The following is a 57,671-nucleotide window of genomic DNA, read 5'->3' as shown; positions in this document are numbered from 1 at the left end:
GCAGAAAAGGCTTTATATTTTTGATCAATAATTAATACCATAATATACCATACTACTGTTACTAATATAGCCATTGTTGTACCAAACGTCGCCATTTCATGTAACATAGGTCCTACATCGGCGGGATTATTCATTGCCGTCAGGAATGGCGGCCAAGGAACAACTTCTCCATGCCATACATGCTCAATTGCCAGAAGAAGTACACCACCCCATAATAATCTGGTAAGCCAGCTTAATTTACGGCTCCAGCTTATTTCTGACTTTGAATTTAAGATGGAATTTGATTGAGAGTCCGAATGATATACTGCATCTTCTTTCTTTTCTTTCAAAGCAGCATTTCTTTCTTTTTTCTCAATAGTTTTTTTTACTGCGGTTACTACGATGGCTTCTGCCATCGGTACAAGGAAACATGCCATTTTTTTTACCTCCTATAAATTTAAAGTTTGACAAAGGCTTAGTTATAGTTATACATCATGTTTGTTAAGGAATGAATTTCTATTAAAATAAAAAAACCTAAAAAGAAATGCTCTCAAGCATTGCCTTTTAGGTTCATCCCAAGTTTATGATTGTTTTTTTATGTATAATTTTCTTAAAGCCTTCTTGACTTTTATATCGTAATGACTTTATCATAATAAATTAGATTAGTCAATATTTTATTGTTAAAAATTTGTTAATATATTTATAAAAATGTAGAATCTTGTATTATGTAGCCAATCAAGGAATTAAATCTGTTTAAAAGTTAAAAGAATGTATGATTCTATTTTATTAATAAAATTAAGTTGAGAGGTAAAAATTATGAATATTAGTCAAATAAGAGAATGTTGGGTTGAACATGCCGATAAAAATAATGATGCGAGTATTCAAATGTGGGATAGTGCTTCTAAGGATTATAGAGAAAAAGCAAATTTAATTTGGAAGACAGATAATTTTTTGAAATTATTAAGTTGTTTTGTTAATTTTTCAAATATTAAAAGCGTTCTGGACATTGGTTGTGGGGTAGGATTATATACAATTGCTTTAGCTGAAAAAGTTAATAAATCTATTGGCATAGATTTTTCTCCAAACATGATTAGATATGCAAATGAAAGAGCTAAAAAAGGAAATATAAAAAATGTTCAATTTATATGCAAGGATTGGTGTAAGCTAGATATAAGAAAAGAAAAATTTGAAAAAGATTTTGATCTTGTTATTGCATATATGTCTCCAGCAATATGCAGCGCTGAGACATTTGAAAAGCTTATTGCATGTTCAAAAAAGTATTGTTATTTTGTTAAACCGACTATTAGAAAAGATTGTATTTTCCACGAAGTGGAAAAGTTAGTAGGTTTGGAAAAAGGTTGTAATGGCTCTGATGAAACTATATCTTTTGCTTTTGATATGGCTTTGCAGTTAGGTTATAAACCAAATTTAACTTATAGAGATGAAATATGGAAATTTGAAAAGACATTAGAAGAAGCCTATGCTTGGTATATTGGAAGAGTTAAAACTTATAAAAATTTGACAGATATAGAGGAGAAAAAGTTACGGGAATATCTTAATTCAATATCAAATAATGGCAAAGTAAAAGAAACAATAAAAACTACGATAGTTTCAATGTATTGGGAAGTATAATTAGTCTTAGAAGTAAGTAATAAGAAACTAAGAAAATTTTTCCAATTTATATTGACATTTTGAAATAAAAATACTATATTATTGATAATTAATAAACGTTATTAATAAATGTTTTTTATTACAGTTGGAAATGTTAACGAATTCCTTATATGTGGGCACCTAAGGAATTTTGAATTAGTGGTGCAACCGACCAACAATTAAGTATTTAATTGTTGGTTTTTTTATTGTATAGCAAATATTGAATTTTGATATCATTTTAATTAATAATTGGAAGATAATTATTATAAGGAGGATAGAAGTATGAAATTATCATTGTGTTCGATATATTGTAGAACAGGTCAAATAAATAGATTTTATAATTGAAATATTAAAAAGAATATGCATGTTTATATTTACAGAGAACTAATACAGGAAAATATAATATTGATTTTATAATTTGAAAAAGTGTGTGAAGTAATATAAGGAGTATTTTTATGAAAAGAAAAAAATTAGGCATTAAACAAAATTTATTAATATCAATATCACTTTTATTGTCTATTTCACTTATTGTAATTGCAGTAACAGGATATAGTTTTTTTAAAAAGGAATTATTACAGCATAGTGAGTCAGAGGTTAAAGAAACAATTACTAAATATGGAGAGCAATTAGATTCCTGGCTTCTTTATCAAGGTACATTTGCTCAAAATCACTCACAGGCATTTTCTCATTTGGAAAATTTAAATGTGGGACATGAGCAAAATATTACATATCTGAAAAAGATTTTATCTGCCAATTCAGATTTAATGGATTGCTATACAGGATATGAAAATAAAGAAATGTATGTTGCTGAAAATCCTGTTTCACAAGATTATGATTGCACAACACGTGACTGGTATAAGGAAGCAAAAGAACAAAAAAGTACTATATATACACAACCTTATATAGATGTATCCACAGGTAAAATGGTAATTACTGTTGCTGCACCTATTATGAAAGATGACGAATTTGTTGGAGTTTTTGGTTTAGACATAGACGTTAATGAGCTTACAACTGTAGCATCAGGTATTAAGATCTATAACAATGGGTATCCTGTTTTGTTAGATGATAAAAATAATATTATTTTACATAAGGATAGTGAACTTATACCTTATATAGATAATTCAGGTAATGAACATAAAACGAATATTTCTGAAATTAAAGGTGACTATGAAAAAATCCTTGATTCATTACAAGTTGATACAGTAACTTTTAAAGAAGGTCAAGACATAGATGGAAACAATGTTATATTTGATTTTATAAAACTGGAAACTACTCCATGGAGCTTAGGTTATATTATCCCTGATTCGGATTATTATAAAGCACTTAACAATATAAGAGTTTTATATTTTGTATTGGTTTTAATATTTTTAATAATTGGAAATGCTATTATGTGGAATTTACTAAATAAAAATTTAAAACCATTGAGAAAGATTTCTGCCTTAGCAGGTGAAATGGCAAAAGGTAATTTGAATGTAGATTTTACACATAATACAAATGATGAAATTGGTAAACTATGTGAGGCTTTAAGTTTATCAAGTACAAGTATAAGTGGGTATGTAAATGAGATTTCTGATATAATGGAAAAATTATCAAACGGAGATTTCAGAGTAAGCATAACTAAAGAATACATAGGAGATTTTAATAACATAAAGAAATCAATAAATATATTTGTAGATAAATTTTCCAATACTTTTTCTCAGATAAACAGAGCATCAGAGGAAGTTTCAAATGGTTCAGAGCAAGTATCCTTAGGGGCAAATGCATTGAGCCAGGGAGCTATAGAGCAGGCTAATTCTATTGAGGAATTGTCAGCTACAATTAATGATCTTTCAGAGCAAGTTCATAAAAATGCAGAAAATGCAAAAGATGTGGATGTTCAAGTTAAAAATCAAGGAGTACGCGTAGGTAAATGTAATGAACAGATGGAAGAATTGTCACAAGCTATTTCCGAAATCAGTAAAAAATCTGATGAAATTGGTAAAATCATAAAAACTATTGATGATATCGCATTTCAAACTAATATTCTCGCTTTAAATGCTGCTGTGGAAGCTGCTCATGCAGGAGAAGCTGGTAAGGGATTTTCTGTAGTGGCAGATGAAGTGGGCAATCTTGCCAATAAATCAGCTGAAGCAGCAAAGAATACTACAGTGTTGATTTCAGAAACGATTAACATGGTAAGCAATGGTTCGAAATTAGCGGGTGAAACGTCCCAAACTATGATTGAGGTAGTAAGCGGAGCTAAGCATGTAGTTGAACTTATAAAGGATATTGCCGATGCTTCTGAAGTTCAAGCTTTAGAAATTTCACAAGTAAATAAGGGTGTTAATGAGGTATCCGCTGTAGTTCAGACTAATTCAGCTACAGCCGAAGAGAGTGCAGCTACATCAGAGGAATTAAGAGGACAAGCTAAATTGCTTAAAGAATTAGTGTCTAAAGTTAAATTCAATGGTAATAATGAAAACTACAGTGATGCTGATATAAACTAATCAGGAAAGATAAATATAAATTATAAATATATTTCTGATTTATATTTAATATTATTAAATATGAGTATAGAAAACAAAAATAAAACTTGAATAAGAGGCTTTTACAGCCTCTTATTCAGAATCAAAGAAAATTTTTTCTATTGTGTAAAAATCCCTTTGCCATATTTAGGGAAGATAAAAATATATAAATACATTTAACCTTGTTTTTTTCTTTATTCGTTTATATAATGATGATGAAAATCGTATAAAAGTAAGAGGATAAAATATTGGGAGGGATTTTAGATGATTAAAAAAATGTTTGCAGTAATATTGATGTTATGTGTTGTTAATGGCAGTTATGTGATAAGCTTTGCCGCTGAACCTATGTTAAAAATATGGGTGTACGCACCAAATTATATGTTAAACTGTTTAGATAATGTGGTGTCATATGGTGTGGCATATACAAATTCTGAGGGAAAACAGAAAACGATAAATTTTACAAAAGAATACAGAAGTAATAATTCATTGGGTAAATATGAGAATAACAAGGAATTTTTTATACCGGCAGGTCAAATTTTTAGTACTTATATAGATTATGTCTATGTGAATGTACTTACAAAAACAAGCGGTGGAGATTACGAAGATACTACATATTATTATAATAGCGATGGTACTTCAAGTTTATTTAAAGAAGGTTTTGGCTGGGATAAGAAAGAGGATAAAAATATAATGGTTTATCTGGATTCTCCATATGTTATAACTATAAAAAATGATAAAAATATAAATTCTTATTATATAAAATCCGGGGGCAAAAGCAGTGATGAATTTCTTGGAACGGGAATAGAATATTCCGGTTATGAAAATGAATGTGGTAAACAAGTTTATTTTCATAAAGATAATAGAAACATTACAGTTATAAATAAGGATTCTCATGTATATGTTCCATTGGAAAGCTTAGCAGAATTATTTAAATTGAAAATAAACTATTCTGAACAAGATGATAATACGATAGCAAATATACTAAGTGCTGATGGTAATATAAGTTTGGTGTTAAATACTAAGGATAGCTCCTATACTAAAAATGGAAATATTGAATATTTTAAAGATGAACAAAAGGCATTTATATCGGAAAAAAGTTATTATGTCCCATTAAGATTTTTAGAAGGTTTGGATATGGGTATAGAATATAGCAAATCAAAAAGTATGATTTTTATAAAACCAAGAACCTATAAAATATAAATTAATTAAAAAAGTAAAATTAAAAACAGATTATTCAAATTCGACAAAATATAAATTATTTTGTCGAATTATATTAAATAATGAATATAATTCTCTAAACATTTAATGATATAATTTATATTAAATTTTAATTAGAGAAATATAATTAAGGAGCTAAAATTTGAAAAAGGGTAATAAAACTATTGGTGATATATTAAAATTAAGTAAAAGTCCCAAATTGATTTTTTTGATAGCATTTTTAGGATTTACAATAATAAGTTTTATTTATATACGTTATACATGAATTACAAGTATTAATATAGCTTCAAAGCAAGCGTTAACATCAGCAAGGATAATAGAAGCTTCATTAAATGATGAAAGTCTCAGTAAGTTAACTGCCACTAAAGATGATATAGGTACTAAAGCATACTTAAGTATAAAAAAAAGACTTATGGATTTAGTTAATTTTGAGGAAGGCGTTCGTTTTGTTTACATTTATACAAAGAGGGATGGAAAACTTTATTTTATTGCTGATTCTGAACCAAATTACTCTAAAGATTATTCTCCTCCGGGTCAAGAATATTTAGAACATAATGAAATAGATGCAGAACCATTTAAGGATGGAAAAACTATTATTACTAAACCTGTAACTGATTATTGGGGAACTTGGGTCAGAATTCTTGTCCCCATGAAAGAATCAAGTACGGGGGAAATTATTGCAGTGTTAGGAATGGATTATCCGGCTAAATTATGGTCAAACAATGCTTTTAACAATACAATACATGCAATTATATCAGTGATTGCATTATTTTTAGTTTTGATTGCGTTTTACATAATTTTCAGTAAAAATATAATTTTAAAAAAAGTTAATGGAATAATAACCGTATCGGAAGAAAAATTTTCTAAAGCTTTTCATTCTAATGCTGCTTTAATGGCAATTTCAACCGTTACTGACGAATTATTTCTTGATGTAAATGAAATGTTTTTAGAAACATTAGGCTATAAAAAAGAGGAAGTAATTGGGAAAAAAATTACTGATTTAAATATTTTTATAGATGATAGGCAAAGAGAAAAAATAAGAAATATATTTGAGAACAGTAAAGTAATCAGAAATGCAGAGGTGTTTGTCAATTCTAAAGATGGATCTATACATAGTTGTTTTTTTTCAATAGATAAAATAGTCATTGGTGAAATACCGTGTTGGATTACAATGATGATAGATAATACAGAACATAAAAAAGCAGAAGAAAAAATCTTTTTTTTAAGTTATCATGATCAATTGACAGGTCTTTATAACCGTAGATTTTATGCAGAAGAATTGAAAAAACTTGATAATAAAGAAAATTTACCTTTGACTGTAGTAATGGGTGATGTCAATGGCTTGAAACTAATTAATGATTCCTTTGGTCATGAGAAAGGCGATTTACTATTAAAGAAAGTGGCTGAAGTATTAATAAAAGGATGTAGGAAGGAGGATATAATCGCTAGAATTGGCGGAGATGAATTTGTTCTTTTATTACCAAAAACTGATTCGTGTCAAGCTGAAAAAATTGTTAATCGTATTAAGAATATAGCTTTAGACGAAAAGATAGATTCGATTGATATTTCTGTTTCATTTGGTTATGAAACTAAATATAATGAATATGAAAATATAAAAGAAATATTTAAAAATGCCGATAAATATATGTATAAGAAAAAATTAGTTGAAAGTTCAAGTATGAAAGGTAAAACAATTAATGTTATTATAAACACCCTTCATGAAAAAAATAAAAGAGAAGAAGAACATTCTCTAAGAGTTTCTGAATTATGTAAAAAAATGGGTAAAGCTCTTGAATTACCTGAATATAAAGTAATAGATCTTTCAATGGCTGGACTATTTCATGATATAGGGAAAATTGCCATAGATGAGAAAATTCTTAATAAAGAGGGAAAACTTACTCATAGTGAATTTGAAGAAATAAAAAGACATTCTGAAATAGGGTACAGAATATTAAGTTCTTCAAATGATATGTCAGACATAGCAGAATATATATTAGCACATCATGAAAAATGGAATGGAAAGGGTTATCCAAAGGGTTTAAAAGAAAAAGAAATACCATTTGAATCAAGAATATTATCTATTGTTGATACTTACGATGCGATAACCAGTGATAGAAGCTATCGGAAAGCTTTTTCAGAAGAATTTGCAATAGAAGAATTGCAAAAAAATGCAAGGATTCAATTTGATCCCGAGTTAGTTAATATCTTTATTAAAAAGGTATTATTAGATAATGATTTTATTGATTAAAACAGTTGTTGATAAAATAAATATTAAAGCAGTGCAAATACAAAGAATTTATTTTGTAATTTGCACTGTTTATTATATAGCAAATATCCCTTTGCCATATTAACAAAATTTAAATATTAAAAAATATTAATTTGAGTTTGATGGGCGTCCTTAAATTTTGATTTATAACTGTCTTTCTATGGATAGCTTTTTATTTATTTGAATTAGCATAATTAAGTAAATAATCTTTAGTAAATTACTTTTAAATGTTTTCAGAACTAATTTCAGGATTATTTGTCTCTTCATTTTTATCTGATGTTTCATCAGTTACTTTTATTTTCGATTCATTTATAGTAACTACAACATGTTCCGGATCATTCTCACAAACAATTCCTTCAGGGAATTTAATATCTGCGATGGTAACCACTGATCCCAAATCTAGATGAGATACATCTATATCAATAGTATCAGGGATGTTTTGAGGTAATCCTTTTACAGAAATAGTATCCATTTCATGTACTAAAATTAATTTCTTTGATTCAATAGATTCTTTCCCTACAATCTTAATTGCTACGTTAGATCTAATTTCTTCTGAAAGTGATACTTGTTGAAAGTCAACATGAAAATCACCATCCATTAAAGTATTTTGTATTTCTTTTATTATTACTGTAAAAGTTTCTTTACCTGATAAATCAAGCTTAAAAATAGCATGTCTTCCGTAATTGTTTATTTTTTTTCTAAGCTCACTCTTGTCAACTTTAATAGAAATAGGTTCAATTCCTTTACCATATATATTTCCTGGCAAATATCCCTCTTTCCTTAATCTTCTGTTTGCTCTGCTGTTTGTATGATCCCTTTCTTCAATATTTATTATTGCCGTTTCATTCATATTAATAGCCTCCTTAAATTTAAATTATAGAAATCCAAATAAACTTTGAATTATTCGTATTACATTAATTATTGTAAAAAAAGATGCCCATCTTAAAATATAAATAATCCTTACATATAGTGTATACCTATTGGTAAAAATTTCAAGAGATAAACAGGTTATATAAAATAAAACATAGCATTTCTTTATATTTAATTTTGTAAAGTATATATTGTTTTAAATAGTAAGATTGATATAATAGATTTATAAATAGTTGTAAAAAACTTTATTTTTATACTTAAAAGGGGACCATACTTTTATGAAGTCAAAAATTATTTCAAAATTTTGGCCATTTTTAACAGAAGATTTTAAAGCTGCTGAATTATATTTAAAAGAAATGGCAAGTGAGGGCTATGAGTTAATTGAATTAAATAATGATATTAAGGGAGCTAAATTTATAAAAAGTAATTCTTATAATAAAAAATATACGATTGAGTTATTTAATGAAAAGAATGAAGAAATAGGTAGAAATGAATTTATAAGTATATATAAGCAGAATGGATGGGAATATATTAATAACTTTAATAATGATACTGATACTATGTATATATTTAAGTCTCATAATCCTAAACCTATAGAAAAAAATATAGAGCGAGAAATAAATTGTATAAATTCAAAAATATTAGAAAATGAGATTTTTCCGCTATTAATGTTAGTAATATTATATATTACATTAGTAGGTTTTTTTAAACTTTCAATTAGTAACGATAAATTAGACAATCTAATTTTATATTATGAAATTTTAACAGTTATAGAAATCTGTATTGTATCAGTACGTTTTATTTATTTTAAAATATTATATAAAAAAATATTTAAATATCAAACTCAATTTAAAAAAAATAACATTATAAATGCAAAAATTAAAGGATTTTTATTTATGTTCTTTTTAATTCTAAATATGGCTTGGTATGTGAGCTTTATGACAGTTTTAAATTGGGAACCAAGTAATGCTAAATATATTCCATATGAAATTTTACTTTTGATTTTTAGTTTTATAGTTTTATGGCTTGGTAAAAATGTTGAGTATGACATTCATCTTAAAGATTCTGTAATATCAGGGAAAAAAGCCATAGCATCATTATTTTCAATGTATTTATTATTTGTACAAATAGCAATATTTTTAGGGGTGTTGGCATTATCAATAACAGCGGTATTTCTAGTTTTAATTAGACTATTATCTAAGAAATTATATTGGCTGGAAGATGTACATATAATTGTATTTAATATTATTATTTTATTACCTTTAGTTTTTTTTATAAAATATTTTATAATTTAATTAAATATTATTAAAAGTTTTTTTAACTTTTCTGTAAATTTTGCATGATTATTCTTTTTTTGGCAATACTATAGAATGTAAGATTTGACATTTTATTAGTGGAGGTAATTACATGCAAATTAATACACAAGATTGTTTAAAAAAAGCTTTATTGGATACTCAAGAGAGAGTAAGAGATTTTATGAATTATTCTGATAAAATTGATAATGAAGAAATGAAGCAATTTTTTCGTCAATATGCTGTAACGGAAGGCGAGCAAGCTCAGAAATTACAAAAGTATATCGAATCAATTCAACAGTAAAAATGAGAAGATGTAAAACTAATTACAAATAAAAAAACAAGTAAAAGTACCCATGAATTATGAACTGATCCTCAAAAGGTAGACATAAAAATTTAACTTTTGGGAGGTCAGTTCAATTGTTTATAATAAAAGGGTACTTTTATTTAGTTGCTTTAATATTATATATTTTTTAATCTGTTATCAAATTCACTTAAAAAATTATCGACTTCTTTTTGACTAATTAAGCTGATCATCATATAAGCTTTTAAAAAACTTTTTAATTTCATTTTTTGTATTTCTGCGGTATCTTTATTTACATTCATACAATTAGCTTCCATATTAATATAATATACAGCCAATTCTCTCATTGTATTTGTTTCGTCTTTCATTTGAACCTCCCAAGTTATCTTATGATTGTTATATAGCCACTTATTATTATAGAGAAAATTATAGATAAAAATATAATTTAACTTACTTGTTATTATTTGTTATATTAATTATTTAATGCAGATTAATAAGTTCTAGTTTTATAAAAATATGTTTATATAGACAAAATAATTTAATAAATGAGAAAAGTATCAATATTTAGCAAAAATTACTTTGGTTTAATGTCAGATTTTAAGGTATAATATGAAATATCCTTATTTATTAAAAATATAGTTGAGATTTTATTATATTCAGATTAATATAATAATAAGTATAAATAAAACTTATTAAGGTGGTACTAAATGTGTTTCAAAAAAAATACTTATAATTGATGATAGCAATTTTTTTGTAAAGTGTATAACTGATATTTTAATTGATGCAGGGTATGAAGTTATACATGCATCTAAAGGTGAAGATGGTTTACGTTTGGTAAAAGAAGAAAAGCCTGATTTAGTACTTCTTGATATAGTTATGCCCGATATGGATGGTTTTGAAGTATGTCGTATTTTGAGAGAGACGGAAAGCAATAATCTTATGCCTATAATAATTTTAACCTCTCAAGATAATCAAGAGGATAAGTTGATTGGTTTAGAATTAGGTGCTGATGATTATATCACGAAACCTTTTAACAATAGAGAATTATTAAGCAGAGTCAAAAATACATTAAGAAGAATAGATAGAAACAGAGGTGCTAATCCATTGACTGGATTACCGGGAAACTTAGAAATTCAAGCTGAAATTAACTCAAGAATAGTAAAAAAAGTGCCATTTTCAGTAATTTATGTTGATTTAGATAATTTTAAAGCTTTTAATGATGTATATGGCTTTGCAAAGGGTGATATAGCCATAAAACTGACAGCTGATATTTTATCTGATGAAATAAGATATAATGGAAATAAAGATGATTTTATTGGTCATATTGGCGGTGACGATTTTATTGTTGTTACTAATTGTGAAAAAGCTTATAAAATTTGTAAAGGTGTTATATGTCAGTTTGATAGAAGGATTAAGGAAATTTATGAAGATGAAGATGTTAAAAGAGGATACATATTTACTTTTGATAGGTTCGGGGAGTTTATAAAGTATCCTATAATGACTATATCTTTAGCTATAGTATCAAATGAAACTCAAAGATTTGAAGATCATATTCAGATAGCTGAAATTGCTGCAGAAGTTAAGAAAAAAGTGAAATCGTTTTCAGGAAGTAATTTTGCCAAGGATGATAGTAATTAAAAATTAGATAATATAATAATTACTTCCTCTATCTTTATTGTTTTTACTGTTTCTGGGTAAATTTTTATTAATTCTTTAAAGTTTGTTAAAAATAGTAATAGGTACAATATTTAAGGTGGTTAAGGATTTTTTTCCTAATTTTACATTTTTATATTTAATACTGTCTATAAAATTATTTATTAAACTGATTAGTATATTGCAGTTATTTTGAGTATACTTATTATAATTAACAATATAATTATTTTTGTTTATAAATTGTTTTTATTATTCTTTAAAAATTCTTTATCATATCTCCAATAGTTATGAATTGGAAATCTTTTTCCTTTAGCAAAGGAATAAAAATATCTGAAGCAGCTGCTGTACTTTCTCCATGATTGTGTAAAAGAATAATATCATCATTAGATACTTTTTTTATAATATTATCTACAATTTTATTGGATGGGGGCAGTTTCCAATCTTTTGGATCTATAGACCATTGAATACTGTAAATATAGCCTAATGAACCAACTAATTGAAGAACATTGTTATTATAAGATCCAAAAGGGAATCTGAAAATAGGTTTCGGATTAATGCCAATAGTTTCTTTTATAATGTTTTCTGCTTTATTTATTTCCTTTATAATTTCATTTTCACTTAATTTCGTAAAATCAGGATGACTATAAGAATGATTCCCTATTTCATGTTTTTCTTCTGCAATTCTTTTAGCTAGAAAAGGGTAACTCTCTATCCATTCTCCGCTTAAGAAAAAGGTAGCCTTTATATCATGCTTTTTCAGCACATCTAGTATATATGATGTTGAACCTTCAGATTCTCCACCGCAATCATAAGTTATAGTTAATTTTTTAGACATTGTGTTACCTTTTGCTATTAATAAAGATAAGTTATTATTATTTGAATTTTTTAATATCATTTAGAACACCGCTCCCTTTATAAGTTTTTATATAAATTATTCACAAATATAAAAGATTGATACTTTTTATACATGAGGAACATAAAAATGATTTAAGCATATTTTGAGTAATATGATTGATTGAGATTTTTTTATTGATTAATATATTGATATTTTAATTATAAATAAAATATACAATACAAAATATTATATAAAAATTAGCTGAGGTGTAATAAATAATATGAGAATACTATTTTTAGAAAATCATCCCATGTGGATCTATGGACTTCCTAATGGATTTATAGAAGCTGGACATGAGGTTAAAGTATCAGGGGAATTAACTGAAGAAAAATTAAAAAATTTAATATCTGAATTTAAGCCTGATTTAATATTCACATTAGGATGGACTGATGAGCACACCTATAAAAAGAAAACTTTAATTAGGTATTATGTTGAAAAATTTAAGATACCACATATTTATTGGGCAACAGAGGATCCTACTCATTTTGAGTCATTTACAAAACGTTTTGTGAATGATGCATGCCCGAATTTTGTATTTACAATTTGTTCTTCAATGGTTGAGACTTATAAAAAAATGGGTATAAATTCAGCTTATTTGGATTTTGGATATGAACCAAGTATTCATAAAAAATCAAAAGAAGATTATAAATATAAAGCTTCAATAGGTGTAGTTGCTAATGCATATCCAAGGATTCTAAAAAAAAATCCAAAACATTATCGAATTCAATCGTTAAATACGTTGCTACGATCAATTATTAGAAATGATATTAGAATTGATTTTTGGGGCAGAGACTGGGATAGAATGCAAACATTTTTTGATTATAATATACCAAATGAATGGATACATGGATATATAGACTATATATATGCAAATAAAGTTTACAGCAATACGGATATAGTAATTGGTTTGCAAAACAGTAATACTCAGCTTACTCAACGTACCTATGAAATTTTAGGGTCAGAAGGCTTTTTGATTACTTCTGATACAATGGGAATTAGAAAATTATTTACACCGGCAAAAGATTTAGTTGTATCATCATCTCCCGAAGAAACACTGGAATTAGTTGAATATTATAAAAATCACGAAGAAGAGCGAGAAAAAATAAAAAGAGAGGGTAATTTGACAGTTCAAAAAAATCATACTTATAAGCATCGGGCTATATATATTATTAACGTATTAAAAAATGAAAATATTATATAGGGGGATGAAATGGATAAGAAAGTTCATGTAATGGCAATTGGTGCGCATGCAGGAGATATGGAATTAACATGTGGTGGTGTTTTAACTAAATATGCAATGGAAGGGCATAGAGTTACAATTGTTCATATGACACCTGGAGAGAAAGGATATTCTAAGTTAAATGCTAAAGAATATAAGGAACAAAAAATAGAAGAGTCAAATTTATTTGCAAGTAAGATAGGAGCAGAATCTTTAATTCTTCCATATAAGGATGGAGAATTAGTAGCTGATGATAATACAAAATTTTCTGTGTGTGACATAATAAGAAAATATAAACCAGATATTATCATAACACATTGGAAAAATAGTATTCATAAAGATCATAAAGCAGTATATAAAATTGTACAAGATGCTTATTTTTATGCTGCAATAAAATCTTTTGAAAGAGATCTACCAGCACATGGAATAAAAGGCTTATATTATGCTGAGAATTGGGAAGATGCTTATGACTTTAAACCTTATATTTATTTAGATATATCAGGTGCGTATGAAAAATGGTTAGATGCATTAAAATGTTATGAATTTATTAGATTAGGCAAGGAATTTAATTATTTAGATTATTATAAAGCATTAGCCATTGTCAGAGGAGCAGAATGTAGGAAAAAAAGTGCAGAAACTTTTGCAGTAGATGCTCTTAATATAAAACAAACATTAGACTATTTTTAATAATATTACAAAATATAATTGATGATCATTTAGCCCAAGTACCGGTAAAATAATGTATGGTGTGTGTATTTTCCGTTAAAACTATTTCTTTTGTTTTCCATATTTTGGGACAGAAGTAATCATTAGGGAAAATATATACATCATTTTTTAATATTTGAAATTCATTATTTCTTCTTAAGCCAAATTCATTTTCTGATATTTGAGTCATAAAACGTACATTAGCTTTAAGATCCATAGAGCCGTCATTATTATAAAAGCCTCTATCTTTATAATAATCTAAAAAACGTTTAACCCATGGATGTTTGGAAATAGAGCCCATTATACCTGTAGGAATAAAACTTGGGTTTTCAAATCCCGAAAAAGCAGGATATTTAAGGAATTCATCAAGGTTTTTTAATACTTCAACATCGGTATCCATATATAAGCCTCCATAATTATAAAGAGCGTAAAGACGAACATAATCACTTACAAAGGCATATTTTTTACATTTATATGCCTCACGGGTGAATTGATGTGATTCAACATCAAATGAATTTTCATTCCATAATACTTTTTTATATTCGGGTAAATAAATATCCCAACTTTTTATACAATTTTGTATAAGCTCCGGCATTGGATTACCTCCAAACCAGCAATAATTTATTGTTTTTGGTATTAAGTCCATAAGAATTCCTCCTAAAATATTATATTATGATTAATAAAAAAAATAGTGCAGTTGTAAAATTTGAGATTATAACAGTATCAAATTATTCAAATATCAATACTATAATATTGATAGGTCAAATTATTTTTTAAATAGAGTAAAGGATATATATAATAATGAATAATTATTTTATTTCATTAAGTCCAAGCAAAGAAGATACAGCTTGGTATAAAGCAATTGCTGATGTAGAGTATTTTTTAAATTCTATAAAGTTTAAATCAATTCCCTTAAAAAAATGTAAAAAAAATATGGAGAGTTGTCTTAAAAATAATATAAATTGCTGTAATGAAGATAAAATAAAAAATAATGGAATTATATTGTTTCAATATCCAAGAGCTAGATTAGAAGGATTGGATTTATTTAAGATTACTGAATATATAAAATCTAATTACAGTGGATATAAATTGACAGCTTTAGTGCATGATCTTGATTCAATTAGGTATGGTAATTTTTTTGTTACTAATGCTTTGACAGAAGTAAACGAACTAAATCAATTTGATTATGTTATAGCAGTTAATAATGAGATGGCTGATTTGTTAAAAAAACAAGGAGTTTTTTCAAAAATATTATCACTTAATATATTTGATTATGTTTTATCAAATAAAATAGATGATTTTAATAGTTTTAAAAATTATAATATTATAACTGTTGCCTATGTAGGAAATTTAAAATATAAAAAATCCCCTTTTATTTATCAGCTTGATAAGGTTGATTTAAAAAATATTAATATTAATATATATGGACCTTGGTTAAGCAGTGAAAAATTTCATCCTTCTGAAAATATTAAATATATAGGATCATTTTTTGCAGATGATTTAGCTAATAAAGTAAATGCTGACTTTGGGTTATGTTGGGATGGAGATAATTTAGATAAATGTGAAGGTCAAATTGGTAATTATTTAAGATATACTAATCTGCATAAAGCTTCTTTCTATTTAGCAATGGGTATGCCTATAATAATCTCTAAAGATATTTCAACAGCTAAATTTATAAAAGATGAACAGGTTGGAGTTTTAATTGATTCTGTATATGATATACCAAACGTATTAAATAATATTTCAAATGAAGAATATTATTTTCTAAAAGATAATGCATTAAGATTATCAAATAGGCTAAAAAATGGATATTTTATAAAAAAAGTAATTCATGATATAGAGAAATTAATAACATCATAAAATTAGGAGAGGAATAATGTGTCAAATTATATACAAACGGAAGAGTTACTAGAGAAATGGATTGAAATTATTGAAAGCAAAGTTTCTCATGCTTCAATACGTATTGGAGATGGTGAGGCTGCAGTTGCTGCACATGAAAAAATATTGACTATGGATTTTGTTAATAAAGTATATCCATGGGTCAGAAAGAAAAATATTTGTTATTGTGGAGTTATTTTACCAAATAAAGATATTAGAGAACAACTTATTTGGTCATTAAGACAGGCGGATTTTTTGGGAGTACTTTCTCAAACAAGCAGATGGGTGTTCAAGCCTATTGCAGATATGATTATTGAGTACTATAAATTAAATCCAAAAAGCTATTTTTATGCTTTTGACAATTATAAAATAAGTACAATGAAAAAATTTTATAAAGTATTTAAAGATATGAGTGTATTACTTGTGGGAGTAAAATCTAAATATTTTAAAGAAGTCCTTGAAAGAAGATATGGCTGGAGTAATATTGCAGGATGTGTGGATTGTCCCAATTGGGATTATCTTAATGATGCAATAAAAGAAATGGATAAGTATAATTATCGAGTAGCTCTTGTTAGTGCCGGAGTGCCGGGTAAAATTTTGTGTGCACATGCTAAGATAAAAGGTAATGTAGGTATTGATTTTGGAAGCGGTGTAGATACTTGTCTTGAATCAGATCTAAATGGATTGTATGCGTGGGAGCTAAAATATGTCCCAAAAAGAAATTATATATCTATTAAAGACTAAAAAATAAATATTGAGGCAGCTTGATGGCTGCCTCGTTTCATAGTCTTTCCATAATGGTATATTTGTATTCTTATATATTTTTTTTATTCTCATCAATAATTCCCAAATGTTTATCATATGAATATACAAAATCAGCTTTTGATAAAATTTCTTCGTTCCCATAGAGGAATTGTAATCTTCCGTAGCTATTTGGCAGAACTTCATTATTGTTCTTTATTATTACATATATTAAACAATTTTTACAAAGTAAATCATATATAAGATATTTAACTTTAAAATCTTGAAATTCTGAGATACTTTGAAGATAAATTTCAACTAATTTACTTTCATTTATATGATATTCTTTTTTTACATCAATCATAGATTCTATGATTTGCATCCATTTTTTTTCCCAATTTGATTTGGAAAACACCTTTGAAACTTCTAGAGCATTTTTTTTAAGTTTTAATACTTTTTGAGGATTATCAAGTAAATTCATGATGGCATTTTTTAATTCTCCTTGGTCGGGATTAATGGATATACCATTGTAATTGTTGATTATTAAATCTGTTAAGCCACCTACTCTGGTTGCAATAATAGCATTTCCTGATGCCATTGCTTCAAGGCAGGATAGACTTGTTCCTTCACTGTAAAGCGTTGGTATAACAACAATATCTGCTTGTTTGTATGCTTTTGGCATTTCATTTAAAGGTAGGGAGTACCATCTAACTCTATCACCCCATTGCTTTATTTTTTCTATTACTTTATTCGTATCATTTTCAAAACCTTTACCAACAAAATGAATTTCTGTGTTGGGATATTTTTCGAGTATATCATCTATAGCTTCAAGAAATATATAAAAGCCTCTTGCAGCATAAAGCCTGCGAGGATACATTATAATTGTTTTTTCTCCTGCTTTTTCATAATTATCTCTTGGCGAAAATTCAGTGTCATCTACGTAATTTGGTATTACTTTTATTTTTGAGGCTACATTATAGTCTATAGTTTGATACCAATTTGCAGTATTGGTATCTACAGATACTATGGCATTACATAATCTGAAAGATTCAATAAAACGTTGATTACTATTCCAGAATTTTTCCCCTGAATTAAATACGCAGTAAGGTGAGTCCCAAGCAACTCCATGACTGATACCTATATTTATACCTGATGGTTTTGGATATACTTCGAAAAAAGCAGAATAAATGTTTAGCATTGTACTATAATGAGTCAAATTATAAAATTTATCATTAAAGGTTTCAGGAGTACTTTCAAGTCCATCTGAAAGTGATATTACATCCATATTTTCATACCGTCTTACCCATGTGGAGTTCCCATATTGGTATATTTGCATTCTTAATCCTAATTTTTGAAATAGTTTAAACAGATCAAATAAATATCTTTCTGCACCTCCTGAATAAAAGTTCTTTCCATTGAAATCAAAGAATGAAGCAGTTAGGGCAGCAATTGTTTGTGAATTATTGATATTAGAATAGGATAACAATCCTTTTGGAAGTATTTTAATTGCCTGCTCTACTTGATTTGTTCTTTCCTCCCAAGTGTTTTTATCAGCAAATTTTACGCCTTCAACGGCAGCTGTAGATTGAGTGCTTTTTTCTAAACACTTTTCTATTTTTTGCTCAAAGTCGTAACTATTATTTGCAATATATATACATTTACTTTTATATTGCTTTAACTCTGTTAAAGCGGAGGATACTATTGGTTTACCCAGTGAAGCGTATTCAAATAGTTTAACAGGAGATACGCTGTTTGTTAGTTTATTTACTTTAAATGGTATTATACATACATCAAAATATTGAGCATAATTTGAAAGATCTTCATGCTTAATTGGCCCTAATAAATTAATATTAGGTGAATTTAAAAGTTTTCTTTTTTCATCACTCACATTTCCTATTATAATAAATTGCCAATTTTTTTGTCTGATAGCAATACTTAATAAAAGCTCATCATCAAACCATTCTTCGATAGCACCAAAATATCCAATAATAGGTTTATTCGAAGATACTATATCTTTTATTTTATTTGGTATAGATGTATTTGATATATTTACAAAGTCCTTTGGATTAACAGCATTAGTTATATAAAGAGCATCTTTTCGCTTATTAGTATACTCCTTTAATAATTTTGCAGAATAAGTTACTATGTCAGCCTTTTCTATTAATTCATTATGTTTTTTCAGCATATCTTCATCATAGCAGCTAAAAAAATCAATTCTATCTAATATATCATACCAAATTAGTTTGTTTGGAATATAGTCAGCCCATGCTAATTGGATTAACCAAGTACACAATACAATAACATATTTATCTTTTATATATTGCAGTAGAAAATCTTCATTACTAACTACATATAGGTTTTCTTGTATTTCTTTTATAAAAAATTTTTCATTTGGAGGACAACAGAAAAAACACAAGTATCCTCTTGTTGATAATTCTTTTAAAAATTGCTGTGGCCTTTGAATTGGTTCCCAGTATACAGCGGTAGGATAGACTATTATTCCTTTATAATTGCATTTTTGCACTGTTTCAGATAATTTTTTAGTTTCTTCAGTTATGCCGGATCCTAAATAATTGCTAAAATATTCGGATTTTGTGTTATAAAATTCGGTAAAAGGAATTTTATTATCTGATTTTATATTGTTTTTATATTTATATTCAATTACTAAGGTTGGACTTAATCTTTTTTTATGAAAGTTTTTACCTGGAAATCCTATTAAGCTGTTAATATTTTCTTCTCCTCTTATTAAGATTCCATAATTAGGTATACTTTTATTTATCCAGCCTTTTATTAAATCTGTAATATCTATTTGTATTGGGCCAGTCTTTGCATAAGGGATTGAAAATGCAGCAGATACTTCGTTATAGGGTAAAGGTTGATTCTCCCAATTAACAGTATTAGAGTTAAAGTTTTCTATTAGTCTATAAACATATATATTTGATGTTCCTGGATTCTTTGGAACTTCATTTCTGGTTAAATGAAAGCATAAATATGCTTTTTCAATACTCATATTTAATAATTTTTCTTCTATGCTATTGAAATCAAAATTCATAAAAAATCTGTATATATCATTTATTTTCTTATATCTTCCTGTAAAAACAGATGTGTTGCTATTGTAATTTTTTTTTGGTGATGCTTTTGTTATATATACACAATTTGTTGCTTCTAAAGTTATTTTTAACATTATTAACCCCTCAATTATTTTAATTATTAGTTATTCTCATTATATGAAATATAGTTAATTGATGATAATTAAAAAAACTTTTTTATATTTTAAAAAATTATTAATTTTTATTCATTGGCAAATATAGCTAATGATACTAATTATTACTTGTAATATTAAATATTTTTTAGGTTAAATTAATTTTACAAAGGAGGTGATATTAATGCAATCAAATTCTAAAACAAATGCTAAAACTGGTTTAAAAAACATGAAGACTGAAATCGCAAGTGAGCTTGGTTTAGCAGATTATGAATCAATGGACAAAGGAAATCTTACAGCTAGACAGAATGGCTATGTAGGTGGTTATATGACTAAGAAGTTAGTTGATATGGCTGAACAACAAATGTCACAGAGATAATTAAACAATTTAATATAATATAAAAAATCGGTTTAAATTAGATTTTTAATTTAAGCCGATTTTTTACTACAATTTTAAATTTTTCTTTTTTTATTGTTTATTAAATAATTTTAATGATATAAAATTTATATTATGTTATGATAGTAAAAATATTTTATATAAAGTATACTGCTAAAATAGTATAGTTAGTATAAGAAGGAGATTATTTAATGAACAGAATTGAAGAAATATTGGAATTTAATAAAAGTTTTGTAGAAAATAAAGATTATGAAAATTATATAACAACAAAATATCCAAATAAAAAAATAGCAATATTGTCATGTATGGATACACGTCTTATAGAATTATTGCCGGCGGCCTTAAATTTAAAAAACGGAGATGCAAAGATTATAAAAAATGCAGGTGGTATTATCACTCATCCTTTTGGAAGCGTAATAAGAAGCTTATTAGTGGCAATTTATGAATTAAATGTAGAAGATATAATGGTTATAGGCCATTATGATTGTGGCATGCAGGGGTTAGATTCTGAAAAATTAGTAAATAAAATGTTAGCGCGCCAAATAAGCCAAGATAAAATTAATATGATAAAATATTGCGGAGTGGATTTTAAGAATTGGCTTAAAGGTTTTGATGACGCTGAAACTTCAGTTTTAGAAACTGTAAATATTATAAGAAATCATCCGTTAATACCATCTGATGTGAACGTCCATGGATTTATAATGGATCCTAATACGGGTAAGTTAGAAAAATTATAGTAACGCTAAAATAAAAGTATCTACTAGATACTTTTACTTTTACATATACAACAGTTATTTTTTATTAAACAAAAAATAAAAGCATAGTATTGTGATGGGTATTTAAAAATTTTTAAAAGTATAAAATAAAAAAGCAAAGGAGAGTATACATGAAGATTTTATTAATTAATGCATGCACAAGACCAAAATCCAGAACTTTAAAATTGGCAAAACATTTTATAGAAGTATATAAGAAGAAAAATTCAGAAGATGAATTCACAGAATTAAGGTTATATGACGAAAAGGAACTTACATATCTTGATAGGAGAAATATAAAGTTAAGAAATGAATTGATTGAAAAAAAACAATGGGATCATCCAATGTTTAAATATGCAAATGAGTTTGCTCAAATGGATCGTATAATCGTTGCTGCTCCGTATTGGGACTTAGCTTTTCCTGCTATTTTGAAAGTTTATTTGGAGAATATTTTTGTTTGTGGAATTACATTTGCATATGATGAGAATGGCGAAATTGGTCTTTGTAATGCTGATAAATTACTTTATATTACAACAGCAGGCGGACCTTTGCATGGCATGGATTTAGGTAAGCAATATATTGAAGCCGTATGCAAAGAATTTGGAATTGATAAATTTGATTATTTGCTTGCAGAAGGTTTAGATGTAAAGGAGTGGGATACTGAAAAGATACTAAATGAGGCTATATCAGAAGCACAAGAATTATCTTTGATTTGGTAACATAGTCTAATTTTATATAGCATTTATCTATATAAAATATGTATATAATATTAAGGAATTGAATAATTTTCTGTAAATGAACAAATTAAAAATTGCCTAAGTCATAATATTATGATAAGTTAAAATAAGAAGTAAATAAATTACTATATATATTCCATGTATACTATGGATAGGGGTGGTAGTATATATTCAGGGAAAAAGCAATTTTATAAACTGTTTTGCATATATTTGTGATGCATTTTAGAAGCTTTTGTTTTTCCTGTAATATGACAAAGATTAATAGAAATAATTTCATATTCGACATAATAAATGTTTTGTAAGCTATGGTAATTTAAGGTATATAAGTTAAGTTTAAATAGAATTTATGATTAAAATTAACATAGCGAAAAAAGGAGCAGTTGAAAGAGAAAATGAAAAGAGGATTGGTAAAAATGGATAAGCTATTAATAATAGTAATTGATGGATGCTCTTCAGATTATATTTCAAAAGAAAATACACCTAATTTTTATCGTATTGCTAAAAGTGGGTTTTGTAAATGTGCAAAATCATCTATTCCATCAGTAACTAATGTTAATCATGCAACAATTCTTTCAGGTAAATTTCCCTATGAGCACGGTATCGTTGGAAATTATTATTATAATAAAGAGACAGGAAAACAAGATTTCATTGAAAATTCAGGATTTATAAAAACTGATACAATATTTGATGTATTACATAGAAAGGGTGCAAAAACAGCACTATTAGCAGTGAACGCAAATATTATGGAGGTGTTTGGAAGAAATGTTGATTTTAGTATTAGCGTGCAAAAACCAAATGAAATTCTGGTAAGATTCTTAGATATGGAAATGCCACCCAAAGTAGGTACCTTAAAAGCTAGCGGATGGATTTTAGAGGCATGTCATAATTTAATAAAGAAGAATAATCCAGATGTTGTATATTGTACAACAAGTGATTATATGATGCATAACTTTGCTCCAAATACAAACGAAGCAATTACTCATATGCAGGAAATAGATAAATGGATAGGTAAAATTTATGATCTTGATCCAAAAAGAGAAATTTATATTACGGCAGATCACGGCATGAATAAAAAATCTAAAATTGTAAATTTACAAGCAATAATGGATAGAATGAAATATGAGGTAGTTTGTCATCCACCAATAAAAGACAGATATATAGAAAATCATGTGTATCAAGAGGGGGGAGTACTGTATTTATATTTTAAAGAAGCAGCAAAGGATAAAAAAGATGAAATAATAAAATTTATAGAAGAATATCCTTGTGTTGAATCTGTATGTACAAAAGAAGAAGCAGCGAAGAAGTATAACCTTCCTATGGATAAGATAGGTGATTACGTGGTTTTTGCAGGAGAAGACTATGCATTTGGAGAACTTGATGGAGAAGAGCTTGAGACGGACTGTATAAGAACACACGGGTCCCTTTATGAAAGGGCAATACCACTAATTGCAGTAAATGCCAGAGAAGAAGCAGCAAAGTACCGGTACAGCAGAGATATTGTAAGAATTATATTAGAGAAAATCGAATCATAAAATAATAAAAAGGGTTATTTCAGGATTGAGGGTTTTTAAGTTTAATTTGAAATAATCCTTTTGTAATATAAGTATTAATTAACATAATTAATGAAATTCTATATTTCATTTTTTCAAACTATCATAAATATATTTTTTAAAATAAAAAGTCTGTTTTTACAACAGATTTTTTATTTTAAAACAGCACTTTATTGAATTTATAGATTCAAGTATGTTACTATTAATAATAAGTATGTATATAATTATAAAAGACTTTTTTATTGTCTTATTTAGATGCTTTTTTATTGTTAATAAAGGTGACTTTTATTGTAAAAGTAGATTTTAACAATAAGGGATTTTAATTGATTTATGCGAAGCTTTATTTTAATCTTATAAATTTAAATGTGAGTTTGTTATAAAAATAATCTGATAACAAAAGGGAGTAATGGATATAAATTATGCAGGGTAAAGGAAAAGATTATATATTTATAAAATTAATAAAAGGATTCATAATAGGTTCGTCCATGTTGATACCGGGAGTAAGCGGCGGAACTATGGCAATTATATTGGGGGCTTATGATGATTTAATTCACGCTGTTAGTTTTTTAAAGAAAAATGTAAAAACTAATGGTTTGCTTCTTATTGAGTACAGCTTAGCAGGTCTTTTAGGTATTTTATTAATGTCAGGGCCTATGCTTGATGCTGTTACTGCATGGCGTAAACCTATGATGTTTTTATTTTTAGGTGCTATTTTAGGGAGTATTTCGCCTTTATATAGAAAAGCTACTATAGACAGAGTGAAACCAGTAAATATAGGTGCAGTGATTTTAGGAGGATCTGTTGCATACTTAATAACTTTATTTCCTAAAGGATTACTCTCTTTTGATTCAGGGTTTAATGTTAATAGCATGGGTATGCTTTTCATTGCGGGTATTATTATTGCAATAGCATTGGTATTACCTGGTATTAGTGGATCATATATTCTTCTAATATTTGGGATGTATGATTTAACATTGAAAGCATTAAGAGATTTTAATATATTATATTTAAGTCCCATTATAGTTGGTGCAATTGTAGGCACATTTTTGACTGCCGGTATAATAGAAAGGGAAATGAAAAGACATCCTCAATTTACATATATGCTTATAATTGGTTTTATGATGGGGTCTTTAATGGAAGTATATCCAGGTTTGCCAATGGGAGTGGAAATATGGCAATGTATAGGTACTTTTTTATTCGGACTTATTATTATTTTATGGATTAGCAAGTTAAAAGTAAAATAGTTTATTGAATAAAAGTCAGCATTATAGACACTTTAAATGGATTATTATAATATCATTATTGACTATTTTATAATTTTAATTTATATAGTTTTTATTCAAATTCATGTAGATATTCCTTACATTGATAAGTCAGATGCTATAATTGATAGTGAAGGTCATAAACAGAATTTAAAATCAGAATAAAATAACAGTTTTAATACGTATATAATTAACATTTTCTATATTCCTTAAAAGCTTACAAATAATTATATAGGATAAGGTGTACAATAGAAACAGAGAGGAAATTGAATATGAAAACAAACATTAAAAATATGACAGTCAAAGAACTGGAAACATTTTTTGGAAATATAGAAGAAAAAAAGTTTAGGGCAAAACAACTATTTCAATGGCTTTACAGGGGCGCTTACAGTTTTGATGAAATGACAGATTTATCTAAGGAACTTAGAGAAAAACTTGAAAAAGAAGCTTTTATAGAGCAACTGAAAATTGTAAAGATCCAAAAATCAAAAAAAGACGGTACACGAAAATATTTATTTGAATTATCAGATGGAAATACAATTGAAAGTGTATTTATGAAATATAAATTCGGAAATTCCGTATGTGTTTCTTCTCAGGCTGGATGCAGGATGGGATGTAGCTTTTGTGCATCAACAATTGGAGGTTTAAACAGAAATCTTACTGCAGCAGAAATGGCAGACCAGATATTATCCATTGAAAAAGATACTGGTGAGAAAATCGGTAATATAGTTGTTATGGGTACGGGTGAGCCTTTTGATAATTATGAAAATCTAAGCCAATTTATAAGAATTATTAATTCAAAAGAAGGATTAAACTTAGGAATGAGAAGTATTACCGTTTCCACTTGCGGTTTAATACCAAAAATTAAGGAATTTGCAAATGATTTTCCTCAAGTAAACTTAGCACTTTCACTTCATGCTCCTAATGATAAAATACGAAATATGCTTATGCCTATTAATAATAAGTATAATGTTGATGAATTGTTGGAAGTGTGCAGAGGATATATAAATAAAACCGGAAGAAGAGTTACCTTTGAATATGCTTTAGTAAAAGGAATAAATGATAATATAAATCATGCAGAAGAATTAGCTTTAAAATTAAAAGGCATGATCTGTCATGTTAACTTAATTCCTTTAAATAATGTATTAGAAAGCAATTTAAAAGGAACAGAGCGAGATGATGTGGAAAAGTTTAAAAATGTACTTGAAAAAAAGGGTATACAGGTTACAGTAAGAAGAGAAATGGGAAGTGACATAGATGCAGCCTGTGGGCAGCTTAGACTAAGAAATTAAAGGAAAATATCAAACTAAGATTAGTATAATTTGTAAAAATAAATACCATATTTGGTGTTTATTTATTGCTCGTATTTACTTAATGGTGTATAATAAAAGGACAATATTATAATATTTAAGGGGGCGATCCAAATGGTTAAGTTATTAATTGGACACAAAGGTAGTGGTAAAAGCAAAAAAATGATAACTCTTGCTAACAATTATGTGGAAAAAAGTGATGGGAACGTGGTCTTTATAAACAAAAATCATAGACTCATGTATGACTTAAAATATCAAATTAGGGTTGTATGTATGGAGGAGTATGAAAATATAACTAATAGTGACGAATATATAGGTTTCCTTTATGGAATTATCAGTTCGGATCATGATATTGAGGTTATTTTTATAGATAGCATTTTAAAACATGCAGATGTAAATCTTTCCGATGTACCTGAATTTTTAAACAGATTAAAAGGATTGTCAGAAAAATATGGTATTGAATTTATAGTAAGCCTAAGCGCAGATTTAAGTGAACTAGGTGATAATATAAAAGAATTTGAGATCTTAAATTAATTTATTGTGAAATATAATATTGTAAATTTAAGCGGTGATTGACTCACCGCTTTATCTTTGAAGAATATATGCAAATATTAAAGGGAAAAGATTATGAAAAAAAATATTTTGGTATTATGGGATATTGATGGTACGTTAATGCATTGTGGTGCTGATGGCACTACAGCATTAAATATGACTTTTAAACAACTTTATGGTGAAGAAAATGCATTTTCAAAAATAAAAGTAGGAAGTACTATGGATGCAATAATTCTTGATAAGATTATGGAAGAATTGGGATATAATAAAGGTGATTTGGAGCAAATAAAAAAGACGTATATAAAAAATTTAAAAAATGTATTAAGTAAAAATAAGCAAATAAAAGTACTTCCCGGTATTTGGGAAATCTTAGACTATATAGATGAGAGTGATTATTGTTATAATGCATTGTTAACAAGTAATCTCAGGATTGGTGCAGAGACAAAACTTGAATCAGTGGGTTTGAATAAATATTTTAAAGTCGGTGGTTTTGGTGATGAATATGGAGAAAAATGGGATGCGGCAAAGAAAGCAGTAAAAGAAGCTGAAAAATACTTTGGTGTTGAATTTGAAAATAAAAACATTTATCTAATAGGAGATGGTGTATATGATATTGAAACTTCCAAAAGAAATAATATAAAAAGTATTGGTGTTGCAACAGGGTGGATGGATTATGATATCCTTAAAAGTCATGAACCTGACTACTTATTCAAAGATTTGAGTGATTATAATAAAATAATTGATATTTTTAAAATTTGATTAGAGAAAATTTAGGAGATGATAAAGTGAAAAAAGTAGCAATATACATATTTATATCAGCATTTTTATTTGGTACAATGGAAGTAACTTTGAAAATGGCAGGAAGTGAATTGGATTCATTCCAACTGACATTTATAAGATTTTTTATAGGAGGGCTTTTATTACTTCCTTTTGCAATAAGAGAAATAAAATGCAATAAAACGGTAATCACTTTTAAAGATTATATGTATTTGCTTCTACTTGGTATTGTGTGTATCCCTCTCAGCATGTTATTTTTTCAAATAGGAGTTATGGGTGCAAATGCTTCTACAGCTTCTGTATTGATTTGTGTTAACCCATTATTTACCATGGTATTTGCACATTTTATGACAAAAGATGATAAAATGAATAAAATAAAAGTAGTAGCCTTTATGTTAGGTTTATTAGGAATTCTGTTTATGGTATCACCTTGGAAGCTGCAAGAAGGAAATACAGCAATGGGTATATTTTTAGTAATTTTAGGTGCAGTTTTCTTTGGCCTTTATACAGTAATGGGAAAAATCAGTATACAAAAAATGGGATTATATGCCCAGACAAGTATTAGTTTCATATTGGGATCTTTGGTTCTGCTTGTGATTTTATTATTTATGGGAAGACCTGTAGTTTTAGGAGTAGCAGATAATATATGGCTTGTTTTATACCTTGGTATATTTGTTACAGGACTAGGATATTTATTTTATTTTCTTGCTATTAAAAATTCCGATGCAACAACAGGATCTATTGTATTCTTTGTAAAACCTGCAATTGCCCCTGTTATGGCTGTCATTATACTTAATGATGTCATAACTTGGAATGGATATTTGGGTATAGCATTAATATTATTTGCCTCTTATATAAGTATAAGAGAAAAAAGAAAGGGTAAATATGAAGAACTTCAAGATTGAAGATTTTGAAAAAACTTTAAAAGACAGAAAACCAAAAGTTCTTGGATCATATAATTATTATTCAGTTTTAGTTCCACTTGTTGAAAAAGATAATGAACTTAATATTTTATATGAGGTACGTTCAGAACAATTAAAGAAACAGCCTGGAGAAGTTTGTTTTCCCGGAGGAAAGATGGAAAAAGGAGAATCTCCAAAGGAATGTGCCATAAGAGAAACTTCTGAGGAGTTAAATATTTTTCAAAAAGATATAAAAGTTATATCAAAGTTGGACTATATTCATACTTATAGTAATTTTACCATGTATTCATATCTTGGAGTTATAGATTATGAAAAAATTAAAAATACAAATGTGAATAAAGACGAAGTTAAAGAAATATTTCTTGTTCCTGTATCTTTTCTGGCAGAAAATGAGCCAATTATATATTATTTTGATGTAGTACCAAAGATTGGATCGGATTTTTCCTATGAAATGATAAATTCAAAAGAAGGATATAATTGGCGTAAAGGGAAATATACGGTACCTATATATAGATATAATAAATATGTGATATGGGGTCTAACTGGCAAAATCACTTACAATTTGATGAATATAATGAATCATAAAAATGAGAGAAATAGGTAATTATTTAGCTGTTTCTTTTTTTATGGTAAATTTTGAGGGGTTTTATTATGTAAATGATCAATATATAATTCCATACATGGGTACTGGGAATTAGAAAATATGTTGAAACCAATTAGTTGTAGAAATTGTGAAATCAATAGGATACTGAAAGGAGGCAATATGAGAAATTCATTTGTCAAGATTACGTTAACCCTATGTACGCTGTTATTTATGTTAGCACCAGCACAAGCACTTGCTTTGGAAACACCTCAGTCAAATAGCAATTGCAGTGCAAATGCAATCAATAATTGCAATACTTCCCAAAATTCATGGCAAACATTGTTTAATAAAGATTGTGGAACATTATGTCAACAAGATTTTAATTATTCAAAAGTTAAAAAGTATTTTGAATGTGGACAAAATTTTGATTGCACAAATACTGAATGTGATGTAAATACAAATGCGGATTGTACAGTAAATAATTGCGAAAATAATACTAACACTAATATCAATATTGATAATATAAAAGATGAAATAAATAAAGCAAATGTTGATACAGATAAAAAAGACGCAGAAACAGAAAAAGATAATACTCCTGCAAATGAAACAGAAAAGCAAGATGTGCAAAAAAATGAAACTAGCGATAAAGCCGATACTTCAAATCAAGAATCTGTAAACAATCAAAGCAACAATAGTGTAAATAATAATTCTAGTGCTGATAATGCTGCTAATATAGGAGACTATGAACAGCAGGTTGCAGATTTAGTTAATAAAGAAAGAGCAGCAAATGGTCTTTCTGCATTAACAGTAAACAGTAAGCTTTCTGAGGTGGCTGAAAAAAAAGCAGAAGATATGAGAGATAAAAACTATTTTTCTCATACATCTCCAACTTATGGGTCACCATTTGATATGATGAAACAGTTTGGAATAACATATACTGCAGCTGGAGAAAATATTGCTAAGGGTCAGAAATCACCTGAATCAGTAATGGATGGGTGGATGAATTCTGAAGGACATAGAGCTAATATTTTAAATTCTAACTTTACTGAAATTGGTATAGGATATGTAACGGATAGTAATGGAAATACGTACTGGGTACAAATGTTCATTAGACCATAAAATCTAAAGGGAAAATAAAATATTTAAGGGGATTAATATGACGGCATGACGATAAAATTGCCGTCATATTTTTTATTTATATAATCCAATTTATTAAGTTATCTTTGATACGTTAGCACGGTTATGTTAATATGATATTATAAATTTAAAATGTATAATATATGAATAAGAATATAAGTGAGTTATAATACTATTTTAATGGGGGTGAATTTATGATTATTAAATTAGCATTATGTCAAATGATGGGAGATATGAAAAAGGAAAAAAGTTTAGATAAAGCAGAAAAAATGATAAAAGAAGCAGCCAAAAAGGGCTCTAATATAATTGCCTTACCTGAAATGTTTAATTGTCCGTATTCAAATAAATATTTCAGAGAATTTGCAGAAGATGATAATGGACAAACGGTATCACTTCTATCTTCGTTGGCAAAAGAATTAAATGTATATATTATAGGAGGATCTATTGCGGAGCTTAGTAATGATCTAGTGTATAATACCAGCTATTCTTTTAACAGAGAAGGAAAGATTATCGGAAAGCATAGAAAAATACATTTGTTTGACATTGATGTAAAGGGCGGAATTACATTTAAAGAATCAGATACTTTAACAGCAGGAGACAGCACTACTATTATTGATACAGAATACGGAAAAGTTGGAGTGGCAATCTGTTATGATGTGCGTTTTCCTGAGCTTTTCAGAAAAATGGCTTTGGCAGGAGCTAAATTAATAGTATTGCCGGCAGCTTTTAATATGACCACAGGACCTGCTCATTGGGATATAACCATGAGAGTAAGAGCATTAGACAATCAAATATATTTTGCAGCTGTTTCACCTGCAAGAGATTTAAACGGACCATATCAGGCATATGGAGGCTCATGTGTTGTAAACCCATGGGGAGAATTTTGTGCTAAGACAGATTCTAAAGAGACTATAGTATACGCAGATATTGATACAGATTATATAGATACTATAAGAGATCAGCTGCCATTACTAAAACATAGAAGACCAGAACTTTATTAAATTATTATATAAAAATGAATTTGGTTTATTTAGTATATTGTAAAAATTTGGGTTTTTATGCTATACTAAAATAGTGCTGCCATAGAGATACGGTAGGCGGTTATGCCCTTTTGAGGGGGTGATGCTTATGTCTACAACGGAAACGATAGCCTTATTGGCGTTACTTGTTAATGTTGTATTAGTTACATATACACTCACAAAAAAGAAATAATCGCCCCGGTCTGGAAAACTAGGCGATTATTTTAATCTTCTATTAATTCTGGGCTAACCGTCTATCGGCAGCACTTTTTATATATCTATTATATGCTAGAAGGAACATAAAATGCAAGTGTCTTTATTATAAAATAATTAGCCTGTTTTCTTTTTATATATTTTAATATATAATTAACTTTAAAGTCTTAATTTCTAATAAGAATTGATTATTATGAAATAAATAATTTTTATATTATAAGATAAATAGATAGGAGAAATATGTCCTTTTTACCTACCACAAAAGAAGAAATGAATAAAAAAGGATGGCAGCAAGCAGATTTTGTATTAATAACGGGTGATGCTTATGTTGACCATCCTTCTTTTGGTACAGCCATTATCAGTAGAGTACTAGAAAGCAGGGGGTATTCTGTGGTTATTTTGGCTCAGCCTGATTGGAAAAGTGCAGAAGATTTTAAACGTTTTGGAAAGCCAAGATTAGGATTTCTAATAAATTCAGGAAATGTGGATTCTATGGTAAATCATTTTTCTGTATTTAAACATCGCAGAAAGACTGACAGCTATTCTCCTGGAGGAAAAGCAGGCAAAAGACCTGACAGAGCTGTGATGGTATATAGTAACCGAGCAAGAGAGGCTTATAAAGATGTACCAATTATTATAGGAGGGCTTGAAGCAAGTCTGAGACGTTTTGCCCATTATGATTATTGGGACAATAAAGTGAGACGTTCTATTTTAATTGATTCAAAAGCAGATTTACTCATATACGGTATGGGTGAAAGGGCAGTTGTGGACATAGCTGAGGCATTAGATTCCGGTATTTCTGCAAAGGATATAATTTGGATTAAGGGAACAGTTTGTAAAATGGTTAATACTATGCACAAACAAGGTATTTCCTCATCAGAATTTGAAAAAGAACAGTTTGGAGATAAAGAGACGATTCTATTACCTGATTACAGTGAATTAGTAAGTGGAAAAAATAGTAATAAAAGTGTAGATAAGATGAAAAAAGCTTATGCAGAGAGTTTCTTAATTCAATATCAAAACAGTGATTATATAACAGGTAAAAGACTTATAGAAAAGTATGATGATACAGTATACGTTGTTCAAAACCCACCTCAGGAGCCTCTTTCTACACAAGAACTCGATGATGTATATGAACTTCCGTATGAAGGGACATATCATCCATCATATGAAGCTTATGGCGGTATTCCGGCTATAAAAGAAGTTCAATTTAGTATTACATCAAATAGAGGCTGTTTTGGCGGCTGTGCTTTTTGTGCTTTGACTTATCATCAAGGTCGTCAGGTTAGAGGCAGAAGCAAAGAATCAATATTACGTGAAGCTAAAAAAATTACCGAAAATAAAGACTTTAAGGGATATATACATGATGTAGGCGGTCCCACAGCTAATTTCAGAGGCCCTGCATGTAAGAAACAACTTAAATCTGGAGTATGTAAAAACAAAGATTGTTTATATCCGCAGCCTTGTAGTCAGCTTATTGTGGATCATAAAGAATATTTAGATATATTAAGATCAGTAAGAAAACTGGATAAAGTAAAAAAGGTATTTATAAGATCGGGAATAAGGTATGATTATTTGATAGCAGATAAAGATACAACTTTTTTTAATGAACTTTGTAAATATCATATAAGCGGCACACTTAAAGTAGCACCGGAACATATTTCAAAAAATGTGCTTTCTAAAATGAGAAAACCCTCATCAGATGTTTTTGTAAAATTCAGTAAAAAATATAAAGAAATAAATGAAAAATTAGGAATGAAACAATATTTAATTCCTTATCTTATTTCTTCCCATCCGGGCAGTACTTTAAATGATGCAGTTGAGCTTGCTGTATTTTTGAAAAAGACAGGTTTTATTCCTGATCAAGTGCAAGATTTTTATCCTACACCGGGTACTCTTTCTACATGCATGTATTATACGGGTATAGATCCCATTAGCGGAGAATCTGTATATGTACCTACTAATATGGAAGAAAAAAAGATGCAGCGTGCTTTAATGCATTTTAATAAGCCTGAAAATCGTTCATTAGTAAGAAAGGCATTGGTAAAAGCCAACAGACCGGAGCTGATAGAGTTTCTTTTTAGGAGGAATTAATAAATGAGCTTAATTGCAGCACTACCTGGAATTTTAGAAGAATGTAGAATTGAATATGAAAGATTACTTAATAAGAATATAATTGATTTAAATATTTCAGAGATAGTTAATAAGCCTGAAAACCGTCTTGTTAAAGGTGATAATTTAGAGTATATGAAATATTTGTTAAAAGCTGAAAATATGGCTGGAAAGATAAATCTAATATATGTAGATCCTCCATTTTTTTCTAAAGCAGATTATGGAAAACAAATAAAACTTGAATCAAATAAGTCAGATAAAACCTTGAAAATGCAGCAGTTAGCTTATGTAGATACGTGGGAAAATGGATTAGAAGACTACTTAAAGATGTTAACTGTTAGATTTTTTATGATGAAAGATTTGTTATGTGAAGAAGGTTGTTTGTGGGTTCATTTAGATTGGCATGCCGTGCATTATGTTAAGATAATTTTAGACGAAATATTTGGCGCAGATAACTTTGTAAATGAAGTAGTATGGAATTATAAATCAGGTGGAGTCAGCAAAAAACGCTTCTCAAGAAAGCATGATACTTTACTTTTTTATAGTAAAACTCAAAATTACTATTTTAAACCTCAAAAAGAAAAGTCATATAACAGAGGATTTAAGCCATATCGATTTAAAGGCGTTAAGGAATATCAAGATGAAATTGGCTGGTACACTATGGTAAATATGAAGGATGTTTGGCAGATAGACATGGTAGGAAGAACATCTGGAGAGAGGACCGGATATGCTACTCAAAAGCCGGAAATATTGCTTGAAAGAATCCTTGAAAGCTGTAGTAAAGAAGGAGATTTGTGCGCTGATTTTTTTGGAGGATCAGGTACTTTAGCATCTGTTGCAAACAAAATGAACAGAAATTGGATTTCATGTGATAAAGGAGAAGCATCATTTTTAAATTCTCATAAACGGTTGATAAATGAAGAGGCAAAATATGCTGTGTATGAGACTAATTTACGAAAACAGAGATATACTAACATTGAAGAAGGCATTGATATAAATATACAGATTGAAGAAGCAAATACAAATAATAAAGAAAAATTATTAAAAGTGAAATTTATATCTTATAGACCAAAATATATTGAAGACATTCAATTTTTAAAAAATATTTCAAAAGATATGAGAATGATTTTACAAGAAGATTCCCTTCAGCTTATAGACTTTTGGAGTATAGATACTGATTATGATGGTCAAATTTTTAAATCCTCAGAAAATTTTATAAGAACAAAAAATGGTATCAAATTAGAATATGAAAAAAAGGGACAAAATATTGGAGCTGCTGTATGTATTAGAATTATAGACGTATTTGGATATAGTAATTTTATTGTATTTGATAGCTAAAGAATTGACTTTTAGATATTTAATAGGTAAAATAGAGTGAATATATTTTATGGGGCACTAGCTCAATGGATAGAGTCGCAGACTTCGAATCTGTCGGTTGGGGGTTCGAGTCCCTCGTGCCTCACCACAAACGTTTAAAAATGCACGTTTTCTCACTTGAGAATGACGTGTATTTTGTACTTTTAGCCATTATTTAACCACTTTGATGTGGGAAACTAACTTTCTATTGCGATATATACCAGCCTTTGCTATACTATCCGTAGTGCTACCAAAGCAAAGGTAGGCGGTTATGCCCTTTCTAAGGGGGTGATACATATGTCCGCAACAAATATTATAGCTCTATTAGCGTTAATGGTTAATGTTGTGTATGTTACATATATTGTCACAAAAAAGCGATAATCGCCCCAGCGTCCAAACTTAGGCGATTATTTTAACGTAATATTTGGGCGTACCGCTTACTGGTAGCACTTTTTTATACTAAAATTATATCATTGCTAGTGAAAAAGTACAATACTTATAAATAATTATATTTTATTTATTTTCCGCTCCTATTTATCAGCATTTTCAAAGCTTTCAAGTATTATAGCTAATAGGCGTTTCTTACATTTCAAGTTATAGAAAATTATCAATATTGTATGCCATAAATGAAATCTCACTTTCCCACAATATAATTGTGATGACAACATTTAATAAAATAAAGATTGATAATATAACTTTACCATTTATTTTATTTTTTATATTAGCATTGTTAATATGTTTTACAATTTTCAAGATATCACCTGCTTTAAATATTATAGAGTATAACTAAAATTAAATCTTCAACTTGGATATTGGCAGTTTTTCTATAGCTTCTCGCTTTTCCTCATCGTCAACATTCACATAATACTTGGCTGTGACATTTATGTTGTTATGTCCCATGAGCTTCGAAGCCGTGATAAGCTTAACGCCGTTCTTGGCCAAATTGCTACAGAACATTCTGACAGACTATTCCTCTTTAAATTCAAAAATATCTTCCACTTTTGTTTTAAAGACATTTGCAATATCCATAGCCAACTTTAATGAAGGATTATATAATCCACGTTCGAGTTTATTGATGGTCTCTCTTCTAACACAAACTTTTTCTGCAAGTTCATCTTGTCTTAAATTAAATCTTGCTCTATATTCTTTGATTTTCGTAACTAGCATTTTATTTGCTCTCCTGACTTTTCATATTTAAGTAAATACACTTCTCTTGCTATTACACCTAAAAATGCAAAACAGATTAGCCCTGTTACTATATTTTTAATACTAATACTTTCTGTAAAATAACGGTTAAAAATAATAAATATTATAGTTAAACCACATACTATTTTTAACATAAACAAAAATGCTGACTCTCCGGCTTTAGTGGCATTCTCTTGACTTCTTTCATCATTTATTTCAACCTTAATAATATAAGATTTAACAATTATAAGACATACGGCAAATATTAATAGTCCAAATCTACAGATCTCCATACAAAGAGGTAAATCTTCTTTAAACAATAATTGTATAATACAAGTAAGAATTAAAAGAGTGGAAGCTACAATTTGCAACTTACTCATTAATTCTCTGTTGTATCGTTTTTTAGTGATACCCATGTCTTTTTTATAGTCTTTAAATCTTTCCATATTAATCATCCTCCATGATACATTAGATATAATTTGCTCGTGTGATATTTATATAACATTATGTGATAATTATATCACAACAAAAATGAGATGCAATACAAATTTTTACATTCTATCTTTACTTTCTTACTTATACCTCACAAAATTGGGTTATTACTGTATTGTTATCAGCTTCTTTAATTACTTGCTGAATAGTTCTAATTAGTATCGTTATTTTTTTCTTTTTATTTTATTGAAATATAAAAAGTCTTATTCTAATTTTTACTAAATTTTGGTATAATTAATATATACTATGTGTTAAATAATGTAAATTAGTTTTTTATTATAGATGCTAAGAGTTTATAGAGATAAAATATGGCATATTATAAAAAATAGATGGTCAGGAATGGATATAGAACGGATTTCATTTTTACTACTCAAACGGGTGGTTTCTATGATAGGCAGAATATAAATCGTGCTTGTAAAAGATATTATAAAAGCATAGGGGTTGAAAGCAAAGGCTTTCATACTTACAGACATACTTTTTGTACAAACCTATGTAAAAATGGTGTACCAATTCAGACAGCTTGTAAGCTCATGGGACATTCAAATATAAATATAACGGCTCAATTTTATACTAATATTGATGATCAACAGAAGATTGAAGCTATTGATAAAATTACGGATATAATGTTTTAAAATTAAATTCAAGTAAAGAAATTCTGGTATCTTGTATATCCAAAAGATAATGAAAGCTTTTATTACAAATTCATAAGTTTCATGAGGATGTTAACATGATATTAAAAATTTAATATATTTATTTCAAGGGTTAGAAAAATAATTTCAAAAGAAATCAATAAATATGAGGTGAACGCCATGAAAAACAATAATGATAAAAATACCCAAAATAGTTATCTAGTTAATATTGGAGGAAATACTACGGGAGTTCAAATCCAACAAAATGCTGTTGATTCCAACCAGTCTCAAATAATAAATGAAAAATTTGATTATAAAAAAGTAGCAAATATCTTAGATGAAATCAGTAAATTTAAGCCTATGTTTAAAGATACATATGGAGAGACTGCAGATGAAGCAAACGAAATCTTAGAAATTGCAATGGAAGCTGTAAACAAACAAGACCACCCATCAAAAATAAAAAGCGCTTTAAATAGGCTAAAAGACTTAACACTTGGTGTATCTAGTAGCTTAATTGCTACAGGGATTTTAGGTCTTTTAACGCAGTTAGGAATGTAGGAGGCATACATGGCAGGTATTATAATTGAATTGCAGAAAGAAGCACTTAGAAATGAGGCAGATATTTTGAGTTTACTTAGAAAGGCGTATCTCGTTGCAAGGAAACTAAAGTTAACAGAATTTAAGGACTGGATTGATAATGAACTAAATGGTTATACCGATATAAAAAAAATACCAGATTATCGCAAGATTAAAGGTGAAGTAAAAGCATGGAACCCTTGTCAAGGCTGGATACCTGTGCTTAACAGTAGCAAAATATCAAGTCGTTCAATAGGTGACTCTATTCCTAATTTAGTTAATGTTTATAATGATAAGAACGGTTCACCATATTTAAGGTTTAATGATGATGACAACGATTATCTTTCAAACGCTATTGATTTTGAAACTCAATATGCATTACATGTTGGTAGAAATCAAATTTATGAAATATTAGAAAAAGTAAGAAATTTAATTTTAGACTGGTCAATTACACTTGAGGAAAATGGAATATTTGGAGAAGAACTACAGTTTACAAAAGAAGAAAAACAAATAGCTACTAGCACCCCCACTATATACAACTATATTAACAATTTTTATGGTAATGTCAGTGATACACAAATTCAGCAGAATACTGATCGTTCAACACAAGAATAAAATCTATAGCCATGCGTTTTGTAAGAACTTATACAAAAATGGTGTCAATTCAGACTGCTTGTAAGCTCATGGGGCATAATAATATAAATGTTACGGCTTGGTTTTAATTCGAATATTAACGATGGGTAAAAGATTGAACCTATTGGTAAAATTAAGGATATCGCGTTTTAAATTATAATCAAAATGACATTTATAGGAGAATTAGAAAGGAGGAATAAGGTGACTTCAATTTTCACTAAGGCACATGAAATATTAAAATTAATTAGTAATATGTCAAGTTTCGACGAAGAATTAATAAATGAATTAGAAAAAGAATTAAGTAGCATAGATGAGGAAATTTCAGATAAAATCTTTATTAGGCTAGGAGTAAAGATTGATAGTTATATGAAAACAAATCCAAAGAGTATATTGCAAAAACTGTTAAACTATTTACATGATTCTAAAAACCTATTTCTAGTCCATTATATTGAACTACTCGAAAGAAATAATACGCTTGAGATTAGATTTACTAATTTAAGAATTATTATTTCGATTATATTAAAAATTATGATGGAATCTAATACGGTTATCCTAAGTAAGTCATTTTTTGAAAATATTCTAATTGATATTGAAATTTCAGAACTAAAAAATTTACTTCTATTAGGTTATAAAAAAAGACCTCCCTTTAGAGCAAAGAAAATTGAAGATGATAATTTAACATATTTTAAAGAAATAGATATTAATGAGTTACTTTGCAATTTAAATAGTAAAATAAAAAATACATCAGATGTTGAAAGCTTAAATATTAACCAAATAGACTCAATATCAGAATATGCAAATAATTGGTGGAATTTTTATAGAGAATACATAGATGTAAACTATTATGAGATAAGAGGTCTATTTAAATATTATAATGGTATTCACTTTCATTATGTTGCATGTAAATCACATATAGAATCTAAGTACATTGATGTATCATCTGGAATTGCATTAATTGAAATGAAATCAAGACTTGATGAAGGAATAAAGATAGACATTGATGATTCCATAAGAAACGTGTATGAAATTTCAGATGATAATAATGAATATACTATTACTTTAGGATATAAAATTGACGTATCAGAAAGGGAAAATCTTAATACAATAGAAAAAAGTATCAATGGTGAACTTATAGATATAATGAGGAATATTAATAGTCTCGACTTTATTGATAATTTTGCTGATGTGATCCTTTCCTTATATGGATATGATAAATACAAGTTCGATGATTATTACCTGAAAAGGAACATTTCCAATAATGACTGTTCACAAGTGATGATTAAAAGAATAGACGATAGAGAGAGTTTGGAAATCAATAATTTGAAAACTATACTGGGAAAGTATAAGAAATATGAAACTATATTTTTATCAAATGAAATAGTACCATCTTATATAAAAAATGAATTTCAAAATAATAATAAAGTAACATTTATCGATAAAGATTCATTAGCTGTAGCTTTAAAATTTAAAATAAATGAGTCTGCAATTTCGAGACTATTAGTTAACCAATTAATAGTTCCGAATTTTAGAAGACTTTTACCAAATGAAGAAGGACTAAAAAAAATTAAAACTGCTGATATTATAATTTCAGATTTGAACAACTGTTCCAAAGGTAGTGGGTGGAAAGAGTATGAGAGTATTTGTTACAAAGCCATTAGATATTTGTTTGAAGATAGTTTTAGCTATTTTAAAGCAGAATATCAAGTATCAAACAACAGTGGAACGGATATAAGAGATTTGATTGTAGCAAATACTGGAGTACATGATTTTTGGAAATCAATTAAACAATTATATTATTGTAATAATATTGTTTTTGAATTTAAGAACTATAGTCAAGAGATTAATAACGATGCGTTAAGACAGATATCTGACTATCTAGAAAAAGAAGTATATGGTCAATTTGGGATTATTTTTACCAGAAATGCAATAAGTAAAAGAACTAAATTGAAACAGGCTGATTACCTGAATAATCGAAACAAAAAAATGATATTGATTATTACAGATGATATTCTCATAGATATGATTAAGATAAAAAGATCGGGTGCAGATCCAGAGAATGTTTTAATAGATTTGAAGTTCGAGCTTGAAACATCGTTATAAATCTATAAATGACTTTGACTAATAAAACAAAGATGAATGATGCATCAGACTATTTATATATTGCTATAGTCCAAATAAAACAATGAAGGTAATATTGAATAAAAAACTAAAATGATTCTAAATAATAATTCATTGACTTTTAACGCTTAATGTGGGAAAAATAGGGGAAATTCTAAAAAACACAACATATAAACGTTTAAATTTAAATATGTATAGACAATATTAAACCATTCTGTCGGTTAGGGGTTCGAATCCCTTGTGCCTCACCAAAGACCACTGCAAGAGCAAGTGGTCTTTCTATTTTTTAAAATTATACTATTTAATTATTTATGATAATATGTTATAATCAAGATATAAAAAGTGCTACCGATAAACGGTTAGCCGACAAATAGAATCGTTATAAAAATAATCGCAAACCTTTGCCGAGGGCGATTATTTTTATTTACGTTCCATATTTATTATTAAAACGATTAATGTTGCAACTGCAATAATAATCATAAATTCTTCATATGTACTAATAAATTACCACCTCCTTATTCTGCGATTGGTTTTTCGTAACCTAATGCAGTAATAACGGATAGTGGCTAACCGCCTACAGTGTCTCTAGGAGCACTATGAAATTATATCGTATAAAGCCAAATTTTTACAATAGAATTAAAAAATATAAAAAATTTTTTAATTCTATACATTTATTTAAATGAATTGCAAAAAAATAAGTAAATATGCTATAATCATTTATAGGGATTGGTGTGGTAACAGGTATGCAAAATATACTTGTTAAACATTGAAATTTTAACATTGAAATGTAGACTTTAAATCTGTAGGTTGGGGATTTAAGTCCCCAATGCCTCACCAATAATACCAGTATGTAACTTCATGCTGGTATATTTAATTAATTTTTAGAAAAGAGGTAGAAAAGGATTAGATAAGGTGATACAAATGAAAAAAATTTTTATACTATTTATAGCAGTGTTATTCTTTAGTGTTTTTAATATTGATGGAGTTTTTGCATCAGATGATGTTACACAAGAAGAAATTCAAAGTGGCATTGAAGTATGCAGGGAATTTCCTGTCGGTCTAAATTTAGATGGGAGTGTAATTAATACAGAAACTCCACCTATAATTATTAAAGAAAGAACTATGATTCCTGCAAGAGCTTTTTTTGAAACCATGGGAGCTACAGTAGGATGGAATGAGGAGCAGCAAGAAGTTACTGTAAATTTAGGATCATCTTATGTAACTTTAAAGATAAATATGGACAAGGCTGTTGTAGATGGAGTTTCAAAAGATTTGGAGTTACCAGCACTTATTATTGATACAGATGGTGATGGTTATGGTAGTACAATGATACCCTTAAGATTTGTTGCAGACTCTTTAAACTGTAATGTTGAATGGGATGAACTTAACAGAATTGCTTCTGTTAATTCACCTAATACTAATAATGTAATTGTACCTGTAAACAGTACTAATGTGGAAATAATTTCAACTTCCACTGCAATTAGTGATACAACAACGTCCGAAGCAGTTAATACAAATGATTCTGCTGGAATTAATGATAAAATAACTACAAAGCAAGGAATAACCGTTAATAATCTTCCTTCATTGGATGACAGATTAAAACAAAAGCTTATAGTTATTGATGCAGGTCATGGAGGAAGCGATCCCGGAGCTTTAGGGGAAGTTAACGGGAATGTGGTATTGACAGAAAAGGAAGTTAATTTGGATATAGCATTAAAGCTCAATTCATATTTGAAATCCGTTGGTGCCAGTACATATTTGTTAAGAGAAAGCGATGTTTCCATAGGATTACAAGACAGACCTAAGATGGCAAACAGTGTAAATGGCTATTTATATGTATCTATTCATAATAACTCTGCAATTTCAAGCAGTGTTAATGGTACAGAAGTTTATTATTATTCTAAACAGTCCGAAGCAAATTATGGAATTTACAGCCAAAATTTAGCACAGGCGATTTTAGATGAAATGGTGGTAAATATGGGACTAAAAAATAGGGGAATAAAGAGTCAGCCAGCTTATGCCGTACTCAATAAAACAAATATGCCTGCAATTATTATTGAAGGAGCTTTTTTATCAAATAATGATAATCTTCAGTATATGTTAACCGATGAATTTAGAGATAAATTTGCATATTCAGCAGCTAAAGGTATCATTAAAGTATTAAATGAAAGCATAAATAATTAAAATTTATGGGGTGGATTAAGAGGGATAATTATGATGAGTTTATTATTATATTTGAGTATGCTTATTATAGGCAGCATTATTGGGAAAAAAATAATGTCAAAAGAAAAAGAATATAAATGGATAAGTAATACACAAGTTGTTGTTATTATTGTGTTAGTATTTACTATGGGTATGCGTATTGGCGCAGATGACAGAGTTCTTAAATCATTAAAAGAAATAGGTCTTTCTGCATTTATTATTACAATATTAGTAATGACAGGCAGTGTATTAGCCATACTTATATTAAGAAAAATTATTAATTTAGATAAAAAAGGGGCAATTAATGAGTAAATCAATTGTTATAGCATTATTAATAGGTGTTTTATCGGGGTATTTGTTTATTCCTGATGTTATAATCAATCATTCTGAATATATGCTGAGTGGCGGATTATGTTTACTTTTATTTCTTGTTGGACTGGATATAGGAAGGCAGGATTCCATATTTAAAGATATAAAAAAGACGGGATTTAAAATTTTGTTATTTCCTATTGCTACAATTATAGGAACATTAGTTTTTTCTGCAATTGCAGGCTTATTACTTCCTATAACTGTAAGGGAATCTATGGCAATAGGTTCCGGATTTGGATGGTATACTTTAGCCCCCATAATTTTAGCTGACTATTCTTCTTCTATAAGTGCTATTTCATTTTTGCATAATGTAATGAGGGAATTTTTTTCTATTTTAATTATACCTATTGTTGCACAAAAAATTGGATACCTTGAGACCATATCTTTGCCAGGTGCAGCGGCTATGGATGTTTGTCTGCCAATAGTCGAGAAGACAACAAACAGTAATGTTGCAGTCTATTCTTTTGTTTCAGGAGCAATCATAAGTATGGCAGTGCCAGTTTTGGTACCGTTTATTATTGGATTATAAAATATCAATGATGGTAATTCAAATCCTAGGCCATACTAGTTACTAATCTGTTTTTCCTGATTCCGTAAATAATACGATATTTACTGCATAAAAGAAAAGCTTTATGAGATCTTCTAGTTCTGATGGGGGGGTAATTAAGTTTACAGCATTTTAAAAGCTTATAATATGGTAAATGTAATTTATTATTTATATAATAAGTAACTTTATGAAAAAATATTTTTTATGAAACTAAGTCAATATCGCAGGTGTGATATTTCCTGCGTTTAAAAACTATATATTATTACTATTTATTAATTTAAAGGAGAAAATGAAAAAAGATGACCAATAATATGAATCTATTTAAAGGAAGCAGTGAATATGTTGTTTCAAATGAACTTATGCATGCAGTAAATGTTTCAATTGCTTTAAAAAAACCATTACTTATAAAAGGAGAACCAGGAACAGGCAAAACGATGCTTGCAGAGGCTATTTCAAAAGCATTAAACAAAGAGTTAGTTATTTGGAATATTAAATCTACAACAAAAGCGCAAGAAGGTCTTTATGTATATGATACTGTTCAAAGATTATATGATAGTCAGTTTGGCGAAGGTGATGTTGCTGATATTAAAAAGTATATAAAACTTGGTAAACTTGGAGAGGCATTTACAAGTGATAAACAGGTAGTTCTATTAATTGATGAAATAGATAAGGCAGATTTGGAGTTTCCCAATGATTTACTTTGGGAATTGGACAAAATGGAGTTTTATGTAAATGAAACAAAAGAATTGATAAAAACAAAAGAAAGACCTATTGTAATTATTACTTCTAATGCAGAAAAAGAGCTTCCGGATGCTTTTTTAAGAAGATGTATTTTCCATTACATTGAATTCCCCGATGCAGAAAAGATGAGAGAGATTATAAATGTTCATTACAGTAATATTGAAGAAAAGCTTATTGCGCAAGCTTTGGAAACTTTCTATTGGCTAAGAGACATGAAAGAACTTCAAAAGAAACCTAGTACATCCGAGTTATTGGATTGGTTACAAGCATTAATGCTTAGCGGTGTTTCTGTTGATAAAATTAAAGAACAAATTCCGTTTATAGGGGTTCTTTTAAAGAAAAATCAAGATATTGAAGTTATGTCTGAAATAAAAGAAAAGGGATTTTCCCTAAAGAGATGGTTGTAAAATGTTTATTACGTTTTTTTATTTATTAAGAGCCCGTGGACTGAAAGTTTCTCTGAATGAATGGATGGTATTAATGGAAGCCTTGGATAAGGGCCTTTGCAAAGCAAGTTTATTGGACTTCTATCATTTGTGCAGAAGCGTTTTAGTAAAAAGTGAGGCGGATTATGATAAATTTGATATGGCATTTGCAGAATTTTTCCAAGGAATTGAAAGTCCAGAGGACTTACCTGAAGAATTTTGGGATTGGTTGAATAAAGATGTAAAAGTAAGAGATATTAATGATAAGAACATGCTTGATGATTACGTATTGGAACTTGAAGAACTGATGAAAAGATTCAGAGAGCGTATTGAAGAACAAAAAGAACGTCATGATGGTGGAAATTATTGGATTGGAACCGGAGGGACATCTACTATGGGTCATAGCGGATACCATGAAAGAGGTATCCGTGTAGGAGGAGAAGGCAGACATAAAACGGCGGTACAAATAGCAGGCGAAAGAAATTTTAGGGATTTTAGACAGGATAATATATTAGATACCAGGCAGTTTCAAATGGCTTTTAGAAAGCTAAGACAATTTTCTTCTAAAGTTGAAGGTGCAAAAACAGAGTTGGATATTGAAAAAACCATAGATGAAACTTGTGATAATGCAGGCAGATTAAAGCTTGTCTGGGACAGACCAAGAAAAAATACTGTTAAACTTCTTATCTTGTTTGATGCTGATGGTTCTATGATGCCTTACAGCAGGCTTTGCAGTCAACTTTTTCAAGCAGTAAGCAATGCTAATCATTTTAAAGATTTAAAGGTTTATTACTTCCATAATTGCATATATGAGCATTTATATACCACGCCTCATTGCAGGAGAGGAGAATGGGTTGATACAGAATGGGTACTTTCAAATTTAAAGAGTGAATATAAAGTTATTTTTGTTGGAGATGGAACTATGGCTCCATCTGAGCTTATGAGTAAAGGCGGAAATTGTTATATAGGTTTATATAATGAAGTTCCAGGTATAGAATGGCTGAAAAAATTTAAAAAGAAATATTCAAAAAGCGTTTGGCTGAATCCAATTCCAGAAAGAGAGTGGGAATATACTTATGGATCTCCTACTTTATTAAAGATAAAAGAAATATTCCCTATGTTTGAATTAACTATTGATGGACTGGAAGCTTCAATAAAAAAATTATTAGTCAGCAGATAGGATTGAGAAGTGAAAATCTATGTATAAATTAACCGATAAAGATATAGAAATGTATCTGGAAAGTATCCCTGGAGTTGTTGTTATTGACATGACTGGTATAGTTGTCTATGTCAATGAACAATGTGCAGGATATTTTGCTAAAGAAAGAGATTTTATTTTAGGTAAACATATTTTAGAAATATTTCCTGGCTCTAAAATGATTGAGGGGCTAAATCGTGATGATATAGGATTGGAATTTTACAGCTCATATTTAGGTATTGGTATTACAATTCAAGTACCTTTATTTAAAGATGGACAAAAGATTGGACTTTTAGAATATGATGCAACTCAGGAATCTCAATTTTTATATGAGCTATCGGATAGTTACAACAGGTTTTTGGACCGTGAATTAAAAAATCTTACTAAACAAATAGTAAAGCTTGAAGGAACAAAATATTCTATACACAATATTGCAGGAAGTTCTAAGCCTATTATGAAACTAAAAGAAAGTATCATTTCTGCAGCAAAAACAAATTCTACTGTTATGATTACCGGTGAAACGGGAACTGGAAAAGAGCTCGTGGCACATGCTATTCATAATTTAAGCAGCCGCAGAAAAAACAGGATGATAAAAGTAAATTCCTCTGCAATACCTGAAAATCTGGTAGAATCAGAGCTATTTGGGTATGAGAAAGGAACATTTACAGGTGCTGTTAAAGAAGGTAAAAAAGGTAAATTTGAATTAGCCAATAATGGTACTTTATTTATAGATGAAATTAATCAAATGCCTATGAGTGTACAGCCAAAGCTATTAAGAGTTCTTCAGGAGAAGGAAGTTGATCGTATTGGATCAGATACTAGTATTCCAATTGATGTTAGGATAATTGTTGCTGCTAATCAAGATTTAAGAAATTTAGTAAATAGTGGAATGTTTCGTGAAGATTTATTTTATCGATTAAATGTTATAGAAATTAAGATACCGCCACTTAGAGATCGACTTGAAGATTTAGAAGAGTTAATCCAATCCATATTAGAAGACCTTAATGAATCGTTAGGTCTTTCTGTTACAGGCGTTGATAAAAGTGCTATTGAATTATTAAGAACATATCATTGGCCGGGAAATGTACGTGAATTGCATAATGCTGTTGAACGTGCTATGAATTATACGTCAGGCCCATTGCTTACGGCAGAAGATTTTGATTTTGATATGGTAAAAGAAGGTAAAGAATTAATAGAGTATGTAGAAGACAATAACAGTGATAATCCTATTGAACAAGTTAAGCGTAAAGCAGAAAGGGACTTGATTATTACTTCATTAAGGAAATTTAATTATAATAAAACAAAAACAGCAAAATACTTGAATATTTCAAGACCTTTATTATATCAAAAAATGAAAAGATTAGAAATTTAATAAAAAAATCGACATAAAATATAAAAAAATTCAGTAAATTTGAAATTAATATGTATGTTATTAAATACAGTGTAAGTATAAAATTACACTGTATTTTTTATTTAAGAACTCTTTAATTAAATGAGTTTCAGAGATTAAGTAAACTTATAATTCTCATATGTGTAAGTTTATACTAACACATGAGCATTATAAAAGAAAGAAAAGTCTGATTTTTCAACAACTTTATTGAAATTATATTTGGCATAGTACTTGCGATATATAAATAGCATAAAGCAGTTAAAGCTAAAAATATGATTTTAAAAGAGAATATGGAGGAAGAAGAAATGAATAAAGGAAAAGTTAAAGTTGGAATGACTCAATTTGCTTGTGTAGCAGATAGAGATAAGAATTTAGCTAAGGCTGAAGAGCAAATACGTGCTATGGCAGAAAAAGGTGCAAAAATAATATGCACTCAGGAGCTCTTTAATGGTCAATACTTTGCACAAATAATTGATTACACTAAATATGATTGGGCAGAACCTATGGATGGTCCAACTAATAAGAAGATGAGTAATCTAGCTAAGGAGTTAGATGTGGTAATTGTAAGCTGCTATTATGAATATGCAATGGACGGTGTTTATTATAATTCAGCAGCAGTATTTGATGCAGATGGAAGCTTGCTAGGAAATTACAGAAAGCATCATATCCCCGAAGGGCCGCAGTATATTGAAAAATACTATTTTACACCCGGTGATTCACCATATATAGTATTTAAATCAAAATATGGAAACTTTGGAGTTTTAATTTGCTGGGATGAGTGGTTCCCAGAGCCAACAAGAATTTTAGCCCTTAAGGGAGCTGATTTCATATTTTACCCTTCTGCAATTGGATCAGAACCTGACAATCCAGATTTGGATACATCACAAACTTGGATGGATTCTATAAGAGGTCATGGAATTCACAATAACTTTTATGTTTGTGCATGTAACCGTGTAGGTCGCGAAGATGCTATTGATGGATCCGGCTTTATGGAATTCTATGGAAGAGGATTTGTATCCGATCCTTGGGGCAAGGTTATTACTGAGGGAAAAAGAAATGAAGAGGATTTAATTGTTGCAGAATTAGATTTAGACGAAATTAAAAGAGCAAGAGATATTCTTCAATTTCATAGAGACCGAAGAACAGATTCGTATAATGAGATATTAAAAATGCATATCTCAGAGTAATAAATTTATAAAATAAAAATAATATGTAAAGTATAATTATTTTTTATTACTGGTTAAATACGTTCTAATTTATAAAAATTATCGTGTTTACAAAGTTGGAATTTTATGATTGGAGGAAGAATAATGGATGCAATAACTAACTATGGTGCATTAAGCTTGTTACCAGTAGCAGTGGTAATTATAAGTGCAATTATTACAAAGAGGGCTTTAGAACCACTTATTTTGGGAACAATGGTGGGATTCATTATCATAGCAAAAGAGAAATTTGTATTTTCTTATTTAGATTCATTATATGGAGAATTAGGAGAATCCGCTTACTTTATTATTATATTTGGATTATTTGGAATTTTTATTAAATTATTGGAAACCTCCAATGCCATATCAGGCTTTACGAAATTAGGCTTAAGATTTGCTAACAATAAAAAGAAAACTGGAATTTTAACTTGGGTAATGGGAATTGTATTATTTTTAGATAATTATTTCAGTATTTTGGGAGCAGGAGTTTCCAGCAGAAAGATTGCAGATGAAAATAAGATGTCCAGAGAGATGTTTTCTTTTGCAGTAAATGCAGTAGCATGTTCAACTTGTATATTAGTTCCCCTTTCTCTATGGGGTGTATTTATGGGAAGTCAGATTGAAGATTTGAATCTTTTGCCTGGAACAGGGATTGATGCAGTTGTAAAGGCTGTACCTTTTATGTTCTTTGCATGGATGTCTTTACTGTTTGTACTTCTTTATCAATTAAGGATCATTAAACCTTTTGGCCCAATGAAATTGGCTGAAGAAAGAGCAGAAACCACAGGAGAAGTTTTACCTGCTGATTCTTTAGCAGTAGAAGTTGCAGAAGAAGAAGAAAAGAAGGTAACCAGCGTTTGGAATTTCGCGGCACCGATGATTATTCTAATAGGTATTACATTATGGACTCAAGAATTAACTTATGGGCTTTTAACAGGTATACTGGTTTGTCTTATCTTATATATTCCTCAAAAGTTGTTGAAGTTTGGAGAAGCATTTGATTCAATATGGGCAGGATTTCAAGATATGTTCGTTGTGACAGCTATTGTAATTAGTGCATTTGTACTTCAAAATGCAAATGACGAGTTAGGACTTGCGCCATATGTTATTGAAACAGTCTCTCCAATTATAAGTGTAAATTTATTACCACTTATTGCATTTATCGTTTTGCTAGTGCTTGGATTTGTTACAGGGAGTTTCTGGGGAATGGCAGCTGTATGTTTCCCAATTATGATACCACTTGCGAATACATTGGGTGCAAATATGTATTTGACTATTGGTGCTGTTATTGCAGGATCAGCTGCAGGAAGTGCAACTTGCTTCTATGGTGATTCTGTTACATTAACCTGTGGTCTTGCAAAAATTAAAAATATAGATTATGCAAGAACAGCATTACCAATGATTGTGCCAATTTTAATTATAACTTCAATATTATATTTAATTGCTGGTTTTATTTTATAGTTAATTCCTTTAAACAAATAAAGACTTGTTAATAGGCTTAAAGTTTTATAACTTTTGCTTAAAATCGGAAATGGAGAATATTATGAAAGCGAATATTGTAGTTAAAAGTAATTATATCTTTGATAGTATATCAGAACGTCCTTATGCGGGATTTGTAGCGGCAAAAGGAAATAAGATTATTGCTGTGGGCCCAAGTGATGAAGCTAATAGATATATTGATTCGGATACAGTTATATATGAATTTGAAGATAAATTGGTAATGGCTGGATTTCATGATAGCCATACTCATCTTCTTATGGCTGGTATGTTTAAAATTTATGTAAACTTAGGTTCTGCCAGATCAGAAGAAGAAACAGCAAAGATGGTAAAAGATTTTTATGATAAGAATCCTTATGACGGATGGGTATTTGGATTTAATTGGTATCATGTATTTTGGGATATAAAAGAATTGCCAAATAAAAAAACCCTTGATAAGTATTTTCCTGATAAACCTGTTTTTTTATTAGATGCGGAAGCCCATGGAGCTTGGGTGAACAGTAAGGCTTTGGAAATTGCAGGTATTACAAAAGACACACCTGATCCATTTGGTGGAGAGATTGCCAGAGATGAAAATGGTGAACCTACAGGATTTTTATATGAATCTGCCATCGCGATTGTTGCTAAATATGCATTTGAATTTAATGAAGAGCAGGAAAGAGCTTTCTTAAAAAAATTTATGGAGGAAGCTGCTGCTTTAGGAATAACTTCTGTTGTAGATGTCCAGCCTTACTTTGGAAGGAATTTAGGATCTTTAGAAGTTTATTCAGGATTAGAAAAAGATGAACAATTGACGGTTAGAATTACTGCTGCAACAGATCTTTTAGGTGACCTTGATGAAGCTGTGAAAAATAGTGTTAAATATAAGAGTGAAAAGTTAAGAGCACATATGTTAAAGCAATTTGTGGATGGTGTAATTACAACACATACGGCACTTCTTCTTGAAGATTATGAAGATGCTCCGGGGAACAGAGGTATACAGCTTTCTGAGTTAGATAGAATAAAAGAAGGAATATTGGAAGGTCATAAAAGAGGTTTATGGATTAAAATTCATGCAATAGGTGATAGGGCAATACGATTCACAATTGATAGTTATGAAGAGGCAATGAAAAAATATGGTAAAAAGAATGTAAGGCATGCCATTGAACATGTTGAATTAATTAATGAGAAAGATAGAACTAGATTCAAGGAATTAGGGTTGATTCCTTCAGTACAACCTGAACATTTAGGATTAATGCCTACTTGGGAAGGTGAGGAATATAGAATCACTCTTGGTGAAGAAAGGGCTGGAACAACTTGGCCGTTTAAAACTTTACTTGAACAGGCAGGAGTCTTGGCCATTGGAAGTGATTGCCCTGTAGTTGATAATAATCCTTTCTTTGAGATTTCCAGAGCTATAACTAGACTGCATGATGATGGTTTACCTGAAGGAGGATGGAATCCAACTGAAAAATTGACACTTTATGAGATCCTTAGATCTTATACTTATGGTTCAGCATATGGAATAGGAAGGGAAGATGAGTTGGGGACTTTAGAAGCAGGTAAATTTGCAGACATTGTAGTCATTGACAGAAATCTTTTTGATACAGATCCGCTGGAGATAAGGGAAGCTAACGTAGAGATGACTATTATGGATGGAAAAGTAATATTTAAAAGATAAAATATAAATAATTCGATTTTTTTCACATACTAACTAATAATAAAAAAATAAAGCAATAGATTACAAAGTATTTTGTTTATCTTTGCTTTATTTTTTTACCTAATCATCTATCATACTGTTTGCTGATAAATATATTTTGTTTAAGCTTTCTTTTTTTATCATTTTTTCAATTAAGAAAGAACCAATTAAGAAAATTGTTAAATTAGATATTACATGTATAGTAGTAAAAGTTCCTCCAAATGAAGTATATTCATATAGAAGCAATGGCAATTTTGAACTTGACCAAACTCCTAAAAAGAATAAAATGTATGCAAATCGTGCTTCTTTTTTCATTAAAATTGCTGCTATGGGAAAGGCTGCATATAAAGGTCCTGCTGCTAAAGAACCTAATAATAAAGACATAAAAATTCCTTTTATGCCTGAGCCATGCCCCATATATTTTATCATTGTTTCTTTTGGTACCCAAACATCTAAAAGACCAATTAATACTAAAATAGGAGGCAGTACACTGAGCATGGATTTGAAATTGGATAATGTTTTTATTGTGGCATTTTCGCCCAAGTTACTGTTTATAAAATAAAGTATTGCCAGTAATATTAAAAGGATAATTGACCATTTGTATTTTTTAATAATTGTTTTAATCATTTACATCACTCCCCATATAATTAAAGAAAAAATTACAGATGTTATTAAAGCCAAAATATTTCTTGATACTGCTGCCTTTTTACCAAAATATTGAATTTCAATAGCTAAAGAAACTATACCAACTGCCATTAAGCTTGAAATAAAAGCAGCTATTTGAGGGTATCCAGCTCCATGTGACAATAAACTTTCTCCCAGAGGAAAAGCTATAAAACTGGGCATAAATGCTATAGAACCTGTTATTAAACCTACTATTATACCTAATCCTCCAGATTGCTTACCAAGTATCATACTTATTGATGAAGGACTTAATATGGATAATGTAATTCCTATAAAAATCATTACAGGTGTAATTGAGGGTAGTAGTTTTTTAAATGAATTAAAGCCGATTTTTATAGCTTTTTTAGTTTTATCTATATCTACAATTGCAGATATTATTGTAAGAATTATAACTAATCCGTAAATTATATAACTTGTCATTTTTTTCTCCTTTATTTAATATTTATATTAAATAGATATTAATTATATACAGTAATATGTTAATAACATATTACTGTATATAACATTGTGTGTCAATATAAAATATTAGGTTAAAATTTCTAAATTTGTTCATTGTTTAAAAAGATAATTTAATTATATTAAAAAAATTATAAAAATTAATTTCATTAAGCATTTTTACTTTTATTAATTTATAAATATAAAATCCTATAATTAAATAATCAATTTATTATTTGACAAATATTATAAATTACAGTAATGTGTAATTAACAGATTCTAACGGAGGTAATTATATGAAAATCAAACCTGGTAGACATACGGCTGCATTTGTATTATTATTTTTAACATTGAAACCGTCATATGGATTTGAATTATTAAAAGAATTTGAAACAAATTTACCTAATAATAAAATAGACAGTGCTGCCATATATAGAGCATTAAAAACTTTAGAGACTAATGGCTCTGTAGAATCAAGATGGGATACATCTGAAGCCGGAGCAGCTAAAAAATATTATTCTATAACGGAAAATGGTTATAAAGAGTTGGAAATGTTTAAAAAAGATATTGAACTAAGATATGAAAATTTAGGTTTTTTCCTTAAAAATTACAAAAATATTAATGACAAAAAATAAATATTACAAGTAGTCATCTATTATAATAATATGATCAATTAATGGATGGCTTTTTTATTGCTGATTATAATATCCTTTAGAGATCAACGAATTAAAAATTTCATCAAGATATTTGTTCATTCTTCTTTTGAATCAGAGTTATTATTTAAAATGTTGCTCATACTTCGTTGCTGTGAGATTGTAGCCAATGTATCTCCAAGTTGAGTAAACATTAAACTTAAGAGGGTTAGTTCATCTTCATCAGTTATGTCGTTTGCTATCATTATGGCAATACTAGATATTGTTGCAGTTAGTTTACCATAATTCATAATTAATCACCTCATTTTAATATATAAAGTAAATTATGAAGTTGAATATTTATATAAAATATTTATAGATTGATAATTTAGCGAACTGCCAATTATTTTTATTATGATTAATAAATTTTAATGATATTTTTTATATCTTAAGAAGAAATAGAAGCTGATTAATAGTATCTATTTATTAAGGGTTATAGTATCCTTTAAAACATTATTTACATCATACGCTTTAATTGTTATTTGATTATTATTTATTGTAACTGCAATGTACATTTGAATATAAGGCTGTAAGTTAACTTCTTGCCAGTTACGGAGTTTTTGGGGATAAAATTTTATTCCTCCTGAGTTGGCAGTTATATATATAGTACCATTTCCTAAGCTGGATATTTCATTGTTTTTCATAGGATATGTTCTTACATAATTATGATCATGACCTTGCAGGACAAGGTCAATTCCAACTTTGTCAAAGATAGGTGCCCATACATCCCTTATTTCAGAAGAGTAATAGGTTGCTCCATAAAGACCTCTATGTACAGCAACTATTTTCCATAGCTTATCTGTTTTAGACATATCAGATATGAGCCAATCACCTTGCTTTTTTAAATTCTTTCTGCTACATTCAGTATTCATAACAGCTATATGAGCGTTGCCGTAGTCAAAAGAATAGACAGTCCCATCTTCTGTTCCTGTATTATTTTTAATTGTATTTGGGATATAAAATATATCGTTAAAGTTTTTCGCTTTAGGATTTGAGCCATTTTTATTTAATTTATCATGATTTCCTAATGTGGGAGCAATTGGAAGATTCATCAATTCAGGTATTACGGCATGAGTAAAAGCATCCCATTGTTTAATTTTATCTCCATCGTTTACCATATCTCCTGTATGGATTAAAAATTTTGCATCAGGAAATTTTCCTAGAGCTTTTTTTAATGTATTTGCCCATATTAAATAATCACTCTTATTAAAACCTTGAGTATCTGTTATTTGTATGAAAGTAAATTGATCTAGTTTTTCTTCAGCAGTTTTAAAAGTTGCTTTAGGACTATATATGTTAGGTGCATACATAATTCGATATATATACTCAGCTCCGGGTTTTAGATTTTTTAAAGAAATTTTATGAATAACTCTATTGTCTGCATCAGTTTTTGTTTCATAGCTTTTTGCAGTAACTTTCTTAATATTAATATCATCAAAGCTATGAAATTCATCTTTGAGGCAGTATTCCAATACATCTTTGTTATTGGATATGGGAGTATTCCATGTAAAATTACGCTCAGTTGCAGGGTTTTTACCAAAATTATTTATGACACTTATAGATGTTAATCCATGATATGAGGCTGCCGATATAGAACTGTTATTAGATTCAGTTGAATCTGTAAGTTGGTGTAGATTATCGTAGATGATTACTTCCAAATTATCCACGGTAATGGGTTTTACTAATGTTACAGAAACAACAATAATAAAGATTATTAGTAAACTTAATTTTTTCTTCATAAAATATCCTTAACCTCTTTCTTCAGATTATAAATCTGTATTCAACTTTAATTTTAAATCTTAATAAAGAATATGATAATTGTAAGTTTATTTATACCTGAATTTTAATAAGGACTTTAAAATTGTAATTAAATTATTTATTACTAATTTAAAAATGAATTATTTTTCTTTAATCTTTTAACGTTCAATTTAAAAAATGTTAAGTATAAATAAAAATATGCTTTGTGGAATTAGTCAATGTTTTTTAATCTAAACTAGCTTAATTTAGTTTACATACATTTCTGCGATTTTAGCATTTTATACATAATAAAAGCTGGTTTCTGTAAAATATAGAAACCAGCTTTTATTGCCGCCTAATTATTTTATTTTTTATAAGAGCTTTATATTTTAAATTAATAGGTTAATTTATATAACCTTATTTGTATGCTTAGACTTTATATTTTAAAAATATCTGAAAACACCTTTTACTAAACCAAGGATTTTAACCTCAGAAACGATAATAGGGCTCATGGATTTGTTTTCTGGCTGTAATCTAATATAAGTATTTTCTTTATAAAAGGTTTTTACAGTAGCTTCACTTTCAAAACCATCTACCATAGCAACGACAATATCTCCGTTATTAGCTTCATTTTGTTGTTTCACAAGAATATAATCTCCGTCAAATATTCCTGCTTCTATCATACTTTCTCCTTTAACAACGAGCATAAAATTATTTCCCTTAGATAAAAAGCGTTCTGGAACAGGAAAGGAGTCTTCAATATTTTCTTCTGCCAAAATAGGTGTACCAGCAGCAATTCTTCCTATGACAGGAACTTCTACAACGTTTGTATGTTCTGTATTTGATAAATCATTACAAGTATTATTTAAAATGGGCTGTTTCTGATCTAATGCTAGATCGGTAATCATTAATGCTCTTGGTTTAGATGGATCTTTTTTTATAAATCCCTTTTTCTCTAAGTTCTCTAAATCCTTGTGTGTCGTAGATGTGGATTTTATGTTTAGTGCACTGCATATTTCCCTTACAGTAGGAGGATAGCCTTTACTTTTTATTTCGGATATCATATATTGTAATATTTTTTTTTCTCTTTCTTTTAATTGTTCCATTTTAAGCTCCTTTCGATATAAAGGGATCAATTTACGAACATATTATCATATTTTAACAAAAAAGTAAACGGATGTTCAGCAATTTATTATAAATAAAAACCACTCAAATTGATATGGTGGAGCTTATTTTATTAGTACAGTTTATACAATAAAATATAAAATTACATATTATAGGGAATAAGCTATATCATAACAGATGAGTGGCTTTATGAAATTTTAAATTGATATCTATTGTTTAATCATATTATCAACAGAATCAAGGACTTTATCCATAATAGTCATAGCGTCTGTCAATTCTTCAGTAGTAATAATTAATGGAGGAGCAATGATAATCATGTTTTCGTGAGCATAAGTTGAAAATCCTTCAACTTTTAACATTCCCACAATTTTGTTCATAGTACCTTCAGGGTCATTATTAAATGATACGATAGGAGTATGTGTAGCTTTATCTTTTACTAATTCAATAGAAGAGAATAAGCCTATATGCCTTACTTCACCAACGCATGCATGTTTGGTTACATATCCATCGAGTATATCAGCTAGTACTTTACCTTGTTTAGCCACATTTTCTTCTATTTTTTCTTCCTTATACGCGTTAAGAGTGGCAATTGCAGCAGCACAGCCTACTGGATGAGCACTGTAAGTTAAGCCGCAAAGCATTTTCTTTTCATCAAAGATTTTTGCAATCTTTTCGGAAACAATAACGCCACCAAGAGGAACATAACCACAGGTAGAACCCTTAGCAAAAGTTATTACATCGGGTGTAACATTAAACTGCTGAAATGCAAAGCAAGTACCTGTTCTATACCAGCCAGCCATAACTTCGTCACATACCATGATAATATTATATTTATCACAAAGAGCCCTAACACCTTCAAGATAACCGGCAGGAGGAATTAAAATTCCATTGGAACCAACAACAGTTTCTAGGAAAATACCGGCAATTTGCTCAGGACCTTCGTCTAGCATTTGATTTTCCAAAAGTTCAAGATAGAAAGCAGTAATGTCTGCTTCCGATTCAAATTTACAAGCTTTAGGAGCTCTGTAAGCATAAGGACCATCAAATTTAATAAATCCGG

The 57,671-nt window shown here is 28.7% G+C and carries 53 protein-coding genes, 1 tRNA gene and 1 riboswitch (1 of these 55 running past the window's edge); of the genes, 40 read left to right on the top strand and 14 right to left on the bottom strand.

Annotated features, from left to right (window positions below; all coding sequences use genetic code 11):
• On the bottom strand, positions 1 to 416 hold the 5' portion of the coding sequence (locus K292_RS0103415) for a hypothetical protein (protein WP_027398657.1). Its footprint begins 22 nt before the window's first position; 416 of the gene's 438 nt are visible here — the first part of the coding sequence; it begins with the start codon at positions 414 to 416; the stop codon falls past the left edge of the window.
• Between the two features lie 379 nt (positions 417 to 795).
• Here K292_RS0103415 and K292_RS0103410 point away from each other — a divergent pair, with 379 nt between their 5' ends.
• The 4 genes from K292_RS0103410 to K292_RS17675 all read left to right on the top strand — a co-directional run bounded on the left by K292_RS0103410 (position 796) and on the right by K292_RS17675 (position 7,599).
• The gene (locus K292_RS0103410) at positions 796 to 1,611 is read left to right on the top strand and encodes a class I SAM-dependent methyltransferase (RefSeq protein ID WP_027398656.1); all 816 of its coding nucleotides are present in this window, start codon (positions 796 to 798) and stop codon (positions 1,609 to 1,611) included.
• 117 nt (positions 1,612 to 1,728) lie between these two features.
• Positions 1,729 to 1,812: riboswitch (cyclic di-GMP riboswitch) on the top strand.
• 272 nt (positions 1,813 to 2,084) lie between these two features.
• Complete coding sequence (locus tag K292_RS15825; RefSeq protein ID WP_051280245.1) at positions 2,085 to 4,115, top strand: methyl-accepting chemotaxis protein; 2,031 nt, start codon at positions 2,085 to 2,087, stop codon at positions 4,113 to 4,115.
• 282 nt (positions 4,116 to 4,397) lie between these two features.
• A complete protein-coding gene (locus K292_RS0103400; protein WP_027398655.1) occupies positions 4,398 to 5,333 on the top strand; it encodes a stalk domain-containing protein in 936 nt (311 codons plus the stop codon).
• A 430-nt stretch (positions 5,334 to 5,763) separates the two neighbouring features.
• Positions 5,764 to 7,599, top strand: coding sequence for an HD domain-containing phosphohydrolase (locus K292_RS17675; RefSeq protein WP_051280243.1), 1,836 nt, complete (start codon positions 5,764 to 5,766; stop codon positions 7,597 to 7,599).
• A gap of 241 nt (positions 7,600 to 7,840) precedes the next feature.
• Here K292_RS17675 and K292_RS15815 read toward each other — a convergent pair whose 3' ends face one another.
• Positions 7,841 to 8,467, bottom strand: coding sequence for a 50S ribosomal protein L25 (locus tag K292_RS15815; RefSeq protein ID WP_051280240.1), 627 nt, complete (start codon positions 8,465 to 8,467; stop codon positions 7,841 to 7,843).
• Positions 8,468 to 8,765: 298 nt separating this feature from the next.
• Between K292_RS15815 and K292_RS0103375 the strand changes: the two genes are divergently transcribed.
• Together K292_RS0103375 and K292_RS0103370 are read left to right on the top strand one after the other, a co-directional pair.
• Positions 8,766 to 9,782 (top strand): DUF2812 domain-containing protein, encoded by a 1,017-nt coding sequence (locus K292_RS0103375; RefSeq protein WP_027398654.1) that lies wholly within the window; start codon positions 8,766 to 8,768, stop codon positions 9,780 to 9,782.
• 112 nt (positions 9,783 to 9,894) lie between these two features.
• Positions 9,895 to 10,083: a hypothetical protein gene (locus K292_RS0103370; protein ID WP_027398653.1), complete on the top strand. Its 189-nt coding sequence runs from the start codon at positions 9,895 to 9,897 to the stop codon at positions 10,081 to 10,083.
• Between the two features lie 158 nt (positions 10,084 to 10,241).
• On the opposite strand, the gene K292_RS0103365 is transcribed toward K292_RS0103370, so the two are convergent.
• On the bottom strand, positions 10,242 to 10,451 hold the full coding sequence (locus tag K292_RS0103365; RefSeq protein ID WP_027398652.1) for a hypothetical protein: 210 nt from the start codon (positions 10,449 to 10,451) through the stop codon (positions 10,242 to 10,244).
• A 355-nt stretch (positions 10,452 to 10,806) separates the two neighbouring features.
• On the opposite strand from K292_RS0103365, the gene K292_RS0103360 reads away from it, so the two are divergent.
• Entirely contained in the window at positions 10,807 to 11,721 is a 915-nt protein-coding gene (locus tag K292_RS0103360) for a GGDEF domain-containing response regulator (RefSeq protein ID WP_027398651.1), read from the top strand.
• A gap of 271 nt (positions 11,722 to 11,992) precedes the next feature.
• Here the strand turns inward: K292_RS0103360 and K292_RS15810 are convergent, their stop codons facing one another.
• The gene (locus tag K292_RS15810; protein WP_051280238.1) at positions 11,993 to 12,631 is read right to left on the bottom strand and encodes a polysaccharide deacetylase family protein; all 639 of its coding nucleotides are present in this window, start codon (positions 12,629 to 12,631) and stop codon (positions 11,993 to 11,995) included.
• Positions 12,632 to 12,851: 220 nt separating this feature from the next.
• Here K292_RS15810 and K292_RS0103350 point away from each other — a divergent pair, with 220 nt between their 5' ends.
• Positions 12,852 to 13,832 (top strand): CgeB family protein, encoded by a 981-nt coding sequence (locus K292_RS0103350; protein ID WP_027398650.1) that lies wholly within the window; start codon positions 12,852 to 12,854, stop codon positions 13,830 to 13,832.
• Between the two features lie 9 nt (positions 13,833 to 13,841).
• A complete protein-coding gene (locus tag K292_RS0103345) occupies positions 13,842 to 14,537 on the top strand; it encodes a PIG-L deacetylase family protein (RefSeq protein WP_027398649.1) in 696 nt (231 codons plus the stop codon).
• Positions 14,538 to 14,562: 25 nt separating this feature from the next.
• Here K292_RS0103345 and K292_RS15805 read toward each other — a convergent pair whose 3' ends face one another.
• Positions 14,563 to 15,201, bottom strand: coding sequence for a glycosyltransferase family 32 protein (locus K292_RS15805; protein WP_037372378.1), 639 nt, complete (start codon positions 15,199 to 15,201; stop codon positions 14,563 to 14,565).
• A gap of 155 nt (positions 15,202 to 15,356) precedes the next feature.
• Between K292_RS15805 and K292_RS0103335 the strand changes: the two genes are divergently transcribed.
• Together K292_RS0103335 and K292_RS0103330 are read left to right on the top strand one after the other, a co-directional pair.
• Complete coding sequence (locus K292_RS0103335) at positions 15,357 to 16,415, top strand: hypothetical protein (RefSeq protein ID WP_027398648.1); 1,059 nt, start codon at positions 15,357 to 15,359, stop codon at positions 16,413 to 16,415.
• A gap of 18 nt (positions 16,416 to 16,433) precedes the next feature.
• Positions 16,434 to 17,177: a GT-D fold domain-containing protein gene (locus tag K292_RS0103330; RefSeq protein ID WP_027398647.1), complete on the top strand. Its 744-nt coding sequence runs from the start codon at positions 16,434 to 16,436 to the stop codon at positions 17,175 to 17,177.
• A gap of 70 nt (positions 17,178 to 17,247) precedes the next feature.
• On the opposite strand, the gene K292_RS0103325 is transcribed toward K292_RS0103330, so the two are convergent.
• Positions 17,248 to 20,358, bottom strand: a complete 3,111-nt coding sequence (locus tag K292_RS0103325) for a glycosyltransferase (RefSeq protein ID WP_027398646.1) — start codon at positions 20,356 to 20,358, stop codon at positions 17,248 to 17,250.
• A 202-nt stretch (positions 20,359 to 20,560) separates the two neighbouring features.
• Here K292_RS0103325 and K292_RS0103320 point away from each other — a divergent pair, with 202 nt between their 5' ends.
• From K292_RS0103320 to K292_RS0103250, 15 genes are all read left to right on the top strand, one after another.
• Entirely contained in the window at positions 20,561 to 20,755 is a 195-nt protein-coding gene (locus K292_RS0103320) for an alpha/beta-type small acid-soluble spore protein (protein WP_027398645.1), read from the top strand.
• A gap of 209 nt (positions 20,756 to 20,964) precedes the next feature.
• The gene (locus K292_RS0103315) at positions 20,965 to 21,510 is read left to right on the top strand and encodes a beta-class carbonic anhydrase (protein ID WP_037372376.1); all 546 of its coding nucleotides are present in this window, start codon (positions 20,965 to 20,967) and stop codon (positions 21,508 to 21,510) included.
• A gap of 149 nt (positions 21,511 to 21,659) precedes the next feature.
• The gene (locus K292_RS0103310; RefSeq protein ID WP_037372374.1) at positions 21,660 to 22,244 is read left to right on the top strand and encodes an NAD(P)H-dependent oxidoreductase; all 585 of its coding nucleotides are present in this window, start codon (positions 21,660 to 21,662) and stop codon (positions 22,242 to 22,244) included.
• A 410-nt stretch (positions 22,245 to 22,654) separates the two neighbouring features.
• Complete coding sequence (locus tag K292_RS0103305; protein ID WP_245570819.1) at positions 22,655 to 23,794, top strand: alkaline phosphatase family protein; 1,140 nt, start codon at positions 22,655 to 22,657, stop codon at positions 23,792 to 23,794.
• 437 nt (positions 23,795 to 24,231) lie between these two features.
• Positions 24,232 to 25,056, top strand: a complete 825-nt coding sequence (locus K292_RS0103300; RefSeq protein WP_037372372.1) for a DUF368 domain-containing protein — start codon at positions 24,232 to 24,234, stop codon at positions 25,054 to 25,056.
• A gap of 290 nt (positions 25,057 to 25,346) precedes the next feature.
• Positions 25,347 to 26,366 carry a 23S rRNA (adenine(2503)-C(2))-methyltransferase RlmN gene (gene rlmN, locus K292_RS0103295; RefSeq protein ID WP_037372370.1) on the top strand — a complete coding sequence of 340 codons (1,020 nt, stop codon included), beginning with the start codon at positions 25,347 to 25,349 and terminating at the stop codon, positions 26,364 to 26,366.
• A 132-nt stretch (positions 26,367 to 26,498) separates the two neighbouring features.
• Complete coding sequence (locus K292_RS0103290) at positions 26,499 to 26,918, top strand: hypothetical protein (RefSeq protein WP_027398639.1); 420 nt, start codon at positions 26,499 to 26,501, stop codon at positions 26,916 to 26,918.
• A gap of 93 nt (positions 26,919 to 27,011) precedes the next feature.
• On the top strand, positions 27,012 to 27,695 hold the full coding sequence (locus K292_RS0103285; protein WP_027398638.1) for an HAD family hydrolase: 684 nt from the start codon (positions 27,012 to 27,014) through the stop codon (positions 27,693 to 27,695).
• Positions 27,696 to 27,721: 26 nt separating this feature from the next.
• Positions 27,722 to 28,618 carry a DMT family transporter gene (locus K292_RS15800; protein WP_051280236.1) on the top strand — a complete coding sequence of 299 codons (897 nt, stop codon included), beginning with the start codon at positions 27,722 to 27,724 and terminating at the stop codon, positions 28,616 to 28,618.
• On the top strand, positions 28,599 to 29,240 hold the full coding sequence (locus tag K292_RS0103275) for an NUDIX hydrolase (protein WP_051280234.1): 642 nt from the start codon (positions 28,599 to 28,601) through the stop codon (positions 29,238 to 29,240). Before K292_RS15800 ends, K292_RS0103275 begins: the two co-directional genes overlap by 20 nt.
• Before the next feature lie 159 nt (positions 29,241 to 29,399).
• A complete protein-coding gene (locus K292_RS18180) occupies positions 29,400 to 30,338 on the top strand; it encodes a CAP domain-containing protein (RefSeq protein WP_245570818.1) in 939 nt (312 codons plus the stop codon).
• 212 nt (positions 30,339 to 30,550) lie between these two features.
• A complete protein-coding gene (locus tag K292_RS0103265) occupies positions 30,551 to 31,357 on the top strand; it encodes a carbon-nitrogen hydrolase family protein (RefSeq protein ID WP_037372368.1) in 807 nt (268 codons plus the stop codon).
• Between the two features lie 471 nt (positions 31,358 to 31,828).
• Positions 31,829 to 33,682: a YgiQ family radical SAM protein gene (locus K292_RS15790; RefSeq protein ID WP_051280232.1), complete on the top strand. Its 1,854-nt coding sequence runs from the start codon at positions 31,829 to 31,831 to the stop codon at positions 33,680 to 33,682.
• 3 nt (positions 33,683 to 33,685) lie between these two features.
• Entirely contained in the window at positions 33,686 to 35,038 is a 1,353-nt protein-coding gene (locus K292_RS17670; protein WP_027398635.1) for a DNA-methyltransferase, read from the top strand.
• A 51-nt stretch (positions 35,039 to 35,089) separates the two neighbouring features.
• Positions 35,090 to 35,165: transfer RNA gene (locus K292_RS0103250), tRNA-Arg, on the top strand.
• Between the two features lie 857 nt (positions 35,166 to 36,022).
• Here the strand turns inward: K292_RS0103250 and K292_RS0103230 are convergent.
• Both K292_RS0103230 and K292_RS0103225 read right to left on the bottom strand, forming a co-directional pair.
• A complete protein-coding gene (locus K292_RS0103230; RefSeq protein WP_027398634.1) occupies positions 36,023 to 36,223 on the bottom strand; it encodes a helix-turn-helix transcriptional regulator in 201 nt (66 codons plus the stop codon).
• Entirely contained in the window at positions 36,217 to 36,687 is a 471-nt protein-coding gene (locus K292_RS0103225; protein ID WP_027398633.1) for a hypothetical protein, read from the bottom strand. The genes K292_RS0103230 and K292_RS0103225 overlap by 7 nt, the downstream gene beginning before the upstream one ends.
• Before the next feature lie 375 nt (positions 36,688 to 37,062).
• On the opposite strand from K292_RS0103225, the gene K292_RS0103220 reads away from it, so the two are divergent.
• From K292_RS0103220 to K292_RS0103160, 13 genes are all read left to right on the top strand, one after another.
• Positions 37,063 to 37,365: a tyrosine-type recombinase/integrase gene (locus K292_RS0103220; protein WP_027398632.1), complete on the top strand. Its 303-nt coding sequence runs from the start codon at positions 37,063 to 37,065 to the stop codon at positions 37,363 to 37,365.
• A gap of 177 nt (positions 37,366 to 37,542) precedes the next feature.
• Positions 37,543 to 37,920: a hypothetical protein gene (locus K292_RS0103215; RefSeq protein ID WP_027398631.1), complete on the top strand. Its 378-nt coding sequence runs from the start codon at positions 37,543 to 37,545 to the stop codon at positions 37,918 to 37,920.
• A gap of 9 nt (positions 37,921 to 37,929) precedes the next feature.
• Positions 37,930 to 38,553 carry an AbiTii domain-containing protein gene (locus K292_RS15780; protein WP_051280230.1) on the top strand — a complete coding sequence of 208 codons (624 nt, stop codon included), beginning with the start codon at positions 37,930 to 37,932 and terminating at the stop codon, positions 38,551 to 38,553.
• Between the two features lie 219 nt (positions 38,554 to 38,772).
• Entirely contained in the window at positions 38,773 to 40,671 is a 1,899-nt protein-coding gene (locus K292_RS0103205; RefSeq protein WP_027398630.1) for a hypothetical protein, read from the top strand.
• Between the two features lie 939 nt (positions 40,672 to 41,610).
• On the top strand, positions 41,611 to 42,873 hold the full coding sequence (locus tag K292_RS0103200) for an N-acetylmuramoyl-L-alanine amidase (protein ID WP_027398629.1): 1,263 nt from the start codon (positions 41,611 to 41,613) through the stop codon (positions 42,871 to 42,873).
• A gap of 30 nt (positions 42,874 to 42,903) precedes the next feature.
• Complete coding sequence (locus K292_RS0103195; RefSeq protein WP_027398628.1) at positions 42,904 to 43,203, top strand: LysO family transporter; 300 nt, start codon at positions 42,904 to 42,906, stop codon at positions 43,201 to 43,203.
• A complete protein-coding gene (locus tag K292_RS0103190; RefSeq protein ID WP_027398627.1) occupies positions 43,196 to 43,789 on the top strand; it encodes a lysine exporter LysO family protein in 594 nt (197 codons plus the stop codon). Before K292_RS0103195 ends, K292_RS0103190 begins: the two co-directional genes overlap by 8 nt.
• Before the next feature lie 317 nt (positions 43,790 to 44,106).
• A complete protein-coding gene (locus K292_RS0103185) occupies positions 44,107 to 44,955 on the top strand; it encodes an AAA family ATPase (protein WP_027398626.1) in 849 nt (282 codons plus the stop codon).
• A gap of 1 nt (position 44,956) precedes the next feature.
• Positions 44,957 to 46,153, top strand: a complete 1,197-nt coding sequence (locus K292_RS0103180) for a vWA domain-containing protein (protein ID WP_027398625.1) — start codon at positions 44,957 to 44,959, stop codon at positions 46,151 to 46,153.
• A gap of 19 nt (positions 46,154 to 46,172) precedes the next feature.
• Positions 46,173 to 47,543, top strand: coding sequence for a sigma-54 interaction domain-containing protein (locus K292_RS0103175; RefSeq protein WP_051280227.1), 1,371 nt, complete (start codon positions 46,173 to 46,175; stop codon positions 47,541 to 47,543).
• A 323-nt stretch (positions 47,544 to 47,866) separates the two neighbouring features.
• On the top strand, positions 47,867 to 48,748 hold the full coding sequence (locus K292_RS0103170) for a carbon-nitrogen hydrolase (RefSeq protein WP_027398623.1): 882 nt from the start codon (positions 47,867 to 47,869) through the stop codon (positions 48,746 to 48,748).
• A 123-nt stretch (positions 48,749 to 48,871) separates the two neighbouring features.
• The gene (locus K292_RS0103165) at positions 48,872 to 50,224 is read left to right on the top strand and encodes a Na+/H+ antiporter NhaC family protein (RefSeq protein WP_027398622.1); all 1,353 of its coding nucleotides are present in this window, start codon (positions 48,872 to 48,874) and stop codon (positions 50,222 to 50,224) included.
• A gap of 82 nt (positions 50,225 to 50,306) precedes the next feature.
• Complete coding sequence (locus tag K292_RS0103160; protein ID WP_027398621.1) at positions 50,307 to 51,920, top strand: amidohydrolase; 1,614 nt, start codon at positions 50,307 to 50,309, stop codon at positions 51,918 to 51,920.
• 99 nt (positions 51,921 to 52,019) lie between these two features.
• Here the strand turns inward: K292_RS0103160 and K292_RS0103155 are convergent, their stop codons facing one another.
• On the bottom strand, positions 52,020 to 52,565 hold the full coding sequence (locus tag K292_RS0103155; protein WP_027398620.1) for a permease: 546 nt from the start codon (positions 52,563 to 52,565) through the stop codon (positions 52,020 to 52,022).
• The gene (locus K292_RS0103150; RefSeq protein ID WP_027398619.1) at positions 52,566 to 53,042 is read right to left on the bottom strand and encodes a hypothetical protein; all 477 of its coding nucleotides are present in this window, start codon (positions 53,040 to 53,042) and stop codon (positions 52,566 to 52,568) included.
• 311 nt (positions 53,043 to 53,353) lie between these two features.
• Between K292_RS0103150 and K292_RS0103145 the strand changes: the two genes are divergently transcribed.
• Positions 53,354 to 53,692, top strand: coding sequence for a PadR family transcriptional regulator (locus K292_RS0103145; protein WP_027398618.1), 339 nt, complete (start codon positions 53,354 to 53,356; stop codon positions 53,690 to 53,692).
• A 116-nt stretch (positions 53,693 to 53,808) separates the two neighbouring features.
• Here K292_RS0103145 and K292_RS0103140 read toward each other — a convergent pair whose 3' ends face one another.
• From K292_RS0103140 to K292_RS0103125, 4 genes are all read right to left on the bottom strand, one after another.
• Positions 53,809 to 54,000, bottom strand: coding sequence for a DUF6774 domain-containing protein (locus K292_RS0103140; protein WP_027398617.1), 192 nt, complete (start codon positions 53,998 to 54,000; stop codon positions 53,809 to 53,811).
• 168 nt (positions 54,001 to 54,168) lie between these two features.
• Complete coding sequence (locus K292_RS0103135; RefSeq protein WP_027398616.1) at positions 54,169 to 55,488, bottom strand: purple acid phosphatase family protein; 1,320 nt, start codon at positions 55,486 to 55,488, stop codon at positions 54,169 to 54,171.
• Positions 55,489 to 55,929: 441 nt separating this feature from the next.
• On the bottom strand, positions 55,930 to 56,592 hold the full coding sequence (gene lexA, locus K292_RS0103130; protein WP_027398615.1) for a transcriptional repressor LexA: 663 nt from the start codon (positions 56,590 to 56,592) through the stop codon (positions 55,930 to 55,932).
• A gap of 228 nt (positions 56,593 to 56,820) precedes the next feature.
• On the bottom strand, positions 56,821 to 57,671 hold an 851-nt coding region (locus tag K292_RS0103125), incomplete at its 5' end, for an aminotransferase class III-fold pyridoxal phosphate-dependent enzyme (RefSeq protein ID WP_027398614.1).

The sequence above is a fragment of the Anaerovorax odorimutans DSM 5092 genome (assembly GCF_000426305.1).
Lineage (GTDB): Bacteria > Bacillota > Clostridia > Peptostreptococcales > Anaerovoracaceae > Anaerovorax > Anaerovorax odorimutans.
This window is presented reverse-complemented; position numbering and strand designations above follow the sequence as displayed.

What these genes read in the sequence shown, in the direction of transcription:
- K292_RS15805 (WP_037372378.1), bottom strand. Translation starts at nt 15,201, where the DNA reads ATGGACTTAATACCAAAAACAATAAATTATTGCTGGTTTGGAGGTAAT.
- K292_RS0103410 (WP_027398656.1), top strand. Translation starts at nt 796, where the DNA reads ATGAATATTAGTCAAATAAGAGAATGTTGGGTTGAACATGCCGATAAA.
- K292_RS0103310 (WP_037372374.1), top strand. Translation starts at nt 21,660, where the DNA reads ATGAAGATTTTATTAATTAATGCATGCACAAGACCAAAATCCAGAACT.
- K292_RS0103165 (WP_027398622.1), top strand. Translation starts at nt 48,872, where the DNA reads ATGGATGCAATAACTAACTATGGTGCATTAAGCTTGTTACCAGTAGCA.
- K292_RS0103335 (WP_027398648.1), top strand. Translation starts at nt 15,357, where the DNA reads ATGAATAATTATTTTATTTCATTAAGTCCAAGCAAAGAAGATACAGCT.
- K292_RS18180 (WP_245570818.1), top strand. Translation starts at nt 29,400, where the DNA reads ATGAGAAATTCATTTGTCAAGATTACGTTAACCCTATGTACGCTGTTA.
- K292_RS0103400 (WP_027398655.1), top strand. Translation starts at nt 4,398, where the DNA reads ATGATTAAAAAAATGTTTGCAGTAATATTGATGTTATGTGTTGTTAAT.
- K292_RS0103325 (WP_027398646.1), bottom strand. Translation starts at nt 20,358, where the DNA reads ATGTTAAAAATAACTTTAGAAGCAACAAATTGTGTATATATAACAAAA.
- K292_RS0103180 (WP_027398625.1), top strand. Translation starts at nt 44,957, where the DNA reads ATGTTTATTACGTTTTTTTATTTATTAAGAGCCCGTGGACTGAAAGTT.
- K292_RS0103200 (WP_027398629.1), top strand. Translation starts at nt 41,611, where the DNA reads ATGAAAAAAATTTTTATACTATTTATAGCAGTGTTATTCTTTAGTGTT.
- rlmN (WP_037372370.1), top strand. Translation starts at nt 25,347, where the DNA reads ATGAAAACAAACATTAAAAATATGACAGTCAAAGAACTGGAAACATTT.
- K292_RS0103170 (WP_027398623.1), top strand. Translation starts at nt 47,867, where the DNA reads ATGAATAAAGGAAAAGTTAAAGTTGGAATGACTCAATTTGCTTGTGTA.
- K292_RS0103175 (WP_051280227.1), top strand. Translation starts at nt 46,173, where the DNA reads ATGTATAAATTAACCGATAAAGATATAGAAATGTATCTGGAAAGTATC.
- K292_RS0103265 (WP_037372368.1), top strand. Translation starts at nt 30,551, where the DNA reads ATGATTATTAAATTAGCATTATGTCAAATGATGGGAGATATGAAAAAG.
- K292_RS0103370 (WP_027398653.1), top strand. Translation starts at nt 9,895, where the DNA reads ATGCAAATTAATACACAAGATTGTTTAAAAAAAGCTTTATTGGATACT.
- K292_RS0103220 (WP_027398632.1), top strand. Translation starts at nt 37,063, where the DNA reads ATGGTCAGGAATGGATATAGAACGGATTTCATTTTTACTACTCAAACG.
- K292_RS0103285 (WP_027398638.1), top strand. Translation starts at nt 27,012, where the DNA reads ATGAAAAAAAATATTTTGGTATTATGGGATATTGATGGTACGTTAATG.
- K292_RS0103305 (WP_245570819.1), top strand. Translation starts at nt 22,655, where the DNA reads ATGAAAAGAGGATTGGTAAAAATGGATAAGCTATTAATAATAGTAATT.
- K292_RS15815 (WP_051280240.1), bottom strand. Translation starts at nt 8,467, where the DNA reads ATGAATGAAACGGCAATAATAAATATTGAAGAAAGGGATCATACAAAC.
- K292_RS0103140 (WP_027398617.1), bottom strand. Translation starts at nt 54,000, where the DNA reads ATGAATTATGGTAAACTAACTGCAACAATATCTAGTATTGCCATAATG.
- K292_RS0103315 (WP_037372376.1), top strand. Translation starts at nt 20,965, where the DNA reads ATGAACAGAATTGAAGAAATATTGGAATTTAATAAAAGTTTTGTAGAA.
- K292_RS0103155 (WP_027398620.1), bottom strand. Translation starts at nt 52,565, where the DNA reads ATGATTAAAACAATTATTAAAAAATACAAATGGTCAATTATCCTTTTA.
- lexA (WP_027398615.1), bottom strand. Translation starts at nt 56,592, where the DNA reads ATGGAACAATTAAAAGAAAGAGAAAAAAAAATATTACAATATATGATA.
- K292_RS0103345 (WP_027398649.1), top strand. Translation starts at nt 13,842, where the DNA reads ATGGATAAGAAAGTTCATGTAATGGCAATTGGTGCGCATGCAGGAGAT.
- K292_RS0103320 (WP_027398645.1), top strand. Translation starts at nt 20,561, where the DNA reads ATGCAATCAAATTCTAAAACAAATGCTAAAACTGGTTTAAAAAACATG.
- K292_RS0103290 (WP_027398639.1), top strand. Translation starts at nt 26,499, where the DNA reads ATGGTTAAGTTATTAATTGGACACAAAGGTAGTGGTAAAAGCAAAAAA.
- K292_RS15825 (WP_051280245.1), top strand. Translation starts at nt 2,085, where the DNA reads ATGAAAAGAAAAAAATTAGGCATTAAACAAAATTTATTAATATCAATA.
- K292_RS0103275 (WP_051280234.1), top strand. Translation starts at nt 28,599, where the DNA reads ATGAAGAACTTCAAGATTGAAGATTTTGAAAAAACTTTAAAAGACAGA.
- K292_RS0103375 (WP_027398654.1), top strand. Translation starts at nt 8,766, where the DNA reads ATGAAGTCAAAAATTATTTCAAAATTTTGGCCATTTTTAACAGAAGAT.
- K292_RS17675 (WP_051280243.1), top strand. Translation starts at nt 5,764, where the DNA reads ATGGATTTAGTTAATTTTGAGGAAGGCGTTCGTTTTGTTTACATTTAT.
- K292_RS0103215 (WP_027398631.1), top strand. Translation starts at nt 37,543, where the DNA reads ATGAAAAACAATAATGATAAAAATACCCAAAATAGTTATCTAGTTAAT.
- K292_RS0103160 (WP_027398621.1), top strand. Translation starts at nt 50,307, where the DNA reads ATGAAAGCGAATATTGTAGTTAAAAGTAATTATATCTTTGATAGTATA.
- K292_RS15810 (WP_051280238.1), bottom strand. Translation starts at nt 12,631, where the DNA reads ATGATATTAAAAAATTCAAATAATAATAACTTATCTTTATTAATAGCA.
- K292_RS15790 (WP_051280232.1), top strand. Translation starts at nt 31,829, where the DNA reads ATGTCCTTTTTACCTACCACAAAAGAAGAAATGAATAAAAAAGGATGG.
- K292_RS0103300 (WP_037372372.1), top strand. Translation starts at nt 24,232, where the DNA reads ATGCAGGGTAAAGGAAAAGATTATATATTTATAAAATTAATAAAAGGA.
- K292_RS0103190 (WP_027398627.1), top strand. Translation starts at nt 43,196, where the DNA reads ATGAGTAAATCAATTGTTATAGCATTATTAATAGGTGTTTTATCGGGG.
- K292_RS0103185 (WP_027398626.1), top strand. Translation starts at nt 44,107, where the DNA reads ATGACCAATAATATGAATCTATTTAAAGGAAGCAGTGAATATGTTGTT.
- K292_RS0103365 (WP_027398652.1), bottom strand. Translation starts at nt 10,451, where the DNA reads ATGAAAGACGAAACAAATACAATGAGAGAATTGGCTGTATATTATATT.
- K292_RS0103195 (WP_027398628.1), top strand. Translation starts at nt 42,904, where the DNA reads ATGATGAGTTTATTATTATATTTGAGTATGCTTATTATAGGCAGCATT.
- K292_RS0103135 (WP_027398616.1), bottom strand. Translation starts at nt 55,488, where the DNA reads ATGAAGAAAAAATTAAGTTTACTAATAATCTTTATTATTGTTGTTTCT.
- K292_RS15780 (WP_051280230.1), top strand. Translation starts at nt 37,930, where the DNA reads ATGGCAGGTATTATAATTGAATTGCAGAAAGAAGCACTTAGAAATGAG.
- K292_RS0103350 (WP_027398650.1), top strand. Translation starts at nt 12,852, where the DNA reads ATGAGAATACTATTTTTAGAAAATCATCCCATGTGGATCTATGGACTT.
- K292_RS0103145 (WP_027398618.1), top strand. Translation starts at nt 53,354, where the DNA reads ATGAAAATCAAACCTGGTAGACATACGGCTGCATTTGTATTATTATTT.
- K292_RS17670 (WP_027398635.1), top strand. Translation starts at nt 33,686, where the DNA reads ATGAGCTTAATTGCAGCACTACCTGGAATTTTAGAAGAATGTAGAATT.
- K292_RS0103230 (WP_027398634.1), bottom strand. Translation starts at nt 36,223, where the DNA reads ATGCTAGTTACGAAAATCAAAGAATATAGAGCAAGATTTAATTTAAGA.
- K292_RS0103225 (WP_027398633.1), bottom strand. Translation starts at nt 36,687, where the DNA reads ATGGAAAGATTTAAAGACTATAAAAAAGACATGGGTATCACTAAAAAA.
- K292_RS0103150 (WP_027398619.1), bottom strand. Translation starts at nt 53,042, where the DNA reads ATGACAAGTTATATAATTTACGGATTAGTTATAATTCTTACAATAATA.